The 53,880-nt window shown below is 73.2% G+C and carries 55 protein-coding genes and 1 riboswitch (1 of these 56 only partly in view); of the genes, 35 read left to right on the top strand and 20 right to left on the bottom strand.

The features are described 5' to 3' along the window. Nucleotides 1-2,086, top strand: partial view of an iron ABC transporter permease gene (locus AC07VC_RS01130; RefSeq protein WP_494674737.1) — the 3' portion only. 74 nt of this gene lie to the left of the window's left edge; the window shows 2,086 of its 2,160 coding nt (coding positions 75-2,160); its start codon lies beyond the left edge, outside the window; the stop codon is at nt 2,084-2,086. A gap of 97 nt (nt 2,087-2,183) precedes the next feature. On the opposite strand, the gene AC07VC_RS01125 is transcribed toward AC07VC_RS01130, so the two are convergent. After that, complete coding sequence (locus tag AC07VC_RS01125) at nt 2,184-3,161, bottom strand: cation-transporting ATPase (protein ID WP_494674738.1); 978 nt, start codon at nt 3,159-3,161, stop codon at nt 2,184-2,186. A 149-nt stretch (nt 3,162-3,310) separates the two neighbouring features. Further along, nucleotides 3,311-4,396 (bottom strand): phosphotransferase family protein, encoded by a 1,086-nt coding sequence (locus tag AC07VC_RS01120; RefSeq protein WP_494674739.1) that lies wholly within the window; start codon nt 4,394-4,396, stop codon nt 3,311-3,313. Between the two features lie 115 nt (nt 4,397-4,511). Here AC07VC_RS01120 and AC07VC_RS01115 point away from each other — a divergent pair, with 115 nt between their 5' ends. Next, the gene (locus tag AC07VC_RS01115; protein ID WP_494674740.1) at nt 4,512-4,991 is read left to right on the top strand and encodes a hypothetical protein; all 480 of its coding nucleotides are present in this window, start codon (nt 4,512-4,514) and stop codon (nt 4,989-4,991) included. 27 nt (nt 4,992-5,018) lie between these two features. On the opposite strand, the gene AC07VC_RS01110 is transcribed toward AC07VC_RS01115, so the two are convergent. Further along, on the bottom strand, nt 5,019-5,360 hold the full coding sequence (locus AC07VC_RS01110; RefSeq protein WP_494674741.1) for a YciI family protein: 342 nt from the start codon (nt 5,358-5,360) through the stop codon (nt 5,019-5,021). Between the two features lie 174 nt (nt 5,361-5,534). Between AC07VC_RS01110 and AC07VC_RS01105 the strand changes: the two genes are divergently transcribed. Next, nucleotides 5,535-6,110 carry a DoxX family membrane protein gene (locus AC07VC_RS01105; protein ID WP_494674742.1) on the top strand — a complete coding sequence of 192 codons (576 nt, stop codon included), beginning with the start codon at nt 5,535-5,537 and terminating at the stop codon, nt 6,108-6,110. A 6-nt stretch (nt 6,111-6,116) separates the two neighbouring features. On the opposite strand, the gene AC07VC_RS01100 is transcribed toward AC07VC_RS01105, so the two are convergent. Then, complete coding sequence (locus tag AC07VC_RS01100; RefSeq protein ID WP_494674743.1) at nt 6,117-6,683, bottom strand: GNAT family N-acetyltransferase; 567 nt, start codon at nt 6,681-6,683, stop codon at nt 6,117-6,119. 69 nt (nt 6,684-6,752) lie between these two features. Here AC07VC_RS01100 and AC07VC_RS01095 point away from each other — a divergent pair, with 69 nt between their 5' ends. The 8 genes from AC07VC_RS01095 to AC07VC_RS01060 all read left to right on the top strand — a co-directional run bounded on the left by AC07VC_RS01095 (nt 6,753) and on the right by AC07VC_RS01060 (nt 16,162). Beyond that, nucleotides 6,753-7,646 (top strand): LysR family transcriptional regulator, encoded by an 894-nt coding sequence (locus AC07VC_RS01095; protein WP_494674744.1) that lies wholly within the window; start codon nt 6,753-6,755, stop codon nt 7,644-7,646. Nucleotides 7,647-7,752: 106 nt separating this feature from the next. Next, nucleotides 7,753-9,132 (top strand): NAD-dependent succinate-semialdehyde dehydrogenase, encoded by a 1,380-nt coding sequence (locus AC07VC_RS01090; protein ID WP_494674745.1) that lies wholly within the window; start codon nt 7,753-7,755, stop codon nt 9,130-9,132. Nucleotides 9,133-9,187: 55 nt separating this feature from the next. After that, complete coding sequence (locus AC07VC_RS01085) at nt 9,188-9,544, top strand: hypothetical protein (RefSeq protein WP_494674746.1); 357 nt, start codon at nt 9,188-9,190, stop codon at nt 9,542-9,544. 145 nt (nt 9,545-9,689) lie between these two features. Then, nucleotides 9,690-10,970 carry a MalY/PatB family protein gene (locus tag AC07VC_RS01080; protein WP_494674747.1) on the top strand — a complete coding sequence of 427 codons (1,281 nt, stop codon included), beginning with the start codon at nt 9,690-9,692 and terminating at the stop codon, nt 10,968-10,970. Next, on the top strand, nt 10,967-12,154 hold the full coding sequence (locus AC07VC_RS01075) for a cobalamin-independent methionine synthase II family protein (protein ID WP_494674748.1): 1,188 nt from the start codon (nt 10,967-10,969) through the stop codon (nt 12,152-12,154). The genes AC07VC_RS01080 and AC07VC_RS01075 overlap by 4 nt, the downstream gene beginning before the upstream one ends. 2 nt (nt 12,155-12,156) lie before the next feature. Beyond that, nucleotides 12,157-13,548: an O-acetylhomoserine aminocarboxypropyltransferase/cysteine synthase family protein gene (locus tag AC07VC_RS01070; protein ID WP_494676538.1), complete on the top strand. Its 1,392-nt coding sequence runs from the start codon at nt 12,157-12,159 to the stop codon at nt 13,546-13,548. A 2-nt stretch (nt 13,549-13,550) separates the two neighbouring features. Beyond that, nucleotides 13,551-14,858 carry an LLM class flavin-dependent oxidoreductase gene (locus tag AC07VC_RS01065; protein WP_494674749.1) on the top strand — a complete coding sequence of 436 codons (1,308 nt, stop codon included), beginning with the start codon at nt 13,551-13,553 and terminating at the stop codon, nt 14,856-14,858. Between the two features lie 98 nt (nt 14,859-14,956). Further along, a complete protein-coding gene (locus AC07VC_RS01060) occupies nt 14,957-16,162 on the top strand; it encodes a Fic family protein (protein WP_494674750.1) in 1,206 nt (401 codons plus the stop codon). Here AC07VC_RS01060 and AC07VC_RS01055 read toward each other — a convergent pair. Then, nucleotides 16,108-16,770 carry a TetR/AcrR family transcriptional regulator gene (locus AC07VC_RS01055; protein ID WP_494674751.1) on the bottom strand — a complete coding sequence of 221 codons (663 nt, stop codon included), beginning with the start codon at nt 16,768-16,770 and terminating at the stop codon, nt 16,108-16,110. The two genes, AC07VC_RS01060 and AC07VC_RS01055, sit on opposite strands and share 55 nt — an antisense overlap. Before the next feature lie 173 nt (nt 16,771-16,943). Between AC07VC_RS01055 and AC07VC_RS01050 the strand changes: the two genes are divergently transcribed. The 3 genes from AC07VC_RS01050 to AC07VC_RS01040 are packed head-to-tail and all read left to right on the top strand — an operon-like array spanning nt 16,944 to nt 19,010. Further along, nucleotides 16,944-18,494, top strand: coding sequence for an MDR family MFS transporter (locus AC07VC_RS01050; RefSeq protein WP_494674752.1), 1,551 nt, complete (start codon nt 16,944-16,946; stop codon nt 18,492-18,494). Nucleotides 18,495-18,535: 41 nt separating this feature from the next. Then, the gene (locus tag AC07VC_RS01045; RefSeq protein ID WP_494676539.1) at nt 18,536-18,808 is read left to right on the top strand and encodes a helix-turn-helix domain-containing protein; all 273 of its coding nucleotides are present in this window, start codon (nt 18,536-18,538) and stop codon (nt 18,806-18,808) included. A 19-nt stretch (nt 18,809-18,827) separates the two neighbouring features. Beyond that, nucleotides 18,828-19,010, top strand: a complete 183-nt coding sequence (locus AC07VC_RS01040; protein ID WP_494674753.1) for a hypothetical protein — start codon at nt 18,828-18,830, stop codon at nt 19,008-19,010. An 18-nt stretch (nt 19,011-19,028) separates the two neighbouring features. On the opposite strand, the gene AC07VC_RS01035 is transcribed toward AC07VC_RS01040, so the two are convergent. After that, nucleotides 19,029-19,661 (bottom strand): TetR/AcrR family transcriptional regulator, encoded by a 633-nt coding sequence (locus AC07VC_RS01035; protein ID WP_494674754.1) that lies wholly within the window; start codon nt 19,659-19,661, stop codon nt 19,029-19,031. A 196-nt stretch (nt 19,662-19,857) separates the two neighbouring features. On the opposite strand from AC07VC_RS01035, the gene AC07VC_RS01030 reads away from it, so the two are divergent. From AC07VC_RS01030 to AC07VC_RS00995, 8 genes are all read left to right on the top strand, one after another. Further along, entirely contained in the window at nt 19,858-20,985 is a 1,128-nt protein-coding gene (locus AC07VC_RS01030) for a Gfo/Idh/MocA family protein (protein ID WP_494724446.1), read from the top strand. Next, on the top strand, nt 20,982-21,794 hold the full coding sequence (locus tag AC07VC_RS01025) for a hypothetical protein (protein ID WP_494674755.1): 813 nt from the start codon (nt 20,982-20,984) through the stop codon (nt 21,792-21,794). The genes AC07VC_RS01030 and AC07VC_RS01025 overlap by 4 nt, the downstream gene beginning before the upstream one ends. A gap of 59 nt (nt 21,795-21,853) precedes the next feature. Beyond that, the gene (locus AC07VC_RS01020; protein WP_317229928.1) at nt 21,854-23,176 is read left to right on the top strand and encodes an extracellular solute-binding protein; all 1,323 of its coding nucleotides are present in this window, start codon (nt 21,854-21,856) and stop codon (nt 23,174-23,176) included. A 42-nt stretch (nt 23,177-23,218) separates the two neighbouring features. Then, entirely contained in the window at nt 23,219-24,205 is a 987-nt protein-coding gene (locus tag AC07VC_RS01015; protein ID WP_494674756.1) for a carbohydrate ABC transporter permease, read from the top strand. Then, complete coding sequence (locus AC07VC_RS01010) at nt 24,202-25,098, top strand: carbohydrate ABC transporter permease (protein WP_317229930.1); 897 nt, start codon at nt 24,202-24,204, stop codon at nt 25,096-25,098. Before AC07VC_RS01015 ends, AC07VC_RS01010 begins: the two co-directional genes overlap by 4 nt. Before the next feature lie 256 nt (nt 25,099-25,354). Beyond that, on the top strand, nt 25,355-26,341 hold the full coding sequence (locus AC07VC_RS01005; RefSeq protein WP_494676541.1) for a putative oxygenase MesX: 987 nt from the start codon (nt 25,355-25,357) through the stop codon (nt 26,339-26,341). After that, entirely contained in the window at nt 26,338-27,390 is a 1,053-nt protein-coding gene (locus AC07VC_RS01000) for a methionine synthase (protein ID WP_494674757.1), read from the top strand. The genes AC07VC_RS01005 and AC07VC_RS01000 overlap by 4 nt, the downstream gene beginning before the upstream one ends. Nucleotides 27,391-27,444: 54 nt before the next feature. Then, on the top strand, nt 27,445-29,817 hold the full coding sequence (locus AC07VC_RS00995) for an ATP-binding cassette domain-containing protein (RefSeq protein WP_494674758.1): 2,373 nt from the start codon (nt 27,445-27,447) through the stop codon (nt 29,815-29,817). Nucleotides 29,818-29,833: 16 nt separating this feature from the next. Here AC07VC_RS00995 and AC07VC_RS00990 read toward each other — a convergent pair whose 3' ends face one another. The 5 genes from AC07VC_RS00990 to AC07VC_RS00970 are packed head-to-tail and all read right to left on the bottom strand — an operon-like array spanning nt 29,834 to nt 35,033. Beyond that, on the bottom strand, nt 29,834-30,658 hold the full coding sequence (locus AC07VC_RS00990; RefSeq protein ID WP_494674759.1) for a ThuA domain-containing protein: 825 nt from the start codon (nt 30,656-30,658) through the stop codon (nt 29,834-29,836). Next, complete coding sequence (locus tag AC07VC_RS00985) at nt 30,655-31,854, bottom strand: Gfo/Idh/MocA family protein (RefSeq protein WP_494674760.1); 1,200 nt, start codon at nt 31,852-31,854, stop codon at nt 30,655-30,657. The genes AC07VC_RS00990 and AC07VC_RS00985 overlap by 4 nt, the downstream gene beginning before the upstream one ends. Nucleotides 31,855-31,859: 5 nt before the next feature. Next, on the bottom strand, nt 31,860-32,741 hold the full coding sequence (locus tag AC07VC_RS00980; RefSeq protein ID WP_317229935.1) for a carbohydrate ABC transporter permease: 882 nt from the start codon (nt 32,739-32,741) through the stop codon (nt 31,860-31,862). Between the two features lies 1 nt (nt 32,742). Further along, complete coding sequence (locus AC07VC_RS00975) at nt 32,743-33,687, bottom strand: carbohydrate ABC transporter permease (RefSeq protein ID WP_494674761.1); 945 nt, start codon at nt 33,685-33,687, stop codon at nt 32,743-32,745. Then, nucleotides 33,684-35,033, bottom strand: a complete 1,350-nt coding sequence (locus AC07VC_RS00970; RefSeq protein WP_494674762.1) for an ABC transporter substrate-binding protein — start codon at nt 35,031-35,033, stop codon at nt 33,684-33,686. The genes AC07VC_RS00975 and AC07VC_RS00970 overlap by 4 nt, the downstream gene beginning before the upstream one ends. 228 nt (nt 35,034-35,261) lie before the next feature. Here AC07VC_RS00970 and AC07VC_RS00965 point away from each other — a divergent pair, with 228 nt between their 5' ends. Beyond that, a complete protein-coding gene (locus AC07VC_RS00965) occupies nt 35,262-36,473 on the top strand; it encodes an ROK family transcriptional regulator (RefSeq protein ID WP_317229103.1) in 1,212 nt (403 codons plus the stop codon). Between the two features lie 49 nt (nt 36,474-36,522). Here AC07VC_RS00965 and AC07VC_RS00960 read toward each other — a convergent pair whose 3' ends face one another. Continuing rightward, nucleotides 36,523-37,011 (bottom strand): SHOCT domain-containing protein, encoded by a 489-nt coding sequence (locus tag AC07VC_RS00960; RefSeq protein ID WP_494674763.1) that lies wholly within the window; start codon nt 37,009-37,011, stop codon nt 36,523-36,525. 51 nt (nt 37,012-37,062) lie between these two features. Between AC07VC_RS00960 and AC07VC_RS00955 the strand changes: the two genes are divergently transcribed. Continuing rightward, nucleotides 37,063-37,701 carry a uracil-DNA glycosylase gene (locus AC07VC_RS00955; protein WP_494674764.1) on the top strand — a complete coding sequence of 213 codons (639 nt, stop codon included), beginning with the start codon at nt 37,063-37,065 and terminating at the stop codon, nt 37,699-37,701. Between the two features lie 119 nt (nt 37,702-37,820). After that, nucleotides 37,821-37,934, top strand: a riboswitch (SAM riboswitch). Between the two features lie 11 nt (nt 37,935-37,945). After that, complete coding sequence (locus tag AC07VC_RS00950; protein ID WP_494674765.1) at nt 37,946-38,551, top strand: hypothetical protein; 606 nt, start codon at nt 37,946-37,948, stop codon at nt 38,549-38,551. 5 nt (nt 38,552-38,556) lie between these two features. Here the strand turns inward: AC07VC_RS00950 and AC07VC_RS00945 are convergent, their stop codons facing one another. Then, nucleotides 38,557-40,125 carry an SIR2 family NAD-dependent protein deacylase gene (locus AC07VC_RS00945; RefSeq protein WP_494674766.1) on the bottom strand — a complete coding sequence of 523 codons (1,569 nt, stop codon included), beginning with the start codon at nt 40,123-40,125 and terminating at the stop codon, nt 38,557-38,559. Nucleotides 40,126-40,269: 144 nt separating this feature from the next. Between AC07VC_RS00945 and AC07VC_RS00940 the strand changes: the two genes are divergently transcribed. Both AC07VC_RS00940 and AC07VC_RS00935 read left to right on the top strand, forming a co-directional pair. Next, complete coding sequence (locus tag AC07VC_RS00940) at nt 40,270-40,614, top strand: hypothetical protein (RefSeq protein ID WP_494674767.1); 345 nt, start codon at nt 40,270-40,272, stop codon at nt 40,612-40,614. Beyond that, a complete protein-coding gene (locus tag AC07VC_RS00935; RefSeq protein WP_494674768.1) occupies nt 40,611-41,333 on the top strand; it encodes a TY-Chap2 family putative peptide chaperone in 723 nt (240 codons plus the stop codon). The genes AC07VC_RS00940 and AC07VC_RS00935 overlap by 4 nt, the downstream gene beginning before the upstream one ends. A gap of 166 nt (nt 41,334-41,499) precedes the next feature. Here AC07VC_RS00935 and AC07VC_RS00930 read toward each other — a convergent pair whose 3' ends face one another. Both AC07VC_RS00930 and AC07VC_RS00925 read right to left on the bottom strand, forming a co-directional pair. Next, on the bottom strand, nt 41,500-41,826 hold the full coding sequence (locus tag AC07VC_RS00930) for a DUF7882 family protein (protein WP_494674769.1): 327 nt from the start codon (nt 41,824-41,826) through the stop codon (nt 41,500-41,502). Nucleotides 41,827-42,054: 228 nt separating this feature from the next. Continuing rightward, nucleotides 42,055-44,676 carry an MMPL family transporter gene (locus AC07VC_RS00925; protein WP_494674770.1) on the bottom strand — a complete coding sequence of 874 codons (2,622 nt, stop codon included), beginning with the start codon at nt 44,674-44,676 and terminating at the stop codon, nt 42,055-42,057. A 67-nt stretch (nt 44,677-44,743) separates the two neighbouring features. Between AC07VC_RS00925 and AC07VC_RS00920 the strand changes: the two genes are divergently transcribed. Next, on the top strand, nt 44,744-45,331 hold the full coding sequence (locus tag AC07VC_RS00920; protein ID WP_494674771.1) for a TetR/AcrR family transcriptional regulator: 588 nt from the start codon (nt 44,744-44,746) through the stop codon (nt 45,329-45,331). A gap of 18 nt (nt 45,332-45,349) precedes the next feature. Here AC07VC_RS00920 and AC07VC_RS00915 read toward each other — a convergent pair whose 3' ends face one another. Both AC07VC_RS00915 and manD read right to left on the bottom strand, forming a co-directional pair. Next, on the bottom strand, nt 45,350-46,207 hold the full coding sequence (locus AC07VC_RS00915) for a 3-hydroxyacyl-CoA dehydrogenase (protein ID WP_317229115.1): 858 nt from the start codon (nt 46,205-46,207) through the stop codon (nt 45,350-45,352). A 112-nt stretch (nt 46,208-46,319) separates the two neighbouring features. Continuing rightward, nucleotides 46,320-47,558 carry a D-mannonate dehydratase ManD gene (gene manD, locus AC07VC_RS00910; protein WP_494674772.1) on the bottom strand — a complete coding sequence of 413 codons (1,239 nt, stop codon included), beginning with the start codon at nt 47,556-47,558 and terminating at the stop codon, nt 46,320-46,322. A 113-nt stretch (nt 47,559-47,671) separates the two neighbouring features. On the opposite strand from manD, the gene AC07VC_RS00905 reads away from it, so the two are divergent. The 3 genes from AC07VC_RS00905 to arfB are packed head-to-tail and all read left to right on the top strand — an operon-like array spanning nt 47,672 to nt 49,258. Beyond that, nucleotides 47,672-48,529, top strand: coding sequence for a phosphatase PAP2 family protein (locus AC07VC_RS00905; RefSeq protein ID WP_494674773.1), 858 nt, complete (start codon nt 47,672-47,674; stop codon nt 48,527-48,529). Between the two features lie 28 nt (nt 48,530-48,557). After that, nucleotides 48,558-48,797 carry a hypothetical protein gene (locus tag AC07VC_RS00900; RefSeq protein ID WP_494674774.1) on the top strand — a complete coding sequence of 80 codons (240 nt, stop codon included), beginning with the start codon at nt 48,558-48,560 and terminating at the stop codon, nt 48,795-48,797. Nucleotides 48,798-48,835: 38 nt separating this feature from the next. After that, nucleotides 48,836-49,258, top strand: a complete 423-nt coding sequence (arfB, locus tag AC07VC_RS00895; RefSeq protein WP_494674775.1) for an alternative ribosome rescue aminoacyl-tRNA hydrolase ArfB — start codon at nt 48,836-48,838, stop codon at nt 49,256-49,258. A gap of 25 nt (nt 49,259-49,283) precedes the next feature. On the opposite strand, the gene AC07VC_RS00890 is transcribed toward arfB, so the two are convergent. Next, nucleotides 49,284-50,333 carry an LLM class flavin-dependent oxidoreductase gene (locus AC07VC_RS00890; protein ID WP_494674776.1) on the bottom strand — a complete coding sequence of 350 codons (1,050 nt, stop codon included), beginning with the start codon at nt 50,331-50,333 and terminating at the stop codon, nt 49,284-49,286. 134 nt (nt 50,334-50,467) lie between these two features. Between AC07VC_RS00890 and AC07VC_RS00885 the strand changes: the two genes are divergently transcribed. Then, a complete protein-coding gene (locus AC07VC_RS00885; RefSeq protein WP_494674777.1) occupies nt 50,468-50,812 on the top strand; it encodes a DUF2200 domain-containing protein in 345 nt (114 codons plus the stop codon). Here the strand turns inward: AC07VC_RS00885 and AC07VC_RS00880 are convergent. Further along, nucleotides 50,809-51,036, bottom strand: coding sequence for a DUF2283 domain-containing protein (locus AC07VC_RS00880; RefSeq protein WP_494674778.1), 228 nt, complete (start codon nt 51,034-51,036; stop codon nt 50,809-50,811). The genes AC07VC_RS00885 and AC07VC_RS00880 overlap by 4 nt on opposite strands. Further along, a complete protein-coding gene (locus AC07VC_RS00875; RefSeq protein WP_494674779.1) occupies nt 51,036-51,611 on the bottom strand; it encodes a TetR/AcrR family transcriptional regulator in 576 nt (191 codons plus the stop codon). Before AC07VC_RS00875 ends, AC07VC_RS00880 begins: the two co-directional genes overlap by 1 nt. 95 nt (nt 51,612-51,706) lie before the next feature. On the opposite strand from AC07VC_RS00875, the gene AC07VC_RS00870 reads away from it, so the two are divergent. The 3 genes from AC07VC_RS00870 to AC07VC_RS00860 are packed head-to-tail and all read left to right on the top strand — an operon-like array spanning nt 51,707 to nt 53,810. Continuing rightward, nucleotides 51,707-52,840 (top strand): zinc-binding alcohol dehydrogenase family protein, encoded by a 1,134-nt coding sequence (locus tag AC07VC_RS00870; RefSeq protein ID WP_494674780.1) that lies wholly within the window; start codon nt 51,707-51,709, stop codon nt 52,838-52,840. A 46-nt stretch (nt 52,841-52,886) separates the two neighbouring features. Beyond that, complete coding sequence (locus AC07VC_RS00865) at nt 52,887-53,186, top strand: rhodanese-like domain-containing protein (RefSeq protein ID WP_494674781.1); 300 nt, start codon at nt 52,887-52,889, stop codon at nt 53,184-53,186. A gap of 39 nt (nt 53,187-53,225) precedes the next feature. Beyond that, a complete protein-coding gene (locus AC07VC_RS00860) occupies nt 53,226-53,810 on the top strand; it encodes a YdeI/OmpD-associated family protein (RefSeq protein WP_317229126.1) in 585 nt (194 codons plus the stop codon). Nucleotides 53,811-53,880 lie beyond the last annotated feature (70 nt).

Genomic DNA, 53,880 nt, shown 5'->3' with positions numbered 1-53,880 from the left:
CCCGGGACCCGTCCCGTCGCCCGCCGCCGTCGCGCGCGCCGACGGGGCCGGCCGGATCCCGGTGCGGGCGGTCGCGGTCGTCGCCCTCCTCGCCCTCGTCGTGCTGGTGCTCGCGGTGATCGACATCACCCAGGGCACCGCCGCGGTGGGCCCGCGCGAGGTGTGGGACGCCGTGCTCGGGCGCGCGACGCCCGGCGACGCCTCGGTCGTGGTCGCCTCGCGGCTGCCGCGCATGGCCGCCGGGATCCTCGTCGGCCTCGCCCTCGGCGCGGCCGGCGCCGCGCTCCAGACGGTGAGCCGCAACGTCCTCGCGTCGCCCGACACCCTCGCCGTCAACGCGGGCGCCTACGCGGCCCTCGCGGTCGCGGCGGTCACCGGGCTGACGCTCCCGGTCCTCGCCGGCGCGGGCGTCGCGTTCGTCGGCGGGCTCCTCGCGGCGGCGGTCGTGCTCGCCGTCTCGGGCCTCGGATCCGGCACCGTGCGCCTCGTCCTCGCGGGCAGCGCGCTCGCGCTGGGCCTCGGATCCGTCACCTCGGCGCTCCTCCTCCTCTTCCCGCAGCGCACCTCCGGCCTCTACCGCTGGGGTCAGGGCGGCGTCGGCCAGAACGGCTTCGACGCGGTCGCGCAGATGGCGCCCGTGGTGCTCGTCGCGCTCGGGATCCTGCTCCTCCTCACCCGCCGCCTCGACGCGCTCGGGCTCGGCGACGACGCAGCCCGCAGCCTCGGCGTCGACGTGCGCACCACCCGCGTCATCGCCGTGCTCGCCTCGGTCCTCCTCGCCGCCGCGGCCGTGACGGTCGCCGGCCCCATCGGCTTCGTCGGCCTGTGCGCGCCCGCGTTCGTGCGGCCGCTCCGCCGGCTCGTGCCCGGGGTCCGTCGCGCGTGGGTGTTCGTGCCCCTCGCGGGACTCATGGGCGCGGCCGTCGTGCTCCTCGCCGACGTGCTCGTGCGCGCGGTGCTCGGCGCCGAGGCGTCCGTCGCGGTGCCGACGGGACTCGTGACCTCGCTCCTCGGCGCGGGCGTGCTCGTGGTGCTCGCCGTGCGCGCTCGCGACAGCGCGACGCCCGCGCCCACGGAGCGCCACGGCGTGATCACCCGCCGGCGCGCCGCCCTCGTCGTCGGCACGCTCGCGGTGGCGCTCGTCGGCCTCCTGGTCGCGTCGGTGCTCCTCGGCGACGCGAAGCTCCTCCTCGGCGACCTCGCGAACGGGATCCGCGGCACGGCCGGTCCAGTGGTCGGCTACGTGCTCGAGACCCGCGTGCCGCGCGTGCTCGCGGCCGTGCTGGCGGGTGCCGCGCTCGCCCTGGCCGGCGTGCTCGTGCAGGCCGTGACCCGGAACCCGCTGGCGGATCCCGCGATCCTCGGCGTCTCCGGCGGCGCGGGCCTCGGCGCGGTGCTGTTCGTCACGACGGCGCCGCTCGCGTCCGGCTGGGGCATCGCGGGCGCGGCGGGTCTCGGGGCGCTCGCGGCGGCCGTCGTCGTGTTCGGGCTGGCGGCGCGCGGCGGGTTCCCGCAGAACCGCCTCGTGCTCATCGGCGTCGGCGTCTCGGCGGGCACGGCCGCGGCGATCAGCATGATCATCGTGCTCACCGACCCCTTCAACGGCGCGAAGGCGCTCACCTGGCTCTCCGGGTCCACCTACGGCCGCGGCCTCGACGACGCCCTGCCGGTGCTCGTCGCGCTCGTGCTCGCCGTGCTCGTCGCGGCCCCGCGGCACCGGATGCTCGACCTGGTGGCCCTCGACGACGACACCCCGCGCCTCCTCGGCGTCGGGCTCGGCCGCTCGCGCCTCCTGGCCCTGTCGGTCGCGGTCGTGCTGACGGCCACGGCCGTGGCGGCGGTGGGCGTGATCGGCTTCGTCGGTCTGGTGGCCCCGCATGCGGCCCGCGCGCTCGTCGGCTCGCGGCACGCACGCGTGCTGCCCGTCGCGATCCTGCTGGGTGCCGCCCTCGTGACGCTCGCCGACATGCTCGGCCGCACCCTCATCGCCCCCGGCCAGCTGGGCGCGGGCCTCGTGACCGCCCTCGTCGGCACGCCGTACTTCGTGTGGCTGCTGTGGCGCGGCCGCGCGGCGCGGACGCGCTAGGCGCACCGGACGGCGGACCCGCTCGCGATGGACCGGCGGGTGGGTTCGCTGCTCCGCATCGTCGGCCTGCGCCTGTCGCGCTGGGGCCGAGCGGGGATCAGCGCTCGAAGAAGTCGCTGAGGCCCGGGATCTGGAAGCCCTCGCCGAGGCCGGACACCTGGTCGCCGAGGCCGGTGAGGTAGTCGCCGCCACTCTGCGCGATGCCGTCGACGCCCTCGGTCAGCCCGCCGAGGTCGCCGAGGCCCTCGAAGCCCTCGAGGCCGAAGCCCTCGGTGAGTCCCGCGAAGTCGACGCCGTCGGCCATCGCGCCGGACAGGAGCGGGCCGGCCACGGAGCTGATCACGGCACCGGAGGCGACGGCCAGCGCGACGCCGCCGAGCGCGGCGACGCCGGCACCCGCGGCGGCACCCGCCGCGAACGTGCCGGCCCGGCCGCCGCGACCCGACGATCCGTGACCGCCGAGCACCTTCTGCATGAGGCCGGGGCGGCTGGTCTGGCCGCGCGTGGCCGCGAGGGCGAGGTCGTCGACGCTGCCGCTTCGCGGGCGCTCGTGCGCGGGCAGCTCCTCGGTGAGGCGCGCCTGGACGAGCTCGCGCTGCGCCGGCGTGAGGCGCGCGAAGGCGTCGCGGTGCACCTGCTCGAGCTGCTCCGGGGAGGCGGTGCGCAGGAGGTAGTCGTACTTGCCGAGGGCGACGCGGTCGGCCTCGGAGGCGGGCTGCGCCGCGCCCTGTCCGCGTCGGCCGGCAGCGGCCGGATCCTGACGCGGCTGCCCGTGGTCGGACTGCCCGTAGTCGGGCTGGCCGTACTCGATCCGGCCGTCCGCGGGCTGCGACGCAGGGCGTGCGCCGTACGACGGGCCCCGGCCGTGCGCGGTCCCGGTGCCTGGGTCGCGGCGGTCCGGCTCGTCGCCCGTGAGCTTCCCGGCGGCCGAGCGGACGACGCTGCGCCAGTCGGTGCCGGAGCCGTTCCCGTTCCCGGAGCCGGATCCCTGGCTCCGGTCCGGGCCGGAGGAGGACGAGGAGGAGTCGCGGAGCGCTCGTGCGGCGGCGCCGAGCAGGCGGCTGAGGTTCGACATGAGAACCATCCTCGCGGGCGGGCCTGTGGAGGACCCCGGAGCGGTCGGGGAAGGGGCCGGGGACGGGCCGCCCGTCGGAGGGCTCCGTCGCCGTCGAGCGGGTCGACCGCCGTCGGGGACGCCGACCCGGCGGACCCCGATCAAGCACGTCAGCCGAGCACGCGCCCGCCTGCGTCGAGCACCAGGTCGAGCAGGGCGACGAGGTCGGCGACGGCGTCCTCCGGCGGCTCGTCCGGGAGGCTGCCGCGCCGCGGCGCGGATCCGGCGTCGAGGGACGCGACGAGGTCGGCCGCGAGCTTCCAGCGGAGGGCGAGGGCGGCGTCGAGCCCGCGCCGCACGACCTCCGTCGGCACGAGCCGGCCGGTCGAGCGGATCCCCGCGGCGTGCCGCTCGACGGCGTCGTCGAGCACCGTCGCCACGTCGGCCGCGGTGGCGTCGCCCCGCCGGACCGACGAGCACAGCAGCGAGGCGAGGTCCGCGCCCACCGGCCCCGGGCCGACGGACTCCCAGTCGACGAGCACGATCCCGTCCGCGTCGCGGAACACGTTCGCGCCCGTCGCGTCGTGGTGGCAGAGGGTCGGCGGCAGGCTCTCCAGGGTCGCGCGCACGCGGTCCTGCGCCGCGAGGAGCCGCGCCGCCGCGGGGATGCGCGCGCCGAGGAGCGCGACGGCGCGCGGCCCGGCGCCGGTGAGGGTCCGCGCGCCCGCGTCCGCCGCCTCGGGCTGCGCATGCCGGTCGATCCAGCCCGCGAGGAGCCAGGGATCGTCCGGCGGCCGCCCGAGCCACGTCCCGGCGAGGGCGCCCAGGGCCTCCGCGGCGGCCAGCAGGTCGGCGGGATCGAGGGGGCGTCGCCCCGTGTGCCGCACCTCCTCGATCCAGAGGGTGGTGCCGCCGTCCGCGTCGTGCAGGGTCCCGTGCGCGCGCGGCGCCCGGATCCCGGCGGGCAGCCCGTCGAGCAGGCCCGAGCGGTAGGCGGCGAGCTCCCGCGCGGCGTTCCGCAGCAGGTACGGCACGGCGAGGCCGGGGCCCTCCGTGCGCTTCTCGACGAGCGCCCACGGAACGGGAGCGGTGCCGTCCACCGGGTGCGCCACCCCGTGGATCCGCGTCACCGCACGGTGCGCGAGGAACGCGTCGTACTCGAGCGGGTCCCGCCGCACGTCGTGGAGCGCGGCGACGGGACGACCCAGGAGGTCGCCGACCGCCGCCCGGAGCCCGGCGTCCCGCTCGTCGTCCATCCTCCGACGCTAGCGAGGCGGGGCCTCGTGCGGCGCCGCCCGGAGCGCCAGGATGGTGCGGACGGCGGACGGCGGACGGCGGGCAGGAGGGAGCGGGCGCATGGGGCATCGGAGCATGTCGCCCACGCCCACGGCCTCGGTCCCAGCGCGGGCGCGGGCCCGGGCGCGCTGGGCGGCGCGGGCCGGGGGCACGGCGGTCGCCGCGGCGGCCCTGGTCCTCGTGCTCGCGGGCTGCGTGCCGTCGGATGCGCGCATCCTGACGCTCGACGCCACGGAGATCCAGGACCCGCCGTGCACGAGCGTCCGCGACATCCCCGCCGACGAGCTCGACGACGCCGACCGGGAGCCGTGCGTGCCCCTCGGCTCGACGATCGTGTTCCCCGCCGGGGAGCGCCTCGAGATCGGGGACGGCGGAGGCGGAGGCGCGTCCGAGGTCGACCCGGCGGCGTGGATCGCGTACTCCACCGTGGGCGACCACGGCGTCATCGCGGGGCGCTACGGACCCGGGTGCACCGACCTGCGGGTCTGGGGCCCGGCGGAAGCGCTCGAGGTGGTGCGCGCGGCCTTCGGGCAGCGGTGGCCGTGCGACCCCTGAGCCTGATCCGCGTCCGCCGCTGACGCGTCAGCTCTCCGGGTCCTCCCCGAACGCGCGCAGCTCCTGCGGGCACCGGCACGCGGCCGCGATGCGCGCCGCCCACTCGAACGCGGCTTCGCGGGTCGGCAGGTCGAGGATCGAGTAGCCGCCCTCGAGCCGGCTCGTCTGCGGGTAGGCGCCCGGCGTCACCGTCCCGTCGGCCGCGACCCGCACGGGCGGGATCCCCTCGTCGATGCCGCCGCCGAAGACCCAGACGCCCGCCGCCTTCGCCTCCCGCACCATGGCGTGGGACTCGTCCACCACGGTCTGCCACTCGCCCTCGGGCACGACCATCTCGCCGCTCGGGAACGAGATCAGGTACTTCGTCATCTCCGGCCTCCTCGCCGTCATCGCGCCGCGCCGCGTCGCGTGTCCCCATCCTGGTCCCGGACCGCAGGGCCACGGGGGACGAGGGGACGGCCGACCGGGCGCCTCCCCGCCCGCTCCGTCGCCCGCTGTGGAGGGGTCGTGAGGTAAGGGCACCCTCACCTGCACGATGTCCCGATGACCTCGATCCCCTCCACCGCGCCCCTGCCCGCCCGCCTCCCGGAGCACGCGGGCCCGGATCCGCGGACCCTCACCCGGCTCCGGGCCGCCGCCGCGCTCCGCATCGCCTTCGGCCTCGTGTGGGCCGTCGACGCGGCCCTCAAGTGGATGCCGGGCTTCATCGAGGGCCAGACGCTGCCCGACGAGCTCGGCAGGGCCGAGGAGGTGGGCACGCCCGTGATGCACGAGTGGCTGCTGCTGTGGAACCGCGTCGGCCTGGCGGACCCGTCGCTCTTCGCGCACGTCGTCGCGATCGTCGAGACCGCGGTCGCGGTGCTCCTGGTCCTCGGGCTCCTGTCCCGCACGACGCTCCTCGCCAGCGCGGTGCTGAGCCTCGGCATCTGGACCGGCGCCGAGGGCATGCACCTGCCGTGGTTCCGCGACGGGCAGACCGACCTCGGGCCCTCCGTCGGCTACGTCGTCGCGTCCCTGGCGCTGTGCCTGTCGTCGGCGGGCGCCGTGTGGAGCGTCGACGCCCTCCTCGCGCGGCGGCGGGGCGGCGCCCTGGGCCGGGCCGGGAGCGCCCGGGCCTGACCGCCGTCAGCGTGCCGCGGGATCCAGCTCCATCCGCATGAAGACGCTCGCCCGCGCGTAGGGCACGTGGCCGGCCTCCTCGGGCGCGACGTGGCGGAAGCCGACGGCCTCGTAGAGGTGCACGGCGGCCGGGAGGTCGACGCTGCTCGCGAGCACGAGGGCGGCGGCGCCGCGGCTGCGGGCCTCGGCGACGGCCGCGTGGAGGAGGCGCCGGCCGGTGCCGCGTCCGCGCACGGTCTCGTCGACCGCCATCTTCGCGAGCTCCCACACGCCGTCGCCCTCGGGGATCAGTGCGACGCAGCCGACGACCCGCTCGCCCACGCGGGCCAGCAGCACCTCGCCGCCGTGGTCCACGATCTGACCCCGCGGATCGGCGAGCACGCGCTCGTCCTCGGGCTCGATCACGAAGTGGGTGGTGATCCACGCCTCGTTGAGCGCGCGGAAGGCGGCGGCGTCGGCCGCGTCGCGCATCGGGCCGATCGCGAGGGCGGGCCCGTGGAGGGCGGTCTCGCCGGGGGTCTCGCGGGCGGGCTCCTCGGCGGACGGGGTGCGGGTCTCGCTGCTCGTGCTCATGCCCCCAGCCTCGTCGCTGCGTACTGTCGTGGTCCAATGTGGAAGACGGTTGATCGATAGCGTGTGCGCATGGATCTCGACCTCCGCCTCGTGCGCGCCTTCCTCGCCGTCGCCGACGAGCTGCACTTCGGGCGGGCCGCGGGGGAGCTCGGCATCGCCCAGCCCGTGCTGTCCCAGCAGGTGCAGCGCCTCGAGCGGCGGCTCGGGGTCACGCTGCTGACCCGCACCTCGCGGAGCGTCGCGCTGACGCCGGCGGGCGTCGCCCTGCGCGACCGCGGCCGGGCGCTCCTCCGCCAGGCCGACGCGGGACTCGACGAGGTGGCCCGCATCGCCCGCGGCGAGGTGGGCCGGCTGGAGATCGGCATGGTGCACTCGACCGTCGCGATCGGCGCGGCGGACCTCGGGCCGGTGGAGAGCATCCGCCGCTTCCGCGCCCGGCACCCGGACGTGGAGGTGCGCGTGCGCGAGGGCTTCACCGTCGACCTGATGGACGCCCTCGGCCGCGGCGAGCTCGACGTCGCGGTGGTGCGCGACCCGGATCCGACCCCGGGGGTGGAGCTGCGGGAGCTCGTGACCGAGCCGTTCGTCGCCGTCGTGCCGGCCGCGCACCCCCTCGCCGACGCCGACGAGGTGGACGCGGCGCTCCTCGCGGACGAGCCGTTCGTCCTCCCGCCGCGGCGCGCGAGCGAGGACGCGTACCGACGGAACCTCGCGCCCCTCACGGAACGCGGGCGGCTGGTCCGCGTGGTGCAGGAGGGGTCGACGTGGACGATGATCGTGCACCTCGTGGGCGCCGGCCTCGGCGTCACGATCGCGCCGCGGAGCGCGGCCGTGGGGGCGCCCGCGACCGTCCGGGTGCTGCCGCTCGCCGGATCCCGGGCCGTGTCCACCGTGCACCTCGCGACCCGGGCCGACGGCAGCCGCGCGGTCGTCGACGCGTTCCTCGCCGCGCGGCGGGGCTGACGGGGAGGCCCGACCGGCACGCGCCGCGCCGCCCCGCTGCCGGCCGTGCCCGCTCGATATCGTGGGCTCGACCGCGCCACCCGCGCGGCGTTCGAGGAGGAGCACCATGAGCAGCTACGCCGTCACCGATCCGACCACCGGCGAGACCGTCGCCGAGCATCCCGGGATCACCGACGCGGAGCTGCAGGACGCGATCGCGCAGGCGGAGGGCGCCTACCGCGGCTGGTCGCGCCGCACCACGGTCGCCGAGCGCGCCGCCCTCGTCGCCCGCGTCGCCGAGCTGCACGCGGAGCGCCGTGACGAGCTGGCCCGCATCATCGTGCGCGAGATGGGGAAGCCCCTCGACCAGGCGCTCGGCGAGGTCGACTTCGCGGCCGACATCTACGGCTACTACGCGGCGAACGCGGAGGAGTTCCTCGCGGACGAGCCCATCGCGCTGGCCGACGGCACCGGATCCGCGTTCGTGCGCCGCTCGGGCCTCGGCGTCCTCCTCGGGATCATGCCGTGGAACTTCCCGTACTACCAGGTGGCCCGGTTCGTGGGCCCCGCGATCGTCACCGGCAACGCGATCCTGCTGAAGCACGCGCCGCAGTGCCCGGAGTCGGCCGAGGCCATCCAGCGCATCATGCGCGACGCGGCGGCCGACGTCGGCGCCGACCCGGGCGTCTACGTGAGCGTGCTCGCCGCGAACGAGCAGATCGAGGGCGTCATCGCCGACCCGCGCGTGCAGGGCGTCTCCGTCACCGGGTCCGAGCGCGCGGGTGCCGCCGTGGCCGAGATCGCGGGACGGCACCTGAAGAAGGTCGTGCTGGAGCTCGGCGGATCCGACCCCTTCATCCTGCTGTCGACCGACGACCTCGACGCGGTCGTCGCCGACGCGGTGGCCGCGCGCCTCGACAACAACGGCCAGTCCTGCAACGGCGCCAAGCGCTTCCTCGTGATCGACGCGCTCTACGACGACTTCGCCGCCCGCTTCACCGCCGCGCTCACGGAGGCGCAGCCCGCGGATCCGATGGCCGACGGCACCCTGCTCGGCCCGCTCTCCTCGCGCGCCGCCACCGAGCGGCTCACCGAGCAGCTGGCCCGGGCGGTGGACCAGGGCGCGACCGTGCTCGCGAGCGGGGAGCCCGTGGGGAACATGTTCCCGCCCGCGGTGCTCGCCGACGTGACGCCGGCGATGGACGCCTACCGCGAGGAGTTCTTCGGGCCGGTCGCCGCGCTGTACCGCGTCTCCTCCGCGGAGGAGGCGGTGGAGCTCGCCAACGACACCCCGTTCGGCCTCGGCTCGTACGTCTACACGACGGATCCGGAGGAGGCACTGCGGGTGGCCGACGGCATCGACGCGGGCATGGTCTGGGTCAACCTGGTGCTGGGCGACGCGGCCGAGCTGCCCTTCGGCGGCGTGAAGCGCTCGGGCTCCGGCCGTGAGCTCGGCCGCCACGCGGTCGACGAGTTCGCGAACCGGAAGCTGATCCGCATCGCGTGACACCGGCGGGGGCGCATCGGCCGCTCCCATCCGCCCCGTCGAATACCCTGCACGTGTGAAGGATCCACAGGGGCCGACCCTGCGCCCGAGGTCCCGCGCCTGGCTGCTCGGCTGGCTGAGCCTCGTCGGGCCGGTGGGCGTCGTCGCCTCCATCGCGCTCGGTCGGATGCTCGGCGAGCCGCAGCTCTACGTCGGCGTGTTCCCGTCGTCGATGCTGTCGGTCGCCACCTGCGTCCTCGGCATCGTCGCCGTCCGGCGCGGGATCCGCGACGGGCGGCAGCACGCGGCGGAGCGCCCGCGCCTCATCGGGGGCGGCATCGCGATCGGCGTCGTCGGGATCGTCGCCTCCGGCGCCGTGGTGCTCGTGGCCGGCTCCCTGCTCCTGGCGCTCAGCCAGTACCGCTGGGCCTAGCCGCCAAGCGAGCCGTCGCCCGCCCACCGCGGGCACCGCGCGGACCGGCCGGCCGCTCCCGGTGGCGCCGTCCCCCGTCGGGGCCCGTGTCCTCGTGTGACGCGGGCGCTCGCCACGGCGGGGGGAAGCCCGGCATCGTGGCGTCATGGTGAAGGTCACGACGGCGCCGATCGACGAGATCCGCGGCCAGCGCACGAGCATCAAGTGGACGCGGTTCCCCGCGGACGTGCTGCCCCTGTTCGTGGCCGAGATGGACTACGCGGTCGCCGAGCCCGTCGTCGACGAGCTGGTGCGGCGGATCCGCGCCTCCGACGTCGGCTACCTCGACGGCCCCGGCCCGCTCGCGCCCGCCTTCGCCCGGTTCGCCCGCGAGCGCTGGGGCTGGGTCGTCGACGAGTCCCGCGTGCGCATCGCCACCGACGTGAGCGTCGGCATCGTCGAGACCCTGCGGCTCGCGGTGCCGCGGGGCGGCCGCGTGGTCGTCACGCCGCCCGTGTACCCGCCGTTCTTCGAGCTGGTGGAGGAGGCGGGCGCGCGCGTCGAGGAGGTGCCGCTGCTCGTGTCCGACGGCCGCGCGTCCCTCGACCTCGCGGGCCTCGAGCGCGCGTTCGCCTCCGGGGTCGACGCGTTCCTCCTCTGCAACCCGCACAACCCGATGGGGCTCGTGCACGACGCGCGGACCCTCGCCGCCGTGGCCCGGCTGGCCGCCCGCCACGACGTGCTCGTGGTCAGCGACGAGGTGCACGCGCCGCTCACGCTGCCGGGTACCGCCTTCACGCCGTTCGCGCCGCTGGCCGAGGCGCTCGGCGCCAGCTCCGTGTGCGTCACGTCGGCGAGCAAGGGCTGGAACCTCGCGGGCGCCAAGTGCTCGCTCGTCATCGCGGGGGATCCGCGCACGCACGACCTCCTCGGCGGCCTCGTCGAGGAGGTGGCCTGTCGCACGAGCATCCTCGGGCTGCACGCGAACGTGGTCGCCTTCTCCTGTACCGACTGGCTCGACGATGCCATCGCCCGGATCGTCGCGAACGACCTGCTCCTCGCCTCCCTCCTCGCCGAGCACCTGCCCGGCGTGGTGCACCACCGCCCCGCCGCCGGCTACCTCGCCTGGCTCGACCTCCGCCCGCTCGGCCTCGGCGCCGACCCGACGGCCGTGATCCTCGACCGCGCCCGCGTCGCCCTCAACGCCGGCCACTGCTACGGCACCGGCGGCGCCGGCCACGCCCGCCTCAACCTCGCCTGCGACCCGGACGTGCTGCGGGAGGCCGTGCGGCGGATCGCGGCGCTCGCCGCGTCCGGACCGGCACCGGCGCCCGCATCCGGATCCGCGTCCGCCGCCGCTCCGTCCCCGACCGCCGGCGCGGACCTCCGCGCTCCCGCCCCCGCCCTCCGCGCCCGCACCGCCACCCACCGAGGAGTCCCCGCATGACCGACCGCATCCTGACCACGCACGCGGGCAGCCTCCCGCGCACGCCCGAGCTGACCCGGCTGCTCGTCGCCCGCGACCAGCGGCGCGCGTTCGACGCGGACGAGCTGGCGGAGGTCACCGCGTCGGCCGTCGCCGACACCGTGCGCCGCCAGCTCGAGACCGGACTCGACGTCGTCAACGACGGCGAGGTGCCGCGCGTCGGCTTCTCGACCTACGTGCTCGAGCGCATCGACGGGTTCGGCGGCGCCGGGCACCGCAAGCCCACGCTCGACTCGCTCCGGTTCCCGGAGTACGCCGCCTTCCAGGCGCGGCAGATCGTGGAGGGCGCCGACGTGGCGCGCGTCTGGGATCCGCCGGTCGCGCAGGGCCTCCTCGAGTACGACCCGGCGCTCGCCGGGATCACGGAGGACCTCGACGGGTTCGACCGCGAGCTCGCCGTGCAGGCGGACCGCGGCCTCGCCCCCGCCGGCACGTTCTTCTCGGCCGCGACCCCGGGCATCGTCTCGACGACCCTCCTGCTCGACGCCGCCAACCCCCACTACGGCGACGACCGCGCCTACGTGTTCGCCCTCGCCGACCAGCTGAAGCTCGAGTACGACGCCATCGTCGCGCGCGGCCACGTCCTGCAGCTCGACGCGCCCGACCTCGCGATGGAGCGGGTCATCCAGTTCGGCGACGCCACCCTCGAGGAGTTCCTCGCGGCCGTCGACCTGCACGTGGACGCGCTCAACCACGCGATCCGCGACATCCCGCGCGAGAGGGTGCGCCTGCACGTGTGCTGGGGCAACTGGCAGGGCCCGCACCAGGACGACGTGCCCGTCGACGTGCTGCTCCCCCACCTGTACCGGGCCCGCGTCGGCGCGTTCAGCATCCCGCTCGGGAACCCCGCCCACCAGCACGAGGCGCCCGCGTTCCGGGCCCACCCGCTGCCGGAGGGCGCCGTCCTGATCCCGGGCGTGGTGGACGTGACCACCAACTACCTGGAGCACCCGCAGGTGATCGCCAACCGGATCCTCGAGGTCGTCGACGCGGTCGGCGACCCCACGCGGGTCATCGCCGGCACCGACTGCGGCCTCTCCACCTTCGCGAGCTACGAGTTCGTCGCCACCGACGTCGCGTGGGCGAAGCTCGGGGCGCTCGTCGAGGGCGCGGCCATCGCCTCGCGTCGGGTGTTCGGCGCATGAGCGTGCTCGACGGGATCCGGGCGGCGGCCGACGCGCCCGCGCCCGCGCGCGACGCGTCCCTCGCCGCCGCGGACGGCGCCCGGGTCGGCGGAGCCCAGGCTCCGGCCGGCTTCACCACCCGCCAGGTCCACGCCGGATCCGCCGTCGACGCCGACCACGGGGCCCGCGTCTCGCCCGTGCACCTCACCGCCGGCTTCGTCTTCGACAGCTTCGCGGAGGCCCGCGACCGCTTCGCCGGGGTCGACGAGGGCTACCTCTACACGCGGAACGGCAACCCCACCACCGACGAGGTCGAGAGGCGGCTCGCCGAGCTCGAGGGCGGCACCGAGGCGGTCCTCCTCGCGAGCGGGCAGGCCGCGACCACCACCGCGCTGCTGGCGATCCTGCAGGCCGGCGACCGGATCCTCTCCTCGAGCAGCATCTACGAGGGCAACCGCGGCCTCTTCCGCCAGAACCTCGGCCGGCTCGGCATCGGGGTCGACTTCGTGGACGACCACCGCGACCTCGACGAGTGGGCCCGTCGGATCACCCCGGCGACGCGCGTGCTGTTCGGCGAGCCCATCCCGAACCCGAAGAACGACCTGCTCGACCTCGCCGGCATCGCGGACGTCGCGCACCGGCACGGGCTGCCGTTCGTGGTCGACGACACGCTCGCGACCCCGTACCTGCTCCGCCCGATCGAGCACGGCGCCGACGTGGTGGTGCACTCCACGAGCAAGTTCCTCGCGGGCCACGGCTCGGTGCTCGGCGGCGTGGTCGTCGACGGCGGCGCCTTCGACTGGGCCGCGCGGCCGGAGCTGTTCCCCCACCTGACCCAGCCGGAGCGCGCGTTCGGCGGCGCGAGCTGGGCCGACCGCTTCGGCCGCGGCGCGTTCATCGCGTACGCCCGCGAGATCGTCGCGTCCCGGTTCGGCCCCACTCCCGCGCCGTTCAGCTCGTTCCTGCTGCGGCAGGGCATCGAGACCCTGTCGCTGCGGGTCGAGCGGCACTCGGCGAACGCGCTCGCGGTCGCGCGCTTCCTCGAGGCTCGGCCGGAGGTGTCGTCCGTCGACTACGCGGGGCTGGAGTCGAGCCCGTCGCACGAGCTGGCGCTGCGGTACCTGCCCGACGGGCAGGGATCCGTGTTCTCCTTCACGCTCGCGGGCGGCGAGCCGGCGGCCGAGGCGTTCACCGACGCGGTGCGCCTGTTCAGCCGCATGACCCACCTCGGCGACGTGCGCTCGCTCGTGCTGCACCCGGCGTCGACCACGCACGCGGGCCGCACCCCCGAGGAGCGGGACGCCGCGGGGATCTGGCCGGGGCTGCTCCGCGTCTCCATCGGGATCGAGGACATCGCCGACATCCTCCAGGACCTCGAGCGCGGCCTCGACGCCGCCCGCGCGACCGGATCCTGACGGTGGCCCGCCGCCAGCACCTCGGCTGGTTCCTCTCCCGCGGCTTCGGCCCGCAGGGCTGGGGCCACCCGTACCGGGAGTGGAACCACGACTGGACCCGCCCCGACCTCTACCAGCAGTCCGCCCGGGAGCTCGAGCAGGCGGGCTTCGAGCTCATCGTCATGGAGGACGCCGTCTCCCTCGGCTCGCCCGAGACGCTCGACCTCCGCGTGCGCGGCGCGTACGGCGGCCCCAAGCACGACCCGCTGCTGCTCGCGCCGTGGCTGTTCGCGGCGACCGGGCGCATCGGGCTCGTGCCCACCGTCAACGCGGGCATCACGCCGCCGTACCTGGCCGCCCGGCAGGCGCAGACGCTGCAGCACCTGAGCGCGGGCCGGTTCGGGATCAACCTGGTCACCGACGTCGGCAGCGCCCGGCACGTGGGCCGCGCACCGCTCTCGCACGACGGCGCGTACGACCGTGCCGACGAGTGGATGGCGGTCGTCCGCCGCCTCTGGCACAGCTGGGACGGCGGCGCCCTCGTCGAGGATCCCGCCTCCGGGCGCTTCGCCGACGGCGCCCTGCTCGACGCGTTCCAGCACCGCGGGGAGCACTTCTCCGTCGACGGCCCGCTCAACGCCGTGCCGTCCGCGTACGGGGATCCGGTGATCGTCTCGCCCGGCGGGTCCCCGCGGGGTCTGTCCTTCGCGGGCACGCAGTCCGACGTGCAGCTCGGCCTGGCGCCGCTCGAGCCGGCGGCGCTCCTCGCCTACCGGGCGAAGGTGCTGGACGCGGCGGCTCGGCACGGACGCGGTCCGGACGGCATCCGGATCCTCTTCGTCGTGAAGCCCGAGATCGTGCCGAGCGAGGAGGAGGCGCGCCGGGTCGTCGACGCGTCACGCCACCCCTCCGACGACGTGCTCCGGGCCATCGCGCTCGGCTGGTCGAGCGACCTCGAGACCGACCTCACGGGCCTCGACCTCGACCGGCCCGTCGACCGCGGCGTCTTCGGCGAGCACGTCTCGCACGGCACCATCGCCGGGCTCTACGGCGGCACCGAGGACGCACCGCTCCGGGAGCTGCTCACCCGGAAGGCGCGCAAGGGCCTCGTCGCGGAGCGGTCCGGCTTCGTCGGCACGGCGGAGCAGTTCGCGGACTTCGTCGAGCAGCTGGGCGACGACGCCGACAACGACGGCCTGCTGCTCTCCGGCGACCTGCATCCCGTGACGCTGCACCGGATGCTCGACGACCTCGTGCCCGTGCTCCGCCGCCGCGGGATCCTCCGCGACGAGCTGGCCGCGGGCGGGCTGCGGGCGAACCTGTTCGGCTGAGGGAGGGCAGACGTCCTCCGACGCGCCCATGATTGACTTTGACGTCGGTAAAGTCAATCAGGACGCCAGTCCTGGCGGCGGCGACCGACGCCCTCGCCGTGCTCGCGCGCGCGGACGAGCGGATCGGCCGACGAGCCGGCTGCCTGAACCACCTGCTCATCCGGTCGGAGAGCATCTCCTCCTCGTGGATCGAGGGCGACCGCGTCACGCCGAAGCGCCTCGCGATCGCCGAGCTCCTGCAACAGGGCTCGCGCGTGGCCCTCGACGTGATCGCGAACGTGCGGGCCACGGAGGACGCGATCGACGCGCTGGCGGATCGAGAGCACCGGATCACCGTCCCGGACCTCGAGGCGCTCCAGCACGTCATCGAGCCGTCGCTGGACGAGGGCATCCGGACGGAGCAGAACTGGGTCGGTGGATCGGGGTGGTCCCCCATCCGCGCCGACTTCGTGCCCCCGCCGGAGCAAGAGGTCCCTCGGCTCCTCGAGGACCTGGCGCGCTTCTGCACCGTCACGGACGGGAATCCGGTCGTCCGGGCGGCCATCGCGCATGCCCAGTTCGAGACCATCCACCCGTTCATCGACGGCAACGGCCGCACGGGTCGCGCCCTCATCCACACGGTCCTGCGCCGGGGCGACGCGGTGCGCGACATCCTGATCCCCATCTCGACGGTCCTCGCCGCGGACGCGGATGCCTACGTCGCCGGGCTCACGGCCTTCTGCGCGGGACGGGTCGACGAGTGGGTGCGCGCCTTCGCGGAGGCCGCGGAGCTGGCCGCCGGCACCGCGGTCCGTCTGGCGGAGGACGTCGCGCGGCTCGACGCGGAGAGCGTGGAGCGTCTGGTGGAGCATCGGCGACAGGAGGGCCGGGCTCCCGCGCGACCTCGCGCGGACGCGGTGGTCCTGCGCATCCTCGATCGGCTCGCGTCCGATCCGGTCCTCACGGAGGAGAGCGCCGCGCGCACCCACGGGGTGTCCCGGGTAGCCGCGCACCGGGCGCTCACCCAGCTGGCGGACGCCGGCGTCCTCGCGCGGAACAAGGACCAGAAGGGGCGCCTGGTCTGCTGGACGGCGGATCGCCATCTCGCGCTCGTGCCCTCAACGAGCGCAGCAACAGGGTGGGGGGCGGGGACACGGCCGCGGAGCGGCCTCGGCAGGGGCCGCCTGCTCCCGACTCCTCCGTGGTCGGACGCCTGCGGTGTCCGGGGTCCACCGCCCTCTGACGGTCGTCTGCGCCGGACGCGGACGGATCAGGCCGCGCCGGTGCCCGCGATGTCGCGCAGGCGGCGGCGGACCGCGGCGTAGGAGGCGACGAGGGTCGCGTCGAGGCCGGCGGCCCGCGCATCCGCCCACTCGTCGAAGGCCGTGCGCACCGCGACACCCGCGAGCTCGGTGACCAGGCGCGCCTCCTGGGCGGTGATGCGGCCGTCGAAGGCCGTCGTCATGCGCGCGGCCAGCTCCCACGAGCGCGTCGCGTCGAGGGAGACCGCGGCGGAGCGCAGCTGCGGCTCGTCGGCCATGAGGCGCCGCACGCGCAGCTGCTGATGGGCGAGGGCGGCGAGCTCGCCGTCGAGGGAGGCCAGGACGCGCTCGTAGACGCGCTCGAGCTGGGGGAGCGGCGCGGATCCGCGGTCGACGTCGGCGAGCCAGGCGTCGATGGGCGGGTCGAACGCGGGGTGGAGCGTGAGGACCGACTCCTCCTTGCTCGGGAAGTAGCGGAAGCAGGTGCGGTCGGAGACGCCCGCGGCCTGGGCGATGTCGTGGATGGTCGTCGCCGCCATGCCGCGCTCCTCGAAGAGCGCGAGCGCGGCCTCGCTGATCTCCGTGGTGGTCGCCATGCGCCGCCGCTCGCGGAGGCCCGCACCCGCGCCCGCGCCCACCGGCGTCAGGGCCTCGCCGGGGTCCGTGCTCATGCCCACCGCGCCCATCCCGTCACCGCCGTCCGCTCGCGTGCGGCATCCGGCCGCATCTGTCGTCGACGCCGATTGTGTCATAGACTGCCACTCGGTCCCAGTCTGACATCCGGACCTCCCCGGCCTCGCACCGTCGCGCGCGCCCCGCCATCCACTCCCGGAGAACGCATCCCATGAGCACGCCGCCCACCGCCGACACCGCACGCGACGAGACCCTGCCCCCTGCCGGGCACGCGGAGGCCGACCGCGCCGCGACCGCCGGCGGCACCGCCCGCCCCGCGACCGGCGACGACGAGCGCCTGCCCGCCGGCGCCCCGCTCGTCATCGGGCTGCTGGTCGTCGCCGCCTTCGTCGTCATCCTCAACGAGACGATCATGAGCGTCGCGCTGCCGAGCCTCATGGTCGACCTCGACATCACGACGGCGACCGCGCAGTGGCTCACCACCGGCTTCATGCTCACCATGGCCGTCGTCATCCCGGCCACCGGCTTCATCCTGCAGCGCTTCTCCACCCGTCAGGTGTTCGGCGCCGCCATGATGCTGTTCTCGCTCGGGACCCTGGTCGCGGCGATCGCGCCCGGGTTCGGCGTGCTGCTCATCGGCCGCGTGGTGCAGGCCAGCGGCACGGCGATCATGATGCCGCTGCTGTTCACGACCGTCCTCAACCTGGTGCCCGCCGCCCGCCGCGGCCGCCTCATGGGCGTCATCTCCATCGTCATCGCGGTGGCCCCGGCCATCGGCCCGACGGTCTCCGGCCTCATCCTCAGCGCGCTGTCGTGGCGCTGGATGTTCCTCATCGTGCTGCCGATCGCGCTCATCGCCCTGGCGCTCGGCCTGTGGAAGATCACGAACCTGACCACCCCGCGGAAGCTCCCGTTCGACGTCCTCTCCGTGGTGCTCTCCACGCTCGCGTTCGGCGGCCTCATCTACGGCCTCAGCAGCCTCGGCGAGTCGGCGGAGGGCGAGGCGCCCCTGCCGCTGTGGATCCCGATCACGGTCGGCGCGCTCGCGCTCGCCGCGTTCATCGCCCGCCAGATCGGCCTCCAGCGCGAGGACCGCGCCCTCATGGACCTCCGCACGTTCCGCAGCCGCTCGTTCGTGGTGGCCGTGATCATGGTGAGCGTCAGCATGATGGCGCTGTTCGGCAGCCTCATCGTCCTGCCGCTCTACCTGCAGAACGTGCTGGAGCTCGGCACGCTCGAGACGGGCCTCCTCCTGCTCCCCGGCGGCGCGCTCATGGCCGTGCTGTCGCCCATCGTCGGCCGCCTGTTCGACCGCGTCGGCCCGCGCCCGCTCGTCATCCCCGGCGCCATCGTCGTCTCCATCGCCCTGTGGGGCATGACCACGATGCTGCACGAGGGCACCTCGGTCGGCTGGGTCATCGCGGTGCACCTGGTGCTGAACGCCGGCCTCGCCTTCATGTTCACGCCGCTGCTCACCTCGGCCCTCGGATCCCTGCCGCCGCGCCTCTACTCGCACGGCAGCGCCACGGTCTCGACGATGCAGCAGCTCGCGGGCGCCGCGGGCACGGCCCTGTTCGTCACGGTGCTCACCACGACGACGGTCGGCGGCGTCGCCGACGGCCTCTCCGAGGTGTCCGCGACGGCGGCCGGCGTGCAGGCGGCCTTCATGATCGGCGGCTTCATCTCGCTCGCCGCGATCGTCGCCTCGTTCTTCGTGCGCCGCCCGGCGGAGCCGCTCCCGGAGGGCGTGGCCGCGCACTAGCGGCCCGCGCGGACGCGGCTCGAGTCGCTGTCCGACGATCCCTGCGGCTCGTCGGGCAGGACCTCGCCGCCCGACGCAAGCTGCTGGGATCGACGGCGAGGATGGTCGCCGAGCGCGCCGGTACGACGCCACCGACCATCAGCGAGCTCGAGAACGGCCAGGGCACCAGCCTCGAGATCACCCTGCGGGTCCTGCGCGTCCTGGGGCTCCGGGACGGCGTGGTCGCCGCCACCGGTCCGTTCGCCACCGAGCGAGGGCGCATGATGATCGACGAGAAGCTCCCCGAGCGGGTCCGGGTGCGCAGGCAGGACTGACGTCCACGAGGTGACGACCGTGCTCGGCCGCACGGAGGTGCGAGCGGGCAGGATCCACCGCACCCGGACCTCCGGCGCGTTCGAGTACGACTCGGACTGCCTGCGCAGGCGGGACGCCTTCGCCCTCGTGCCCGCACTGGGCATGTTCCCCGGCCCGCAGCCGCTGTCGCCGGCCGCGGTGGCGGAGCGCCTCGCGACGTAGGCCCCGGCGCGGCTCCGCTCAGTCCCAGGACGCCGAGCCGGCCGGCACCGCCGCCTTCGTGCCGCCGCGCCAGCGCGCGATCGACTGCTCCACGTACTCGCCCACGAGCGCCGGCAGGTCGAGGCTCGGGTTGTGGATCCACTGGATCTCGAGCCCGTCGAGGATCGCGAGGAAGCAGGCGGCCTCGTAGTCGAGGGTCGCGTCGTCCATCGGCGGCACCTGCTCCAGGGCGACGGCCTCGGCGATGCGGCCCCGGATCTGCGCGATGGTCCGCGCGTACCGGGAGCGCATGTACACGTGCGCGGGATGCGTCTCGTCGCTCGTCTCGGTGGCGAAGGTCAGGTACAGCTCGAGGAAGCCGCGGTGCTCCACGTGGTACCGCATGAGGTCGACGAAGGCGCGGAGCGCGGGGAGGCCCGGCGCCGCCTCCGACACGAACGGCTGCTGCCGGTCCCACTGCCGCAGCACCTCCGTCAGCAGCTCCTCCTTCCGGAAGTAGCGGAGCACGGCCGCGGGGGAGACGCCGACCTCGTCGGCGATCTCCTTGATCGTGGCCGCGCCGTAGCCGCGGACGCCGAACACGCGGACGGCCGCCGCGACGATCTCCGCGCGGCGGCGGACGCCCGTCGAGTACAGCCCGCGGGACGCCATCCCGGCCCCGGCGACCGTTTCCGTGGCCGCGCTCTCATCCGCATCAGCGCGCGGAAAGTTTTCCGTCGGGCCGTCGGATCCCCGGTGTCCCGGGGCGGCGCTCGTCGACTTGGTCACGATGTAGATCCTCCCCCTTGTGCCTCCGTGAAGCCGGACGTACAGTGACGCAACCGTAAACGACGAGTCAGTTTTCGTCGTGCGGATCATTGCTAGGGACGAGGACGTCGTGGGCGAAGAGGTGTTCGGTGTGGGCCTTGTCGGGGCCGGACCGGTAGGGCAGGCCATCCACCTGCCGACGTTGGCGCGCATGGCCGACCGGTTCCGCGTCGTCCACGTCATGGACGTCGACGCGGAGGTCGCCGAGCGGGTCGCGGCACGGGCGGGGGCCCGGCACACGACCGACGCGGACGCCCTGATCGCCGATCCGGCCGTCGCCGTGGTCGTCATCGGCAGCCCGAACCGCTTCCACGCCGAGCAGGTCATCGCCGCGTGCCGCGCGGGCAAGCGCGCCGTGCTGTGCGAGAAGCCGCTGGCCGTGTCCGCCGAGGAGGGCCGGGCCATCGCCGCCGCGTCCGCCGAGCACGGGGTGCCCGTCATCGTGGGGACGATGCACGCGTTCGACCCCGCCTGGATCGCCGCGGTCGACGCCTGGGACGCCTCGGGGGAGGCGCCGCACACCGTGCGGATCTCGGCCGTCATCCCGCCGAATCCCGACTCGGAGGACTCGGCTACGGAGATCGTCGGCCGCCCGGCGCCCCGTGCGGCGGGCGAGCCCGACCTCGAGGCGCAGGCCGCCGCGGTGAGCGGCGGCGTGCTCGGCCTCGCCATCCACGACCTGCCCCTCGCGCGCCGGCTCCTGCCCGCCGCGCCGCCGCGCGTGGTCAGCGCCCGCGCCCTCAAGCCGTGGGGCTACGAGATCGTCGCGATGGTCGGCGGGAGCGTGCTCGAGGTGCACGGCATCGGCGGGGCCTCCTGGGATCCCGAGTGGACGCTCGACGCCGTCGCCCGCGACCGCTCGCTCCACGTCGACTTCTCCCTCTCCTACGTGCACGCCGGATCCAGCACCGCGGCCCTCACCGACGCCCGGAGCACCACCGGCTGGGGCCCGTTCCCGGACAACGGCTACGTGGGCGAGTGGGAGCACGTGCACGACGTGATCACCGGCGCGGCCGCTCCCGTCCCCATGGACGTGCAGCTCGCCGACCTCGGCCTCGCGACCGACATCGCGGAGCAGAGCGCCGCCATCGTCCGCGCCGGTGGCGGCCTCGCCTCGGCGACCGCCGGATCCGCGCACCACGCGCCCCGGACGGAGGTCGCGGCATGAGCGCCCTCACCCTCCGCATCGACCCCGCCGCGTCGGCCACCCACGCGCACGCGGCCGTCGCGACCCTCGCCTCCCTGCCCGAGTCCTTCCGCCGCACCGACGACGCGGGCGACGTGGTCGTGGTCGCCGGCGGCGACGGCTGGGCCGCCCGTGCGAACTCCGCCGCCCGCGCGGGGGCCCGCGCCCTCCTCGTGCTCGACCCCGGCCCCGCCGCCGACGCCGACCTCGCCGAGCTCGCCGCGGCCGGCGTCCCGGTGGTCCTCGACGTGCCGTGGCGGCACGACGAGGCGGTCCGCCGGGTGGCGCCGCGGATCCACCGCCTCGCCGCGCCCGGCGCGCTGCTCGAGTCGCGCGCGACCGTCGCGGACCCCGGCGACCTCCCCGGCGCCGCCCGGGCCCTCGCGCTCACCGCGCAGGCGCTCGTCGGCTCGCCCCTCGTCGAGCTCGCGCCCCTCGCGGAGACGCCCGACCACCTCATGCTCACGGGCACGACGGCCACGGGAGTGCACGTCATCGTGAGCGCGGTCGTCACGGCGCACGCCCACGCGTGCGCCACCTTCCGCCTCATCGTCGGCGACCGGGCCGCGCACGTCGCCCTCCCGGCGCCGGGCACCGCCGCCCCGGGCCGCGCGAGCGTCACCGACGCCGCCGGCCGCGAGGACCTCCCCGTCGTCTTCGAGTCCGGCCACCGCACCGCGATGCGCCTCGCCCGCGACGCCGCCCACGGCCGCTGCGTCCCCGACGACGTGGCCGACCTCCGCTCGCTCCTCGCCGCAGCCCCCGCGCTGGCCGGCGAGCGCCCGAGCTGATCCCCGAACCCAACCCCTCCACCACACATCAGGCACCACAACATGCAACGGAGCACGAAATGCCACAGCAGTCATCCAGCGCCTTCGGCAACGGACTCACCCGTCGATCCCTCCTGAGCGCGGGCGTCGGCGCCGCGGCCGTCGGCCTCCTCGCCGCGTGCAGCGGCGGCGGGGGCGGCGCGAGCGGCGCCGCCGCGCCCCTGAAGTTCTGGAACATGCCCTGGGGCGCGCCCGCCTTCCTCACGGAGGACAAGGCGATCTCCGCGGCCTACAAGCCCGCGAGCGGCATGGGCGCCGTGAGCTACCAGCAGGTCCAGTGGGCCAACTTCACCCAGACGTTCTCCACGGCCGTCGCGGCCAACAACGGTCCCGCCGTGAGCTCCGGAGGCGGGACGACGGCGTTCCTCTTCGAGTCGCAGGGCAAGATCGCGTACGCCGACGACCTCATCGAGTCGTGGAAGTCGAACGGCATCTACGACGACTTCCTCCCGGGCCTCGTCGACACGCTGAAGACGGCCAACGGCTACGCTGCCGTCCCGTACAACCTCGACATGCGCATGTACTGGTACCGCAAGGACCTCCTCGAGAAGGCCGGCGTCGAGGCGCCCACCGACTGGGACTCCTACGAGGCCGCGTGCGCGGGGCTGAAGAAGATCGGCGTCTACGGCTACGGCACCCGCTCGGGCGCCGGCGCCTTCACCGGCTTCCACCAGATCGTCGCCCACATGATCAACAACGGCGGCGGCCTCTTCGACGGCGACCAGAACCCGGACGTGGTGACGGACAAGAACATCGAGGCCGTCGAGTGGGTGCTCGGCATGGTCAAGAACGGCTACGTCGACCCCCGCAGCGCCACCTACACGTCCGACAACGCGTACCAGCAGATGGACGCCGGCACGTTCGGCATGCTCTGGGACGGCGCGGGCGCCACGGCGAACGTCAGCCCCGAGACCGCGGCCAACATGGTGGTCGGCGACCCGCTCGTGGGCCCCGGCGGCGAGAAGGGCGCGCTCTACTTCCCGAACAACATCATGATGTACAAGTCCACGCCCAGCCAGGAGAACAGCGAGGCGTTCCTCACCTACTACTACGAGAACATGAAGACGCTGTGGACCAAGCAGACCGGCATCGGCCTGCCGCCGCTGAAGTCCATCGCCGAGGAGGCGTACGCGGACGACGCGAACACCACCAAGATCCTCAACGACTGGCAGCCCATCTCGAAGACGTGGGGCGCTCCCGGCTCCAACACGGTCTTCCAGAACGTGACCAAGGTCGACGGCACGCAGCCGACCATCTCCTTCGCGCAGGCCGTCCTCGGCGGCACCGTCACCGCGAAGGGCGCCCTCGAGACGCTGCAGAAGGAGCTGGAGGCGGGCGCCTGATGCGCGCGCGTCCGGAGTCCCTGACATGGACGGGGTGACCTGATGGCGCTCGACACGAGGGTCGTCGACAAGATCGGGCAGGCGCGCCGCGGCGTCGGCGTGGCCGGCTCCGGCCGGCCGCCCGCCGCGCCCCGGAAGGGGCGCGGCAAGACGCCGCTCGGGCGGGCCGGCAAGACGCTGGCGCTGTTCGCGCTGCCGTCGCTGATCCTGCTGGTGCTGCTCAACGTCTACCCGGTCGTCTACTCGTTCCTGCAGTCCCTGCAGCAGGGCACGCCGTCGACGCTCCCGTGGGAGACGCCGTTCGTCGGCCTGCAGAACTACGCGAACGTCCTCACGTCGGAGTCGTTCCGCAACGCGACCACCTTCACGATCATCTTCACGGTCACGGGCGTGTTCGGGTCCTGGCTCGTGGGGCTCGCCCTCGCGCTGCTGCTGCGCACCCGGATCCCCGCCAACGGGCTCTTCAAGGTGCTGCTGCTCCTGCCGTGGATCGTCCCGGTGGTCGTCTCGTCGACCTCCTGGAACTGGCTGGTGGCGACGCCGCAGAGCCCGGTGCCGATCATGCTGGAGACCCTCGGGATCCCGGACGCGAACTTCCTCGGCGATCCCGTCCTGGCGCAGATCGTGGTCTGCGTCTTCAAGGTCTGGATCAGCTTCCCGTTCATGCTGATGATGATGTCCTCGGCGCTCGCGTCGGTGGACTCCAACGTCTACGAGGCGGCGAAGATGGACGGCGCGAACGCCTGGCAGGCGTTCCGCGGCGTCACGCTGCCGATCATCTCGCGGACCACATACATCAGCTGGGTGCTGATGACGATCTTCTGCGTCAACGACTTCCCGACGATCTTCCTGCTCACGCAGGGCGGTCCCGTGAACGCGACGACGTCGCTCATCGTGCTGGCCTACCAGCAGGCGTTCCAGAACCTGCAGACCGGGCCGGCGACGGCGGTGGCGTTCATGATGACCGCCGTGCTCGTCATCGTCTCGACCCTCCTGTACCGGCAGATCAAGAAGGCGGACATCGAATGAGCCAGCCACTCGCGGTCGGCGGCGCCACCTCGGCGACCGTCGGCGACATCACGCGCGCCGAGGTCAAGCGGACGTCGGCGAAGGAGCGGGAGCAGAAGGGCCAGTGGTGGCGCTTCCTGTTCATCGCGATCATCACCCTGATCGTGATCACGCCCATCCTCGCGGTGCTGTTCCTCTCCACCCAGCCGGGGCAGAACTCGACGGCGACCGGGTTCACGCTGGAGAACTTCCAGCGGGTGCTCGGCGGCACCGACGTGATGATCTGGCTCGGCAACAGCCTGCTCGTCGCGCTCGTGACCGTCGTGGTCTCGGTCGTCATCGCCGCTCCCGCCGGGTACGTGCTGAGCCGCTCGCGGTCCAAGCTCGTGTCCGGGTACTCGCTCGTGCTGTTCGTGGTGCAGGCCCTGCCGGTGGTGACGGCGGCGATCCCGCTGTTCATCACCTTCTCGGCCATGGGCCTCATCAACACGCTGCAGGGTGTGGCGATCATCTACATCGGATCGACCATGTCGGTCGCGATCTGGATGATGGCGGCGTACATCGACTCCATCCCCATCACCCTGGAGGAGGCGGCCTGGATGGACGGCGCGAGCGTGTTCAGCGGCTTCGTCCACGTGGTGCTGCGGAACTCGCTGCCCGGCATCCTGTCCACCGCGATCTTCTCGTTCCTGCTGGCGTGGAACGACTACCTGATCGCGCTCCTGTTCCTGCAGGACTTCACGAAGTACACCCTCCCCATCGGCCTCAACACGTTCTTCCAGCAGAACGCGGCCGACTGGGGTTCGGTGATGGCGGTCGCGGTCATCATGATGCTGCCGCCCGTGCTGATCTTCGCCTTCCTGAACAAGTACTTCAGCGTCGGCGGGATCGGCGGCTCGCTCGCCGGCAGGTGATGCGCGCCGGGCGCGGGTGAGGCCGCGCCCACGACGAGAGCCCGCCCCCGCGGATCCGATCCGGATCCCGGGGGCGGGCTCTCGTCGTGCGCGGTGCCCCGCGGTGGTCACACTCCGTCACGTCCCGGCGCGCAGCCGCCCCGACCTGACAGGCTCCCGAGCACCCGGACAGGAGCACCACGTGACGATCACCGCACCGACGACCGCCGCCGTCGCGAGCCCGCCCTGCCCCGTCCCTCCCACGGAATGGCCGCTCATGACGGACGAGTTCACGTTCAGCATCACCACCACCCCCTTCGACGAGGACTACCGGCCGGCGGAGGGCTCGCGGGTCACGACCAACTTCGCGAACCTGGCCCGGGGGGAGCGTCGCCGGGAGAACCTCCGCGACGCCCTGGCGATGATCGACGACCGGTTCAACGACCTCGCGCACGCCGGGAACCCGGACCGGGACCGCTACGCCGTGGGACTCGACATCGTCTCCGTGGGGCTGCGCTTCGCCGACGGCGACCGGGAGTTCCCGCTGCTGGAGATCCTGAAGACCCGGATCCTCGACCGCCGCACCGGTCGATGTCACCCGGGGATCCTGGGCAACAACCTCTCGTCCTACATCCGCGACCACGACTTCAGCGTGCTGCTGCCCTCGCTCGGCGGCTCGCCGGCCGGATCCCCCCTCCCCGACGACTTCGGCGCCCTGCACGGGGCGCTCTTCCGGCACTTCCGCGAGTCGGCCGCGTACGCGGAGCACTCGGCGACGCCGCCCGTCGTCTGCATCAGCGTGTCGACGAGCAGGACCTACCGGCGGTCGGGGCTCCACCACCCCGTCCTCGGCGTCGAGTACGAGCAGGACGAGCCCTCGTTGACCGACCGGTACTTCGCGAGGATGGGGCTGCGGGCCCGCTTCTTCATGCCGCCCGGCAGCGCGGCGCCCCTCGCCTTCTACACCTGCGGCGACCTGCTGGGCGACCACACGGACCTGCAGCTCATCGGCACCATCAGCACGATGGAGACGTTCCAGCGGATCTACCGGCCCGAGGTCTACGGCGCGCGCTCGGCCGCCGGCGACGTCTACCGCCCGGACCTGACGGCCGGGGACCACGTGCGGCCCCCCATCGCCTACGACCGCGAGGAGCGCGCGCGGCTCGCGGTCGAGCAGGGGCGGTACGCGGAGGAGCACCTCATGGCGCCGCACGGGGACCGGCTGCGGCGCTGGGCCGCCGCGCGCGTCGGGGCAGCCCGATGACCGCCCGCGCATCCCGGCCGACGCCCCGGCTCCTGCCCACCTCGCCCGTCGGCAGCCTGCCCAAGCCGTCGTGGCTCGCGCAGCCGGAGACCCTGTGGTCCCCGTGGCGGCTGGAGGGCGATGCCCTGGTCGAGGGCAAGCAGGACGCCCTGCGCGCCGCCGTCCACGAGCAGCACCAGCGGGGCATCGACGTCGTCAGCGACGGGGAGCAGACCCGCCAGCACTTCGTCACGACGTTCATCGAGGGCCTCTCCGGCGTCGACTTCGCGCGCCGGGAGACCGTGCGCATCCGCGACCGGTACGACGCGAGCGTGCCGACCGTCGTCGGCGCCGTGGGCCTCGAGGAGCCGGTGTTCGCCGCCGACGCCCGGTTCCTGCGCCAGCAGACGGACCAGCCGATCAAGTGGGCGCTGCCGGGCCCGATGACCATGATCGACACCCTCGCCGACCGCCACTACGGGAGCCGGGAGGACCTGGCCTGGGAGTTCGCGACCATCCTCAACGAGGAGGCGCGGGCCCTCGAGGCGGCCGGGGTCGACATCGTCCAGTTCGACGAGCCCGCCTTCAACGTCTTCTTCGACGACGTGCGGGACTGGGGCGTGGCAGCCCTGGAGCGGGCGGCGGAGGGGCTGCGCGTGGAGACCGCCGTGCACATCTGCTACGGCTACGGGATCACGGCGAACACCGACTGGAAGGCGACGCTCGGATCGGAGTGGCGGCAGTACGAGGAGTCGTTCCCGCTCCTCGCCCGGTCCACGCTCGACATCGTCTCGCTGGAGTGCCGGAACTCGCACGTGCCGCTGGAGCTGCTCGAGCTCGTCCGCGGGAAGAAGGTCATGCTCGGTGCCATCGACGTGGCGAGCGCGGAGGTCGAGACCCCGGAGGAGGTCGCCGACACGCTCCGCCGAGCGCTGCGGTTCGTCGACGCGGAGCTGCTCATCCCGAGCACCAACTGCGGGATGGCGCCGTTGGCCCGGCCCGTCGCGCTGGGCAAGCTGAGCGCGCTGAGCGCGGGAGCGGCCCTCGTCCGCGAGGAGCTGGGGTCCTAGGCTGAGCGGCGCGTCCCGCACGCTGGAGTGCGTCGCGTCGACCCGAGGAGCACGATGAGCGCCGCACCGCACCCCGCCGACCGTCACGACCTCATCCGGGTGCGGGGTGCCCGCGAGAACAACCTCAAGGACGTCTCCCTCGACATCCCGAAGCGCCGCCTCACGGTGTTCACCGGCGTCTCGGGATCCGGCAAGTCGTCGCTCGTGTTCGGCACGATCGCGGCGGAGTCGAAGCGCATGATCGACGAGACGTACCCCGCCTTCGTGCAGGGCTTCATGCCCTCCCTCGCGCGACCCGAGGTGGACCGCCTCGAGGGCCTGACGACGGCGATCATCGTCGACCAGGAGCGCCTGGGCGCGAACCCCCGCTCGACGGTCGGCACCGCGACCGACGTGAACGCCATGCTGCGCATCCTCTTCTCGCGCCTGGGCGTCCCGCGCATCGGCTCGCCCAACGCGTTCTCGTTCAACGTGCCGAGCGTGCGCGTCCAGGGGACGATGACGGTCGAGAAGGGCACCGCGACGCACGCGGTCGCGCAGGACCACACGATGCTCGGCGGCATGTGCCCGCGCTGCGAGGGCCTCGGCCGCGTCAACGACATCGACCTCGCGCAGCTGGTCGACGACTCGAGGACGCTGCTCGAGGGCGCGATCACCGTCCCGGGCTACACGGCCGACGGCTGGCTCGTGAAGATCTTCGTCGCGTCCGGGTTCGTCCCCGGCGACGTGCCCGTGCGCGACCTCACCGACGAGCAGCGGCGCGACTTCCTCTACAAGGAGCCGACCAAGGTCAAGGTCGACTCGATGAACATGACCTACGAGGGTCTCGTGCCGAGGATCCAGAAGTCGATCCTGTCGAAGGACAGGGAGTCGATGCAGCCGCACATCCGGGCGTTCGTCGACCGGGCGGTGACGTTCCAGCCGTGCCCCGACTGCGAGGGCACGCGGCTGGCCGCGTCCGCGCGGTCCTCGAAGGTGGCGGGCATGTCGATCGCGGACGCCTGCAGCGTGCAGATCTCCGACCTCGCCGCCTGGGTCCGCGGCATCGACGAGCCGACGGTCGCGCCGCTCGTGCAGTCGCTCGCGCAGACGCTCGACTCGTTCGTGTCGATCGGCCTCGGGTACCTGTCGCTCGACCGGGCCTCCGGCTCGCTCAGCGGGGGCGAGGCGCAGCGCACCAAGCTCATCCGCCACCTCGGATCGGCGCTCACCGACGTGACGTACGTGTTCGACGAGCCGACCATCGGCCTGCACCCGCACGACATCCAGCGCATGAACGACCTGCTGCTGCAGCTGCGCGACAAGGGCAACACGGTCCTGGTCGTCGAGCACAAGCCGGAGACGATCGCGATCGCCGACCACGTCGTCGACCTGGGGCCTGGCGCGGGCTCGCACGGCGGGGAGATCCGGTTCGAGGGCACGGTCCAGGAGCTGCGCGCCAGCGGCACCCTGACGGGCCGGCACCTCGACGACCGGGCGACGCTCAAGGACGCGGTGCGCGAGCGCTCGGGCGTGCTCGAGGTGCGCGGCGCGTCCACCCACAACCTGAAGGCGGTCGACGTCGACGTGCCGCTCGGGGTGCTCACGGTGGTGACGGGCGTCGCCGGCTCCGGGAAGTCGTCGCTCATCCACGGCTCCGTCGCCGGGCGCGACGGCGTCGTGTCCATCGACCAGACGGCGATCCGCGGCTCCCGGCGATCCAACCCCGCCACCTACACGGGGCTGCTCGAGCCCGTCCGCAAGGCGTTCGCGAAGGCCAACGGGGTGAAGCCCGCGCTGTTCAGCGCGAACTCCGCGGGCGCGTGCCCCACGTGCAACGGCGCGGGCGTGATCTTCACCGACCTCGGGCCCATGTCGACCGTGTCGACCACCTGCGAGGACTGCGGCGGCAAGCGCTTCATGGCCTCGGTGCTCGAGTACACGCTGGGCGGGAAGGACATCAGCGAGGTGCTGGCGCTGCCCATCGCCGAGGCGCGCGCGTACTTCGCGGACGGCGAGGCGAGGACCCCGGCGGCGGTGGCGATCCTGTCGCGCCTCGAGGACGTGGGGCTCGGCTACGTGACGCTCGGGCAGCCGCTCACGACCCTGTCGGGCGGCGAGCGGCAGCGCCTGAAGCTCGCGGTGCAGATGGCCGAGAAGCAGGGCGGCGTGTACGTGCTCGACGAGCCGACGACCGGTCTGCACCTCGCCGACGTCGCGCAGCTGCTCGGCCTCCTGGACCGCCTCGTCGACTCCGGGAAGACGGTGATCGTCATCGAGCACCACCAGGCGGTGATGGCGCACGCGGACTGGATCATCGACGTGGGGCCCGGGGCGGGTCACGACGGCGGCACGATCGTGTTCGAGGGCACGCCCGCCGAGCTCGTCGCGGCGCGCTCGACGATCACGGGGGAGCACCTCGCGGCGTACGTCGGCGCCGACGGGTAGCCCGTCGGGCCGGGTCTCAGTCGTCCCCGAGGTCGACCGGCTCTCCCGTGTGGTAGTCGACGAGCGCGCCGGGGGACCCGAGCACGGGCCGGTCGAAGCGGCCGGTGAGGTACATCGGGGTCACGAGGTACGACTCGCGCGCCCGCTCCGGCCGCGCCCAGCGCACGCCGTTGGCGATCACGCGCTGCACGTCCGGGTGGTGGTAGACGGGGTAGACCTCGTCGCCGGGGCTGAAGTAGAAGACGCGCCCGTAGCCGCGCCGGTAGGTGATGCCGCTGCGGAACACCTCGCCGCCGGAGAAGCTGCTGATGAAGATCAGCTCGTCGGGCTCGGGGATGTCGAAGAACTCGCCGTACATCTCCTGGCCGGGGATCTGGATGGGCTGCGACACGCCCTCGGTGATGGGGTGCCGCGGCGCCACCGTCCAGACCAGCTCGCTGTCGCCGTCGTTCCGCCAGCGCAGGCTGCACGTGGTGCCCATGAGCCGGCGGAAGATCTTGGAGTGGTGCCCGGAGTGCAGCACGATGATGCCCATCCCCTCGAGCACGTGCCGCTGGATCCGGTCGACGACCTCGTCCGACACCTCCTCGTGGGCGGTGTGGCCCCACCAGAGCAGCACGTCGGTGCGGGCGAGCAGCTCCTCCGTCATGCCGTGCTCGGGGTCGTCGAGGACGCGCGTGGTGACGTCGGCGTCCGCGCCGAGGAGGGAGCGGACCCCGTCCGCGATGGTGGTGTGCATGCCGTCGGGGTAGATCTCCGCGACGAGCGGCTTCACCTTCTCGTGCCGGAACTCGCCCCAGACGACGACGCGGATGGGGGCGGGGGTGCTGGTGTCGGTCATCGGGCGCCTCCTGACGCGGTCGGGGTCGTGGTCCTGGCCGGGGCGGATCCCCAGGCCGGGGTGAGGATGCCGTCGGCCGCGCTCGTCCACGAGCGCAGCAGGTCGGCGACGTCCGCGCTCCGCTCGTCGGCGATCGCCTGCGCGAGCGCGTCCTCCAGCAGGTCGGCGATGACGACGCGCTCGCCGCCCCGCTCGCTGCTGCGGATCGCGCCCTCCACCATCGCGAGGCTCATCACGTTCAGCCGCACCTCGCTCTGCGGCGTGGTGCCGGTGCGGAGGGATCCGACGAACTCCTCGAGCGAGGCCGCGATCCCCTCCGGCTGCGCGGGCACGTCGAACCCCGATCCGGGGACGTCGAGCCCGACGGCGTCGTCGCCGTCCCAGTGCGCGGCGCCGTGCTCGCCGTAGGCCCGCCAGTCGGCGTTCCACGACGTCGGCATGCCCGGGGTGCAGCGGCTCCCGACGTACGCGAAGCGCGCGCCGGACGCGAGCTCGAAGTCGGCGGTGGCCGCCGCGTCGCCCGCGTACCAGCTCCACGGCGGGTTCCACGAGCTGCAGCGCACGGCGACGGGCTCCTCGCCCGTCGCGTACCGCAGCTGGTCGAAGTGGTGGATGGACATGTCGATGAGGAGCGGATGCGCCATCTGCTCGCGGAAGCCGGGCTCGTGGTCCTCGTGCAGGAACTGCGCGTGCACGACCGCGAGCGGCCCCACCTGCGCGACCGCCTCCCGGAACGCGACGAGGTGGTTGAAGTACCGACGCGACTGGCTCACCATCAGGAGCCCGCCGGTGATGTCGGCGAGGGCGACCTGGCGGAGCGCCTCCGCGACGGTCGGCGCGAGCGGCTTCTCGCAGAGCACGGGGAGGCCCGCGCGCAGCGCCTGCTCGTTGACGACGCGGTGCGCCTGCGGCACGGTCACGTTCACCACCGCCCGGGCGCCGGAGCGCTCCGCGACCTCCGCCACGGACGCGCCGACGGCGACGCCCTCGAGCCCGGCCTCGCGCACGGCGGCCTCCGCGAGCGGCACGTCGAGGTCGACGACCCCGGCGGGCGCCGCGTGCGGGCTGTCGGCGAGCATGCGGATCCACGCGCCGCCCATGGCGCCCGCGCCCACCACCACCACGGGGAGGCGCCCGTCGTGGTCTGCGGGCGAGCCGGTGGCGGTCTGGCCTCGGAGGTCGGTCGTATCGGTCATGGTGGTCATCCCTTCAGCGCTCCGCCCAGGCTGGACTTGAGCAGGTGCTTGCGGGCGACGACGTACAGCACGGCGGGCGGCAGGACGTAGACGACCGCGCTCGCGGCCAGGAGGCCCCAGTCGACCACGTTCCGCTCGCTGAAGGCACGGAACAGTCCGATGGCGAGCGGATAGAGGTCCTGATCCTGCAGGAGGACGAGCGGGGTGAGGAAGTCGCCCCACGAGCCCATGAACATGAGCATCGCGGCGGCTCCGAGACCCGGGCCGATCAGCGGCAGCACGATGCGCCGCGCGCCCTGGAGCCGCGTGTTGCCGTCCGTCCAGGCCGCCTCCTCGAGCTCGATGGGGACGGCGTCGACCGTCCCCTTCATCAGCCACAGGGTGACCGGGAGGCCGCTGACTGCCTGCACGAGGATCAGCCCGTGCAGCGTGTTGGCCATGCCGAGGTTCACCATGATCAGGTACAGCGCGACGATGGTCGCCGGCGCCGGGATCACGCGGATGAGCAGGATGCCGAACATGAAGAACCGGCGCCCCGGGAAGACGAAGCGCGAGAGCGCGTACCCGCCGGCGATCCCCAGCGCCAGGTTGAGGGCGGTCGACGAGATGGCGATCACGAAGCTGTTCAGCAGCAGCCTCGGCGTGCCGGCAGCGGTGAAGAACCGCGCGAAGTTGTCGAGGGAGAAGGAGGGGAGCTGCACGGTCGCACCCGCGTCGGCGTCGATCGCGCTGAACGCGACCCACGCGAACGGGACGAGGCAGAACAGCCCCAGCAGGACGATGAGCAGGTAGCCGATGCCCCGTTGGCCGATGGCCAGCGGCGTGAGCGGGCGGCGTCGTCTCCGGGCGGGCAGGGCCGCGGGAGCGTGGTCCTCGAACGTGGTCATGTCACACCTCCACCTTCGCCAGGCGGATGTAGACCGCGCCGAGCACCAGGACGATGACGAGCAGGATGATGGACGCGGCGCTGCCGATCCCGATCTGGGAGAACTGGAGCGCGCGCTCGTAGATGTAGATGGCCGCGAGGCGCGTCTGCCCTCCGGGCCCTCCGCGGGTGAGGAAGTAGACCAGGCCGAACACGCCGACGGTGCTGATGGTCGTGAGCAGCAGGTAGAGGAAGACCGGTCCACGGATGAGCGGGAGCGTGACGTGGCGGAAGATCTGGACGGCGCGCGCGCCGTCCATGCGCGCGGCCTCGATCAGCTCGACGGGGACGTCCTCGAGCGCGGCCTGGAACATGATCATCGCGAAGGCCACCCCGCGCCAGATGTTCACCAGGATGATCGCCAGCATCGGCGCCGTCTGCAGCCAGGCCGACGGCTCCTGCCCGAACACCGCGGTGAGCCGGTTGAGCGTGCCCTCCGGGCTGGTCGCGAGCACGCTCGCCCAGGTGAGCGAGGCGACGACCTCGGGGACCACCATCGGCGTGAGCACCGCCGCCCCGAAGAAGCCCTTGCCGCGGATCCATGGGCGGCTGAGGAGGATCGCGGCGACCATGCCGAGCACCGTCTGGCCGATGATGGCCGAGAACAGCAGGAACGTGCCGGTCTGCCCGAGCGACGCGAGGAAGTCGCCGTTCGTCAGCAGGTAGGCGAAGTTGTCGAGGCCGATGAACTTCGGGTCCCGGGCCGCGAACCCGGTGAGCTGCGTGTTCGTCAGGCTGAGCCACACGCTGTAGACCGCGGGCAGGACGATGAAGACCGTGATGAGCAGCGCCGAGGGTCCGAGCAGGAGCAGCACGAGCGGCAGGTTCGACCGCCTGCGCCTCCGCGCCGGTGCAGGCGGCTGGATGGCCGCCTGCACCGGTATGGCGGCGTCGATGACCGACGTCACTCCTTCACCAGGGCCGGCCCGAGCAGGTCCGTCGCGTCCTTCACGAACGCGTCGTACGCCTCCTGGCCGTCGGCCTTGCCGCTGAGGATCAGCTCCGTCGCGGAGGCCACCGCCTGCCCGATCTGGTCCGCGCCGTCGCCCGTCACCACGTAGATGCTGTCGGCCAGGTCCTCGCCGGCCTCCAGCAGGCGCGGCTCCTCGGAGTAGGGAGCGACGTCGTCGAGGTCGTCACGGGCCGAGGCCGCACCCGAGGCCGTCAGCTGTTCGGCGAGGGGCTCGCCTGTGGACAGGTACTCGATGAACTCCATCGCGGCGTCCTTGTTCTCCGACTGCTCGGAGATGGCGTAGCCACCACCGGTGCTGCTCCACCCGTAGGGCTCGTCGCCGGAGCGCAGGCCCGGGAACTGCCAGGTGGTCACCTTCTCGTCGAGCCCGTCGATCGGGGTCGCGCCCTCGGGCCCCCAGTCGAACTTCCATCCCCACGTGCCCTGCGCGGCGACCTGGATCTCGCCCTCGGGGAACTTCTCGTACTTCGTCGGCTCCCAGGGGTTCGGGTTCTGGAGGTCCTCCACCGGCATGAGGCCCTTCTCGACTAGCTCGGCGTACAGCTCGAAGACGGCGAGCCAGCCCGGGCTCTCGAGGTCCCACGTGTCCGTCTCGGTGTCGTAGTAGCCCGTGTCGGTGCCGCCGAGCAGCGGCTGGAAGCCCTCGCCCCACGTGCCGCCGCCCCACGCGGTCCCCGCCGGGATGACGATGGGGGTGCCGCCGGTCTTCTCCTTGACCTGCACGAGCCGGTCGATCAGCTCGTCCCAGGTCTCGGGCTGGGAGGTGTCGACGCCGACCTCCTGCAGCACGTCCTGGCGGATGAAGAGGTTGAGGACCCCCGCGCCCGAGGGCAGGCTGTAGATGCTGCCGTCCTGGCGGGTCATCGCCTCCTTGACGGCGGGGTAGTAGTGCGACCAGCCGTCCCACTCCTCCAGGTAGCCGTCGAGCGGCTCGAGATAGCCGGCCGAGGACCACGCGATGGCCATGTTCTCGCCGATGTCGAGCACGTCCGGCGCCTGTCCCGCGATGAGCTGCTGGGTCATCTTGGTCATGAACTGCTCGTCGGTGAGCTGATCGGCGATCAGTTCGACCCGGATGTCCTTGCCCTCCTCCTTCATCTGAGCCTCGAAGCCCGGGATGACGGCGCCGATGGCGTCGATGTTGGTCTGCTTCGTCTCCATGATCGTGATGGTCACGGGGCCGTCCTCTCCGGATCCGCCACCGCCGCCGCTCGCGCAGGCGCTGAGCCCGACGGCGACGGTTCCGGTGACGAGGGCCGCGATCACGCGGGAACGCTTCATTGCGATGCCTCTCTCCGCGCCTCGTCCGTCGGCCACTTTGCCACTTCGATGGGATAAAGCGCTGGATGCGATGTTAGGACATGAGGTCATAAGCGTCAACGGTGGCGATCACCGGGATCGTGATCCGCGGAGCGCAGCCCCCGCGGAGGGTCAGGCCGGCTGCGGTAGCTTCGACGGATGCCTCGCGGCGCCTGTCCGCGGGCGCCGACCGGACCGCGAGGAGGGGATGTGCCCCGAGGCAGCAACCTCCCGAGGCTGGCGGACTACAACCAGGCGGTCGTGCTCGATCTGGTGCGGCGGGAACCGGGCCGCAGCCGTGCCGACCTACAGCGGATCTCCGGCCTCGCCTCGCAGACCATCTCGAACATCACCCGCCGGCTCATCGACAAGGGCATGATCCGCGAGAGCGCGCCCGCCGACACCAGCCGCGGCCGTCCGAGCATTCCGCTCTCGGTGGACCCGGACGGCGCGTGCGCGGTCGGCGTGCACGTCGACCCGGCTCGCCTCACCGTGCTCCTGCTCGACATCGCGGGCACGATCCGCGACAGCCGAGAGCTCCGCACGCCCCAGTCGCCGGACCCCGACGACACCACTGCGCTCATCGCCCGGAGCGTCGACGAGATGGTCCGGGCGTCCGGCGTAGAGGGAGCACGGGTCCTCGGCCTCGGCGTCGCGGTGCCGGGCCCGCTCGACGTCCGCTCGGGCGTGATGATCGCCCCGCCCCAGCTCCCGCGCTGGCGGCATGTGCGGCTGCGCGCCGACCTGCACGCGGCGACGGGAATGCCGGTGCTGCTCGACAAGGACGTCACGGCCGCCGCGACCGCCGAGCTGCGCGCCACCGCCGATGCCGACTTCCTGTTCCTCTACCTCGGATCCGGCGTGGGTGCGTCGGTGGTCTCCGAGAGCCAGGTGCTCCGCGGGACGAGCAACAACGTCGGCGAGATCGGGGACATCCTCGTGGACCCGGCAGCGGAGGACCTGGGGTGGGTCGGCCGACGCGGCGGGCTCGCGGCGGCGTGCGTGCCGGAGGCGCTCGTGATCCAGGCGGTGCAGGCAGGGCTCATGCCGCTTCCCGACCTCGCCGACTACCTCGCGCTCGACGACGCGCTCACGCGCCTGTCCGAGCTGGCGGCCGGCGGCGATCCGGTGGCCATGGCCCTCCTATCGCGCGCCGCGCGGCGCGTGGCATCCGGGATCGCGGTCCTCGTCAACTTCCTCGACGTGCCGCGCGTGGTCCTCGGCGGACCCGCGTGGAACCGGCTCCGCGCCACGTTCCTGCCCGTGCTGGAGGAGGCGGTGCAGCGCGAGCTCGTCGTCGCGCGACCGGGGTTCCGGGTGGCGGGCAGCCCGGTGGGGGAGCAGATCGCCGCGCAGGGCGCCGCGGAGCTGGTGCTCGACAGCTTCCTCGCGCCGCACGCCGGCGTGCTCGTCATGGGGTGAGGACGTCGGCGGTCCGGCGCGCAGGACGACCGTGTCCCTCCCGCCGACGTCAGAGCTCCAGGAGCTTCCGCTTCGCCGTGGCGAACTCCTCGTCGTCGAGGATCCCCTCCGCGCAAAGGTCGGCGAGCTTGCGGATCTCCGCGACGAGGTCGGGAGCAGCCGCGGTCGCGACCGGTTCCGTCGCCGTGATCGCTGCCGGGGTCGCGGCAGGCGCGACGGCGGGCGCGCTGGCCGCCGCGGCGAACCCGCCGATCACCGGCGTGTTGCCCGAGGCTTCGTCGGTGCGCTGCAGGAAGACGAAAGGCGCGTCGATGACCTCGAGAGCGGGCTCATCGCGATCCTCGCTCGACTGTCGAGCCTCGAGTTGAAGCGCCGCACGGGCATTCGTCACGCCGTCTTCACTCCTGCTGAGGTCGACAGTCTCCTGCGTTCGGCATACCGTCTCCGCGGCCTGGACGCTGGCCTCCTCGGTGGGTCCTTCAATGCGGACGTCGCGATCGACATCGAACGAAGCCACGACGGTTCTCTGGTGGTCCATCCCGCTGTCGCCGTCTGACGACCTGACACGTGGCGCCGATAGCCTGACGCGATGTACATGGACGCGCCCCGAGGGCTCAAGGACGAGGCCCGACTCGCTGAGCGCCGCCGCATGCTCGAGACCGTGGAGCGAGTGCGACCGCTCGTGGAATGGAAGGAAGACGTACTCGCTCGGCGGCGAGCGAGGCGGCCGGACATCATGATCCCGGACTTCGACCCCGCCGAGGTCGGTGGCGGCATAGAGACGCGCGCTCTCATGGTGTTCGAGGCGCCGGGTCCGAAGACGGTGCCGGAGTGGGGCGGCTCCGGATTCATCAGCACGGACAACGACGATCCGACCGCTCAGAACAACTGGCTTGCACGCAATGACGCCGGAATGCACGAGCACACGCTGTCGTGGAACATCTGCCCCTGGGTCCTCGGAAAGGCGTCAGTCCATCCGGGGCCGACGGAGCTCGCGCAAGGAGCGATCGAGCTTCGGGGTCTCATGCGGCTCCTGCCGGATCTCCGGGTCGTCGTCCTCTGCGGTCTCAAGGCCCAGCAGGGTTGGACTTCGTTCATCGAGCCGCACATCGAAGGCGGGCCCTCGGTGATCCGGACGTGGCATCCATCGAACCTCTCCTTCAAGCAGCCCGACAAGCGTGCTGAATTCACGATCGCCCTCGAGCGCGCGGCCAGCCGGATCGCCTGAATCGAAGGAAGCGGTCCGCGCCGGCTTCCCCCACCGCCGGCGAGTGAGCCGCATTGCGTCGCGTCAGCTACCGTCCCTCGGTCATGGCTGTCGGTGGTCATCGCTAATGTCGTCTTCACGTTCCGGAGTTGCGGCCATCGGTACCTGGCCGGCCGCACGGCAACCCGATCCATCGACCGGGTGCCCCAGGGGAAGAACGGGCGGTGGGCGGTCGGTCGCCGCAAGCCCGATGGACAGGACCGCCATGCCCGAACAGCTCCCCTACATCTTCCGGATCCCCAGTTCCCTGTCGTGGGAGGGCGCCCGGGCGCGGCTCCTCGCCCGTGCTGACGGACTCCGTGCCGGTGATGCCCTCGACGCGCGCTTCTTCGCGGACGCGCATCTCATCAGGCGCGCGACGATCCGGTCCGCCGCCGATGTCGACCGGGCCGTCCGCCTCGTCGAGGCGGCGGACGAGTTCCCCGCAGAGTCCGACGAGGTCGGCGGTGGCTGGCGGATGCGCGGCGCCCTCGACATCCGCGACATGCGCCCCGAAGCGACCTCGCGGACCGAGATCGACTTCGAGGAGCTCGCCGAGCACCGCACGGCCGCCGAGCTGGCCCGGTTCCTGCACCACATCCACTGGATCCCCCAGAGCCGCGGCATCACCGACGCCTTCGTGGACGAGCACTTCCCCGGTCGCACGTGGCAGGGACTCCTGCTCGTCCTCGAGGCGGCCGGCATCTTCGTCGGCCGCGGCGGGAGCCCTCCGCGCCTCATGCCCACCGTCGGGATGCTGCACTTCACGGATGCCATGCATTGGGCGGTGCAATGGGAGGACGGCGTCGTCACCGCTTCATCGGCTCGGTGACCGCGCTAGTCCCGGCGACCGCCGGAGCCCAAGCGCGCCCCCATGGCCGCGACCTCCAGCCAGGCGCCGGTCGCCCGCTCGTCCTCCGTCGCGTCGCGCAGCATCGCCGCCAAGCGCGTCCGCAGCCGGAGCTCCGCGGGCGTGAGCGCACTCTCGTGCCCGTCGGCGAGCAGGTAGGTGTGCGCGTCGGTCGCGAAGGCGGCCAGGGCGTCGAGGAAGATCTCGAGCAGCCGCGCCGCCTCTCCCACCCGCGAACCGTCATAGGGGATCGGCAGCATGGGGACGAGCTGCAGGCGTCCGTGCCAGATCCTCTCGTCCAGAGGATCCGAGAAGAGGGTCAGCGCGGTCGCGAGGGTGCCCGTCTCGCTCGAGGGGAACGCCCGCCGGACGTCGTGCACGATCTCGTGGAAGTGATCGTCGGCGAGCCCGAAGCCGACGAACAGCAGGTGTCGGGTCGCGAGGGTGGCCTTCACGATGGAGGAGAGCGCGCGTCGGGTGGAGTCGAAGCCGAGGTAGTCGTCGCGTGTGAGGACGATGGAAGCCGGATCATCGACCGTGCCGTGCAGCTTCAGGAGCCAGCGCTCGTGCTCGCCCTCGTGCGGCCCGGGGATGATCGAGCGCGGAGCCCCGGCATCCGCGGCGGCGGTCTCGAAGAGCCTGTCGTAGTTCAAGGTGATCGCCTGCTCGGAGTCGATCGCCGTGAGCAGCGCCGGTGCGAGGCCGTAGCGCTGAAGGGCCCCGATCTCCTCGGCTACCGCGACGGCGAAGCTGCCGGGCGTCTGCTCCTCATGCAGCGCCGCGAGGTACGAGGCCTGGTCGAGGACGTCCTTCTCGCGCAAGGAGGCCGCGGTCGCCGCGTCGAGTCCGATCCGCTCCCCGAGGTCATGCAGCAGGGAGCCCCACGACGGGCCGCCCGCGCTGACGCTCGTCCCCGCCCCGAGGAAGGGGACGAGTCGACGCCTGCGGGCTCGAGCGGCCAGGGCGCACACCTCCACGAGCATCGGCGCGGTCAGTTCGGGCCATGATTCCGCCGCGTCCTGACGCCGCCGTGTCTGCGCGAAGGCGTGGGCGGCGTCATGTCGCGTGACGATCACGATGTCGACGGAGAATTCGACGGCGAGCACACGGAGGACCTCGATCTGCTGCGTGAGCAGGGCATCGCGGACCGCTCCCGATCCGCCGCCCGCGGTCGCGAACGTCGGGACCGCGAGGAGCGGCAGCGGCCGACTGGTCGCCCGGTGGGCGTGGGCCGTGCGGGACGCCTGCTCGACGAACTCGCGGAGCCGGCGGGCCACGTCTGCGAGCCCTTCGGCATCTGCGGCGTGCTGGACGGCTCGGTCGGGTACCGCGGTCAGGACGGGTGTCGGCTCGCCCTCGATGGGGACGAGCGGCAGCGCCACCTGCACTCCGGTGGAGAAGCGATCTGTGCGCACCTCCGCGACGCGCTCGCGCAATCGGGAGAGGGAATCCCAGAAAGAGGTGAGGGAGAGGAATCTGTCGGTGGGCAGGAGCCAGGCATCGCAGGCGAGATGCAGGAGATCGCCCCGGGCGACGAAGAGGTGAGGGGAAGGCACGCGCTCTTCCTATCAGGCCGTCGAACCGGGAGCATTCGCCGCAGGTGCTGATCGTCGGATGACGCCGTTGCCCGACCGCTCCGCTCCCATGTCAGTGCGTCGCGTCAGACTGGAGCCATCACCTCGAGCCGAGCGGAGAATGCGATGAGTACCCACGAGTCTGCGGCGGATCAGGACCCGACATTGTTCTGCGCCTACTTCGGCGGCCCTCGGGACGGGTTCATGACGGGAGATCTCCCGGTGGCGCTCTCCGGCGACAAGCTGACCGGCTCCGTCGCTCGCATCCCCATGAGCCAGCCCAGCGCCTTCAGCCTGCATGCCGTGTACGTCTGCACCAGCGAAACGCAAATCGACGGCTCCTGGGAATTCCGATACATCGGCATGGAGGGTCCGAATGGGGAGAAGCTCATCACCGAGGAGGGCGAGCAGCGGAACGACATGCACGATCCCCGATCTCCCTCCGCTCACCCTCGGGCGGTCTCTTCGTGAACGAGGCGGTCCAGCCGTCTGCCCGGTACTCCACCGCGGCGCACTGGTGGGTCGCGACGGAGCTCATCCGGCGCAATCAGCACCTGGCGCTCATCGAGACGTACCCGATGGAGGGCTTCTACGACTGCCTCACGCTGCTCGGAGATTCCACCGCTGGTCCTGTGCACATCGACTTCAACCGCCGCGGTCGCATCCACGTGCACCCGGACCACATCGGAATGATCTCGACAGCCGACATCGTCGGTCACGAAGACGCGCATTGGGCCGTGAAGGAGATCGAGCGGGCCGCCGGACTCGCGCCCGGTGACAAGCCGCCCGTCAGCACGGGCAGGCTGGTGACCCTGCGCCTGATGGCGCGAGTGGTGAACCACCTGATCAACGACCGGTCGGACTGGGCCCTGAGGGTGATGAGCCTGGAGCGTGACGGCTACGCGGTGCCGCTCATCCATCCTTCGGCGGGTGATCACTCGCCTCTGCCAGGAGTGTTCCCCAGCGCTCGTCTCCACCACGCCTTCTTCGTCGCTTCCGGCCTGCCAGACGAGTTCGAGGCCGGTCGATTCTGGGCGCTGCAGCGTGACGGGATCGTCGTCGCTGTCTTCGATACGAGGGGTTTAGTCCACACGAAGCACGCTCAGACCGCTCTCCGGCAGCTTTACGCTCGGGTCGATCGGAACCTGACCCAGACGATGACGATCGCCCTGGCCGACGTGCTGCCCTAGGCGCAGCACTTCGCGCTCCTCCGCAGGCGCGAGAGCGCACCAGAGGGCCGCCGCGCACTCACCCCTCGCGCGTCAGGTCCTCGAGTCCTCGGTTCTACCACCCGCTTCCTGGCGCCGCACGCCGGCGTCCTCATGGAGCGTCAACGAGGAGGACAGGGCCCGACGGCTACTGCCCCGGCGCCCCCGCACCGGGCACCCCGGCCCCGGGCTCCGGGACGAGGTGCAGGCCCGCGGCGGTGTCGGCCGCGCGCATGAGCGCCTCGGCCCACGCGCGGTCGATGGCGGGTGCGTCCTCGGCGAAGTGGAACTCCACCGGGACGCCCGGGTGGATCCAGACGGTCCGTCGCCCGCCGCCCTCGGAGCCCGGGTTCCGCCAGGAGAACGCGAAGCCCTCCCGTCGGCGCAGCTTGGCGACGATGACGAGCTGCAGGTGGGCGAGCGCGCGGTCGTCGACGTCGACGCGGGTCGAGGCGCCGTAGACCAGGCGGCCCATCGCCGGTCCCGCCTAGGCGCCGGTCGAGCGGATCGTCCGGTCGACCGCACCTAACGGGAGGGAGGTCGAGTCGGCGCCACGCTGATGGTTCATGCACAAGACGTTACGGGGCTCTCGACATGGCGTCCGCGGGGTTGACACGGAGAGACGACGTCCTGGCACAGCGCGACCGCTCCGGGTCCGGCCGGTGTCCCCGGGGACCCGTGGGCGACTGGCCGCGATTCCATCTCAGTCGCGCGGGGCGGCCGCCGTCTCGGCCTGGATCGTCGTCGGGGTGGGCGGTGCCGCGTGGGCGCCGTGCCCGCCGTCGGCCGGGAGGCCGTCGGGGAGCGCATCCGCCGTCACCGGTTCCGCGGCGCCCGGGTGGTGGCGCTCCAGCGCGGCGCCCTCGATGTCCACGTCCGGCAGGATCCGGTCGAGCCAGCGCGGCAGCCACCAGGCTGAGCGGCCGAGCAGGTGCATGAGCGCGGGCATCAGCAGCATGCGCACCACGAACGCGTCGAGCAGCACGCCGAACGCGAGCCCGAAGCCGATGGACCGGATGATGGTCGACTCCGAGAAGATGAACCCGCCGAACACCGACACCATGATCAGCGCCGCCGCGGTGACGACCGCGCGACCGGCCCGGAACCCCTGCACCACCGCGAGGCGGGCGGACGCGCCGTGCACGTACGCCTCCCGCATGCCGGAGGCGAGGAAGAGCTGGTAGTCCATCGCGAGGCCGAACAGGATCCCGACGAGGATCACCGGCAGGAAGCTCAGGATCGGCCCCGGGCTCTCCAAGCCGATGAGGCTCGCGCCCCAGCCGAACTGGAACACCGCGACGATGAGGCCGTAGGTCGCGAAGAGGGACAGCACGAAACCGCCCGTCGCGATGAGCGGCAGGAGGATCGAGCGGAACACCACGATCAGGATCAGCAGCGACAGGCCGACGACCACCAGCAGGTAGAGCGGCAGCACCGCGGCCAGCGCCTCGGAGATGTCGATGTTGGTGGCGGCCTGGCCGGCGACGCCGAGCGAGATGCCGCCGTCGAGCTCGGGCAGCGCCCGGATGTCCTGCACCAGCTGCTCGGTGGACGCGCTGTTCGGGCCCTCCTGCGGCAGCACCTGGAACGCGAGCACCGTGTTGTCGTCCGTGTTCGCGACCGGGGCGACGGCGACCACGTCGTCGAGGTCGTGCAGGGTCTGCGCGACGTCGACCTGCGTGGCGAGGAGGTCGTCGTCGGCGAGGCCGGCGGGCACGTCGGCGACCACGAGCAGCGGGCCGTTCGCGCCCTCGCCGAACTCGTCGGCGACGGTGGAGAACGCGCGCTCGCTGGTGGATCCGGAGGGCTCGCTCGAGCCGTCCGGCAGGCCGAGCCGCAGCGAGAGGCTCGGGATCGCGATGACGAGCAGGGCGACGACCGTGCCGACGACCGTGAGCACCGCGCGGAGGTTCGACATGGGCGCCAGGGCCTTGGCCGCCTGGTGCGGGTGGCGCTCGTGGCCGACGGCGGTGCGGTCGCGCTTGCGCAGCACCCGGGTGCCGGCGAGGCCGAGGACCGCGGGCGTGAGCGTGATGGCGACCAGCACCGCGACGGCGACGCACACCGCCCCGACCGTGCCCATGAGCCCGAGGAACGGGACGCCCGTGACGTTGAGGGCGAGGAGCGCGACGATCACCGTGGATCCCGCGAAGACGACCGCGGTGCCCGAGGTGCCGGTCGCCAGCCCGATGGACTCGCGCACGCCGGTCCCCTGCAGCATCTGCTTGCGGTGCCGGTTCACGATGAAGAGGGAGTAGTCGATGCCGACCGCGAGGCCGAGCATCACGCCGAGCACCGGGGTCACCGACGCCATGTCGACGACGCCGGAGAAGGCGAGCGACGCCGTGACGCCGACGCCCACGCCGACCACCGCGGTGACGATGGGGAGGGAGGCGGCGATGACCGTGCCCAGCATGACGATGAGGACGACGGCCGCGAAGAGGAGGCCGACGACCTCGCCGATGCCGAAGATCTCGGGGACGCCCTGCGCCAGGTCGGTCGCGAAGTCGACGCTGGTGCCGGCCACGGGTGCGTCCTGGAAGTGCGCGATGGCCTCCTCCTTGGTCTCCTCGGAGAGCTCGAGGCGCGGATCCGTGAAGGAGATGTTGACGATCGCGGTGGAACCGTCCTCCGAGACCACGCCGATGCCGTCCGTGAGGCCGAGCAGCGTGCGGCCGAGCTCGGCCTGCTCGGCGCCGGAGTCGAGCTGCGCCCTCGACGCGTCGACCGTGGCCTGCTGCTCCTGGAGCGCGGCGGTCTGCTGGTCGAGCTGGGCCTGCTGCGCGTCGAGCGGGGCGAGCTGCGCCGCCGGCGCTCCCGCCGCCTCGGCCTGCTGGCGGGCGGCGGTGAGCTGCTGCTGGCCGGCTTCGAGCTGCGCCCGCCCGGCGTCGAGCTGCTGCTGCGCGGCGTCGAGCTGGGCGCGCCCCGCGGTGATCTGGTCGTCGCCGGACGCGAGCTGCGCGGCCTGGTCGGCGCGCTGCTGCGTGACGGCGAAGGGATCCACCACCGAGGCGACGCCCGGCAGGTCGCCGGCGCTCGTCGCGAGGGCGGAGATGTCCTGCTGCTGCTCGGGCGTGAACGCCTGGCCGTCCTCGGTGCGGTAGACGACCGTGCCCGTGCCGCCCGCGGTGTCGGGCAGCGTCTCGGCGAGCTCGTCGGTGACCGCGCCGGACGCGGTGCCCGGGATGTCGAAGCTGTTGCCGAGGGTGCCGGCGAACGTGAGGAACGAGCCGACGCCGATGCCGAGGATCACCACCCAGGAGACGATGACGAGCCACGCGCGACGCGCGGCCAGCGAACCGAGCCGGAACAGCAGTGATGCCATGGGATCTCCTTCAGACGTCTCGACGATACGCTACGTCTCGTCTAGTTTCTGGAGCTACCCTGTGCAGGTGAACGAGCACCGAACCGGACGGGTCCGCAGCGAAGCGGCCCGCGAGGCGATCCTGGGCGCCACCGTGCGCCTCATCCACGCGCGCGGCTACGACCACCTCACGATGGAGGGCGTCGCCCGCGAGGCCGGGGTCGGCAAGCAGACCATCTACCGGTGGTGGCCGTCCCGCGGGGCGCTCATCGCCGAGTGCCTCACCGAGGGACGGCTCATCCCGGTCGAGTTCGACGTGCCCGACACGGGCGACCTCCTCGCCGACATCGAGCGCTGGCTCACCGACGTGCTCGCCGTGCTCGACGCGCCGACCGGCGGCCCGCTCCTCCGATCGCTGGTCGCGGCCGCCGCGGAGGACGCGGCCGTCGGCGACCGCCTGAGCGCCAGCCTCGGCGTCGACCGCGGCCTGTCGGAGCGCCTGGCCGCAGGCATCCGCGCGGGCCAGCTGCCGGCCGACGCCCCCGTCCGGGAGCTGGGCCTCGCGATCCTCGGCCTCATCGTGCTCCGTGGCCTCGGCCGCGAGGGCGGCCACGCGGACAGCGTGAGCCGGCTGGTGCGGTTCGTGCTGGGGGCCGGAAGGCCCGCCGCCGGCTGAGGGCGATCCCTCCCACGCTCACCGGTACGCGTAGAACCCCTCGCCCGACTCCACGCCGAGCTTGCCCTGGTCGAGGTACTCGCTCTTGAGGTGCGCGGCCCACGCCTGGGCGCCCGGGTCGTCGCTCGCGGCGGAGATCGCGTAGGCGGTGCGGAGGCCGACGACGTCGTAGATCTGGAACGGGCCGAGGGGCGCGCCGGTGGCGATGCGCCACGTGGTGTCGACCGTGGCGGGATCCGCCACCCCCTTCAGCACGAGGGCCGCGGCGGCCTCGAGCAGCGGCACGAGGAGCGAGTTGAGCACGTAGCCCGGCTGCTCCTTCCTCAGCGGGATCGGCACCATCCCGATCTCCTCCGCGAAGGCGACGACCCGGTCGAAGACCTCGGGCGACGTGCGCTCGGTGCCCATGATCTCGGCGGTGTTCTGCACCCACACGTGGTTCGCGAAGTGCAGCGCGAGGAAGCGGTCGGGCCGGCCGGTGGAGTCGGCGATCGCGCTCGGCAGGAGGGTCGAGGAGTTGGTCGCGAAGACCGTCCGCGCCGGCGCTGCGTCCGCGATGCGGCGGTACACGTCCTGCTTGAGCTCCAGGCGCTCCGGCACCGCCTCGATGACGAGGTCGGCATCGGCGACCGCCGCCGCCAGGTCGCTGGTGAGCGCGATCCCCGCGGCGGCCTCCGTGGCCGCGGCGCGGTGATCCTCGCCGGCGTCGGCGACGAACTGCGCGACGATCGCGTCCAGCCGACCCCGCGCCGCCTCGAGCGCGGCGTCGTCCACGTCGTAGGCCGTGACGTCCTTGCCGTGGTTCGCGGCCTGGAACGCGATCTGCGCCCCCAGCACCCCGGCTCCGAGCACGGTGACCTTCTCGAATGCGGGCATGGGGACTCCTCCGTCGTCGGCGCCGCCCGGCGGATCCGCGGGGCGTCCCCTCCAGCGAAGCATCCGCCGCCGCGTCCGCGGCAGTCCGTGCGCCCGGCGGACTAACGGCCCGTCACCAGTCGTGCACGGTCCCGTCGGCGAGGCGGTTGAACGGCAGGTAGGCCTTCTCGTAGGGGTACTTGCCGGCTTCGTCGACGTCGAGCTCGACGCCGATGCCGGGCTGCTCGCCCGGGTGCAGGAGCCCGTCCGACCAGGTGAAGGACTGCTGGAAGACGCGGTCGGTCGCCGCGCCGTGCTGCATGTACTCCTGGATGCCGAAGTTGTGGATCGCGAGCCCGAGGTGCATCGCCGCGGCCATGCCGACGGGGGAGATGTCGGTCGGTCCGTGCATGCCGGACTTGATCTGGTACTGCGCCGCGTAGTCGAGCACCTTCCGCAGGTGCGTGATCCCCCCGGTGTGCGTCACGGCGGAGCGCACGTAGTCGATGAGCTGCTCGCGGATGATCTGCTGGTAGTCCCATACGGTGTTGAAGATCTCGCCGATCGCGAGCGGCGTCGTCGTGTGCTGCCGCACGAGCCGGAGGGCCTCCGGGTTCTCCGCGGGCGTCACGTCCTCGAGCCAGAACAGGTCGTAGGGCTCGAGGCTCTTGCCGAGCTGGGCGGCCTGGATGGGCGTCATCCGGTGGTGCCCGTCGTGCAGCAGCGGCAGCTCGGGGCCGAACTCGTGGCGCACCGCCTCGAAGACGCCGGGGATGTGGCGCAGGTAGCTGCGGGTGTCCCAGTCCTCCTCGGCGGGCAGGGCGCCGCGCTGGGCGGGCTCGTGGTCGTAGCGCTTGCCGGCGTTGCCGTCGAAGGTCGCGTTGGAGGCGATGCCGTAGATGGACTTCAGGCCCGGCACGCCCGTCTGGACGCGGATCGCCTTGTAGCCCTGCTCCTGGTGCGCGCGCACGCTGTCGAACAGCTCCTCGTTCGACTTGCCGGACGCGTGGCCGTAGGCGAGGAGCCCGGTGCGGGAGGCGCCGCCGAGCAGCTGGTAGAGCGGCATGCCGGCGGCCTTGGCCTTGATGTCCCAGAGCGCGACGTCCACGGCGGCGATGGCGGCCATCGTGACCGGGCCGCGCCGCCAGTAGGCGCTGCGGTAGAGGAACTGCCAGGTGTCCTCGATGCGGGACGCGTCGCGCCCGATGAGCAGCGGCGCCACGTGCTCCTGCAGGTACGCGACCACGGCCAGCTCGCGCCCGTTGAGGGTCGCGTCTCCGAGGCCGGTGATGCCGTCCTCGGTGGTGAGCTTCAGGGTGACGAAGTTGCGGTCGGGGCTGGTGACGATGATCTCGGCGCTGAGGATGTCCATATTCGAGTCTCCCCGGTGGGCGGGGTGCGCGTCCACGGTCGCGCCGGTCGTCCCGCCGCGCGCTCGGTAGCCTGGCGAGGACGGGGGCGATCGACGATGGTGAGGGATCCCGCATGAGCGACACTCCCGGGCGCGAGCCCGTGCGCACGACCGGACCCCGTCCGACCGAGCAGGGTCCCGAGGGCGAGATCCGGCAGGACCGCTTCCTCGGCGACCGCGACCTCACCCGCTGGGTCACCCCGCTCGGGCGGCTCCTCGCGAGCGTGGTGCAGCGCGTCACCCGCGCACTCGGGCCGTACGCCGCCCTGCTCCTCACCCTCGCGGTGGGTCTCGCGCTCGCCGTGGGGCTCTCGGCGATCGCCGCGCAGGTCTACGACAACGTGACCGACGCCGACGGGGTCGCGGGCCTCGACCGGCCGCTCCTCTCGTTCATGCTCGGCCTCCGCACGCCCTGGCTCGACACGGCGGCGACCGCGTACACCGACATCGCGGGCGTCGTGATCATGCCCGCCATCGCCGTGGTCACGATGCTGTTCCTCGCGATCCGGCGCCGATCGTGGACGCCGGTCATCCTCGTCGTCGCGGCCGGCGGCGGGTCCCTGCTCCTCACCATCGCGGGCAAGCGCATCATCGGCCGCGCCCGACCCGACCTCGCCGACGCGGTGCCGCCCTACGAGACGTCGCCGTCGTTCCCGAGCGGCCACACGCTGAACGCGGTGGCGATCGCCGGGATCCTCGCCTACCTGCTCCTCCTCCGGCAGCACCGCCGGGTGACGCGCGTCCTCTCGATCACGGTCGCCGTGGTCTTCGCCGTGACCATCGGCATCTCCCGCGTGTACCTCGGCCACCACTGGTTCACCGACGTGCTCGCCGCCTTCTTCCTCAGCGGCGCGTGGCTCGCGCTGGTGATCACGGCCCACCGGCTGTACCTGACGGCCCGGCGGCCGGATGCCGCTGGGGCGGTCCGCTGATCCGACCGGCGTGTGGGACGGTGGGGGCATGGACGACAGGCGCAGGTTCGAGGGCGACTCCGCGGCACGGCAGCGGCTGACGGGCGAGCCGTCCGCGCGTCAGGTGCTCGTGCTGATCGCGGTGGCCGCCTTCATGGCCGCGTCCGCCCTCGCGTTCGTGGAGCTCGACTTCGTCCTGCGGATCGTCCTCATGGTGGTCGTGATGCTGGTCCTCGTGCTGATCGGCCGGGTCCTCATCCGCCGCATCAACCTCCGCCGGCGCCGCTAGCCCGCCGGCACGAGGTCGCTCCGTGGGACGCTTGCCGCATGGACCTCCCGGTGACGCGCGCGCTCACCATCCCCGCGGCCGAGCTGCGCTGGCGGTTCTCCCGGTCGTCCGGGCCGGGCGGGCAGCACGTCAACACGTCGGACAGCCGGGTGCAGCTCACGTGGGACGTCGCGGGCTCGCTCGTGCTGGGGGACGCCCAGCGGGAGCGGATCCTCGAGCGGCTCGGCCGGCGCCTGGTCGCGGGCACCATCACCGTGACGGTCTCCGAGGAGCGGTCGCAGCTGCGGAACCGCGTGGCCGCCCTCGACGCGCTCCGCGAGCTCGTGGCCGATGCGCTGGCCCCGCCCGCGGCCCAGCGGCGCCCGACGCGGCCGACCCGCGGATCCGAGCGGCGGCGTCAGGCCGCCAAGACGCAGCGGTCGGCCACCAAGCAGCAGCGCCGGCGCCCGGTCGGCGACTGACGGCGGGCGCCGACCGCCGCGCGGGTCAGGCGGTCGCGGCCACCGCAGCGTCCGCCCGATCCCACCCGAGCTCCTGCCCGATCTCCTTCAGCGCGGCGAGCGAGCGCAGGTTGAAGTCCACGCCGAGCTGGTTGGGGATCGTGACGAGGAGGGTGTCGGCTGCGGCGATCGCCTGGTCGGCGCCGAGCTCCTCGATGAGGCGCTCCGGGGTGCCGATGTAGGAGCGGCCGAAGCGCCACTTCTCGCCGCCGACCTGGCCGACCTGGTCCCGGCCCTCGATCTGCGCGCGTATGCCGAAGTACGCCTCCGACTCGTCGTCGACGATGGGGATGATGCTGCGGCTCACGCTCACGCGCGGCTCCCAGGCGTGCCCGGCTGCGGCCCAGCCGTCGCGGAACAGCTGGATCTGCTCCGCCTGGAGCACGTCGAGCGGCACGCCGGTGTCCTCCGAGAGGAGCGTCGACGACATGAGGTTCATCCCCTGCTCGGCCGCCCACTGGCCGGTGGCGCGCGTGCCGGCGCCCCACCAGATCCGCTCGCGGAGGCCGGGCGACTGCGGCGTGATCGCGACGCGTCCCGTGGGCATGCCGCGCTGCGGGGCGGCGTCGGCGAGCTCCTCGCCCTCGAGCGCGCGGAGGAAGAGGCCCGTGTGGCGGCGGGCCATGTCGGCGTCGGTCTCGCCGTCGCGCGGCACGTACCCGAACGACTCGTAGCCGGCCTCGACCTGCTCGGGCGATCCGCGGCTGATGCCTAGCTGCACCCGACGGTTGGAGATGAGGTCGGTCATGGCCGCCTCCTCCGCCATGTACAGGGGGTTCTCGTAGCGCATGTCGACGACGCCGGTGCCGATCTCGATGCGGTCGGTGCGGCTGGCGATGGCGGCCAGCAGCGGGAACGGCGAGGCCTGCTGCGGCGCGAAGTGGTGCACCCGGAAGTACGCGCCGTCGATGCCGATCTCCTCGGCGGCGACCGCGAGGTCGATGGACTGCAGGAGCGAGTCCTGGGCGGTGCGCACGCGGGATCCGCGCACGTCCTGCCAGTGGTTGAACGACAGGAAGCCGATCTTGGTGCTCATGCCCGCTCCTCGGTGCTGGGGGCGACGCGACCTGGATGGATGCGTCTGCATGGAAAAGGAACCGGTACGGGCCCTGGCCCATTCCCGCGTCCGGCGACCTGGACCCCGCGAGCCGCTCGGCCTACGCTCCCGACATGGAGCACCGCATCTTCCGCACGCCGTTCGCCGCGGTCTACCCGCACTACGTGGCGAAGGCCGAGCGGAAGGGCCGGACGCGCGCCGAGGTCGACGAGGCGATCATGTGGCTCACCGGCTTCGACGCCGCCGAGCTGCAGCATCACCTCGACGCGGAGACCACGTTCCAGGACTTCTTCGCCGCCGCACGCCGGAATCCGTCCGCCGACGAGGTGCGCGGCGTGATCTGCGGCGTCCGCATCGAGGAGATCGAGGACCCGCTGATGAAGGAGATCCGCATCCTCGACAAGCTGGTCGACGAGATCGCCCGCGGTCGGCCGATGGTGAAGGTGCTGCGCAGCTAGCCCAGCCGCTCGGCGTCCGCCAGCACACCAGCCGGCAGCACCTCGCTCGCGTGCAGCACCTCGATGCCGAGGAGGCGGCCGTCGGCGTCGAAGTCGAGCGCGACCTCGCCGCGGTCGCCCGGCGTCATGATCGAGTGGATCTGCGTGGCGGACCCCCCGTCCCCGATCGGGCCCGCCAGGTACAGGTACGCGGCGTCCACGGACGGGTCGTAGGTGACGCGCATCAGGCGCCCGTCGCCATCACGCGGCGGAACGCGGCGAGGGTGTCGCGCAGGACCCCGGCGAGATCCGCGTCGCCTCCGTCGTCGGACAGCCAGCGGCCGATGGCGACGCCGAAGACGGTGGCGGTGGCGTGGGCCACCAGCACGGCGGTGAGCGGATCCGATCCGCGCTCCACGAAGCCCGCCCGCACGGCCTCCTGCATCGCGTGGACCTTGCGCAGCTCGCGCTCCTGCAGCCCGGCGTCGGCGCCGATGATGCGCTTGCGGGCGAGCATGGCCGCGCGCCCCCCGGCGAACTGCGACGCGATGACCTCCTCGAAGCCGTCCTCGACGACCTGGAGTGGAGAGCGGTCGGCCGGCGCGGAGCGGATCATGCGGGTCACCAGCGCGGGCAGCTCGTCCTCCTCGGCGAACAGCACCTCCCGCTTGTCGGCGAAGTGGCGGAAGAAGGTGCGGGTGGTGAGGCCGGCGCGCGCGGTGATCTCGGGCACGGTCGTCTCGGCGAAGCCCTGCTCGCCGAACAGCTCGCGGGCGGCGGCCGCGAGGCGCTCGCGCGTGTCCGGCTGCCATCTGCTCATGCGTCGATCCTAGTGATGGCATCTCGTGTCATCACCGACTATGGTGATGACACGCGATGTCATCGGACAGCGCGCCGACCCATCGGAGAACCGCCGTGCCCACCGAATCCGAATCCGCCGCCTGGCTCGCCTCGTCCGCCGCCGACCTCACCGTCGGCCCGGCACCGCGCACCGCACCGCGGGCGGGCGAGGTCGCGATCCGCGTCCGCGCCGTCGCGATCAACCCGCTCGACATCATGAAGCAGCACATGGGCGACCTCATGTACCGCTGGCTCCCGCACCCCGCCGTCCTCGGCGAGGACGTGGCGGGCGTCGTCGACGAGGTCGGCCCCGGCGTCACGCGCTTCGCCGTCGGCGACCGGGTCGTCGCGTACGCGGTCGGCATGGAGAGGGGGCGGCGGCACCCGGCGGAGGGCGGCTTCCAGACGCGCGTCGTCGTGCGCACCGACCTCGCCGCGCCGATCCCCGCCGCGCTCGCCTTCACCGACGCCGTCGTCCTGCCGCTCGGCGTCTCGACCGCCGCCTCCGCCCTGTTCGGCGCCGGTCAGCTGGCGCTCCGCCACCTGGACGCGAGCACCCCGCCCACGGGCGAGACCGTCGTGGTCTGGGGTGGATCCACCAGCGTCGGCCTCAACGCCATCCAGCTCGCCGTCGCCGCCGGCTACGACGTGGTCACGACGGCGTCGCCGCGCAACCACGAGCTGGTGCTCGGCCTGGGCGCGGGTCGGGCGTTCGACTACCGGAGCCCGACGGCGGTGCGGGACATCACGCGGCACCTGGCGGGTCGCCGGGTCGCGGGCGTCGTGGCCATCGGCACCGGATCCGGCGACCCGGCCGTGCGCATCGCCGCCGCCACGGGCGCGCGGCGCGTGAGCATGGCGAGCCCGCCCGTCGCGTTCGACGCACTGCCGCGCGGCGGGCGCATCGGCCTGCCGCTCGTGCGCCTCGGAATGCGGATGGGCACCGCCACCCCGGCCCTGATGGTCCGCGCCCGCGTCCGCGGCATCCGCGCGAGCTTCATCTGGGGCAGCGCGCTCATGCACGACGGGGTCGGCGCGATGCTCTGGGAGCGGTTCCTCCCGGCCGCGCTCGCGGAGGGCCGGTACGTCGCAGCCCCCGCGGCGGAGGTGGTCGGCACCGGGCTCGAGGCGATCCAGCCGGCGATGGACCGCCTGCGCGCGGGCGTCTCGGCGCGGAAGCTCGTGGTCGCGCTCGACGACCGAGCGTGACCTCCGCGGCTAGCGTGGGGAGCACCGACACCCGAGGAGCACCCGCATGAGCCGCATCACCGTCGACCAGCTCGCCGCCCTGGACGCGCCCGTCCTCATCGACGTGCGCGAGCCCGAGGAGTACGCCGCGGGGCACGCGCCCGGCGCCGTCAACCTGCCCCTGTCGCAGCTCGATGCGCGCGTCGACGAGGTCCCGACGGACGCGCCGGTCCACGTGATCTGCCAGTCCGGCGGCCGCAGCGCCCGCGCCACCGAGGCGCTCGCGGCCCGGGGCGTCGACGCGGTCGACGTCGAGGGCGGCACGGGCGCGTGGATCGCCGCGGGGCACCCCGTCGACCGCTCCTGACCCTGGCGGCGTCCGCCGTCGCGTCCGTACGATCGGGGCATGCCCGCCGCCGCGCACGAGCTCCTGACCGTCCCCGACCGCGCCGCCTGGCGCGCCTGGCTCGACGCCGAGGAGGAGACGTCCGACGGCGTGTGGCTCGTGCTCGCGAAGAAGGGCACGACGGAACCGACCTCCCTCACCTACGCCGAGGCCCTCGACGAGGCGCTCTGCAGCGGGTGGATCGACGGGCAGACCGCGAGCATCGACGAGCGGGTCTTCCGCCGCCGGTTCACCCCGCGGCGGAAGGCGTCGCTCTGGTCGGAGCGCAACATCGGGCTCGTCGCGACGCTCACCGCGGAGGGGCGGATGCGTCCGGCGGGGATCCGCGAGGTGGAGCGCGCGCAGGCCGACGGTCGCTGGGAGCGCGCCTACGCGGGCCAGGCGTCGGCGTCCGAGCCGGAGGACCTGCTGGCCGCGCTCGCCGCGTCGCCCGCCGCCGCGGCCACCTTCGCGACGCTGTCCAAGGTCAACCGCTACGCCGTGATCCACCGGGTGTCGACGGCGCCGAACGCGACCGTCCGCGCGAACCGCCTCGCGCGCCTCGTCGCGATGCTCGAGCGCGGGGAGGCGCCGCACCCCGAGTAGCGGCGGAGGACCGCGCGCACTGCCGCGGCACGCGACAGCGCGGGGCGGGAGGGACGCGTCCCTCCCGCCC

The sequence above is a fragment of the Clavibacter sp. GW821-FHT01D01 genome (assembly GCF_059422605.1).
Note: the sequence above shows the minus strand (reverse complement) of the source record. Positions and strands in the feature narration are given on the sequence as shown.

What these genes read in the sequence shown, in the direction of transcription:
- AC07VC_RS00930 (WP_494674769.1), bottom strand. Translation starts at nt 41,826, where the DNA reads ATGGGCCGCCTGGTCTACGGCGCCTCGACCCGCGTCGACGTCGACGAC.
- AC07VC_RS00955 (WP_494674764.1), top strand. Translation starts at nt 37,063, where the DNA reads ATGTACATGGACGCGCCCCGAGGGCTCAAGGACGAGGCCCGACTCGCT.
- AC07VC_RS00940 (WP_494674767.1), top strand. Translation starts at nt 40,270, where the DNA reads ATGAGTACCCACGAGTCTGCGGCGGATCAGGACCCGACATTGTTCTGC.
- AC07VC_RS00905 (WP_494674773.1), top strand. Translation starts at nt 47,672, where the DNA reads ATGAGCGACACTCCCGGGCGCGAGCCCGTGCGCACGACCGGACCCCGT.
- AC07VC_RS01100 (WP_494674743.1), bottom strand. Translation starts at nt 6,683, where the DNA reads ATGAGCACGAGCAGCGAGACCCGCACCCCGTCCGCCGAGGAGCCCGCC.
- AC07VC_RS00890 (WP_494674776.1), bottom strand. Translation starts at nt 50,333, where the DNA reads ATGAGCACCAAGATCGGCTTCCTGTCGTTCAACCACTGGCAGGACGTG.
- AC07VC_RS01055 (WP_494674751.1), bottom strand. Translation starts at nt 16,770, where the DNA reads ATGAGCACGGACCCCGGCGAGGCCCTGACGCCGGTGGGCGCGGGCGCG.
- AC07VC_RS01105 (WP_494674742.1), top strand. Translation starts at nt 5,535, where the DNA reads ATGACCTCGATCCCCTCCACCGCGCCCCTGCCCGCCCGCCTCCCGGAG.
- AC07VC_RS01020 (WP_317229928.1), top strand. Translation starts at nt 21,854, where the DNA reads ATGCCACAGCAGTCATCCAGCGCCTTCGGCAACGGACTCACCCGTCGA.
- AC07VC_RS01120 (WP_494674739.1), bottom strand. Translation starts at nt 4,396, where the DNA reads ATGGACGACGAGCGGGACGCCGGGCTCCGGGCGGCGGTCGGCGACCTC.
- AC07VC_RS00875 (WP_494674779.1), bottom strand. Translation starts at nt 51,611, where the DNA reads ATGAGCAGATGGCAGCCGGACACGCGCGAGCGCCTCGCGGCCGCCGCC.
- arfB (WP_494674775.1), top strand. Translation starts at nt 48,836, where the DNA reads ATGGACCTCCCGGTGACGCGCGCGCTCACCATCCCCGCGGCCGAGCTG.
- AC07VC_RS01010 (WP_317229930.1), top strand. Translation starts at nt 24,202, where the DNA reads ATGAGCCAGCCACTCGCGGTCGGCGGCGCCACCTCGGCGACCGTCGGC.
- AC07VC_RS00900 (WP_494674774.1), top strand. Translation starts at nt 48,558, where the DNA reads ATGGACGACAGGCGCAGGTTCGAGGGCGACTCCGCGGCACGGCAGCGG.
- AC07VC_RS00865 (WP_494674781.1), top strand. Translation starts at nt 52,887, where the DNA reads ATGAGCCGCATCACCGTCGACCAGCTCGCCGCCCTGGACGCGCCCGTC.
- AC07VC_RS00995 (WP_494674758.1), top strand. Translation starts at nt 27,445, where the DNA reads ATGAGCGCCGCACCGCACCCCGCCGACCGTCACGACCTCATCCGGGTG.
- AC07VC_RS01005 (WP_494676541.1), top strand. Translation starts at nt 25,355, where the DNA reads ATGACGGACGAGTTCACGTTCAGCATCACCACCACCCCCTTCGACGAG.
- AC07VC_RS00970 (WP_494674762.1), bottom strand. Translation starts at nt 35,033, where the DNA reads ATGAAGCGTTCCCGCGTGATCGCGGCCCTCGTCACCGGAACCGTCGCC.
- AC07VC_RS00960 (WP_494674763.1), bottom strand. Translation starts at nt 37,011, where the DNA reads ATGGACCACCAGAGAACCGTCGTGGCTTCGTTCGATGTCGATCGCGAC.
- AC07VC_RS00950 (WP_494674765.1), top strand. Translation starts at nt 37,946, where the DNA reads ATGCCCGAACAGCTCCCCTACATCTTCCGGATCCCCAGTTCCCTGTCG.
- AC07VC_RS00880 (WP_494674778.1), bottom strand. Translation starts at nt 51,036, where the DNA reads ATGCGCGTCACCTACGACCCGTCCGTGGACGCCGCGTACCTGTACCTG.
- AC07VC_RS01095 (WP_494674744.1), top strand. Translation starts at nt 6,753, where the DNA reads ATGGATCTCGACCTCCGCCTCGTGCGCGCCTTCCTCGCCGTCGCCGAC.
- AC07VC_RS01075 (WP_494674748.1), top strand. Translation starts at nt 10,967, where the DNA reads ATGACCGACCGCATCCTGACCACGCACGCGGGCAGCCTCCCGCGCACG.
- AC07VC_RS00925 (WP_494674770.1), bottom strand. Translation starts at nt 44,676, where the DNA reads ATGGCATCACTGCTGTTCCGGCTCGGTTCGCTGGCCGCGCGTCGCGCG.
- AC07VC_RS00885 (WP_494674777.1), top strand. Translation starts at nt 50,468, where the DNA reads ATGGAGCACCGCATCTTCCGCACGCCGTTCGCCGCGGTCTACCCGCAC.
- AC07VC_RS01025 (WP_494674755.1), top strand. Translation starts at nt 20,982, where the DNA reads ATGAGCGCCCTCACCCTCCGCATCGACCCCGCCGCGTCGGCCACCCAC.
- AC07VC_RS01090 (WP_494674745.1), top strand. Translation starts at nt 7,753, where the DNA reads ATGAGCAGCTACGCCGTCACCGATCCGACCACCGGCGAGACCGTCGCC.
- AC07VC_RS01080 (WP_494674747.1), top strand. Translation starts at nt 9,690, where the DNA reads ATGGTGAAGGTCACGACGGCGCCGATCGACGAGATCCGCGGCCAGCGC.
- AC07VC_RS00985 (WP_494674760.1), bottom strand. Translation starts at nt 31,854, where the DNA reads ATGACCGATACGACCGACCTCCGAGGCCAGACCGCCACCGGCTCGCCC.
- AC07VC_RS00915 (WP_317229115.1), bottom strand. Translation starts at nt 46,207, where the DNA reads ATGCCCGCATTCGAGAAGGTCACCGTGCTCGGAGCCGGGGTGCTGGGG.
- AC07VC_RS01115 (WP_494674740.1), top strand. Translation starts at nt 4,512, where the DNA reads ATGTCGCCCACGCCCACGGCCTCGGTCCCAGCGCGGGCGCGGGCCCGG.
- AC07VC_RS01050 (WP_494674752.1), top strand. Translation starts at nt 16,944, where the DNA reads ATGAGCACGCCGCCCACCGCCGACACCGCACGCGACGAGACCCTGCCC.
- AC07VC_RS01000 (WP_494674757.1), top strand. Translation starts at nt 26,338, where the DNA reads ATGACCGCCCGCGCATCCCGGCCGACGCCCCGGCTCCTGCCCACCTCG.
- AC07VC_RS01015 (WP_494674756.1), top strand. Translation starts at nt 23,219, where the DNA reads ATGGCGCTCGACACGAGGGTCGTCGACAAGATCGGGCAGGCGCGCCGC.
- manD (WP_494674772.1), bottom strand. Translation starts at nt 47,558, where the DNA reads ATGGACATCCTCAGCGCCGAGATCATCGTCACCAGCCCCGACCGCAAC.
- AC07VC_RS00990 (WP_494674759.1), bottom strand. Translation starts at nt 30,658, where the DNA reads ATGACCGACACCAGCACCCCCGCCCCCATCCGCGTCGTCGTCTGGGGC.
- AC07VC_RS01035 (WP_494674754.1), bottom strand. Translation starts at nt 19,661, where the DNA reads ATGGCGTCCCGCGGGCTGTACTCGACGGGCGTCCGCCGCCGCGCGGAG.
- AC07VC_RS01110 (WP_494674741.1), bottom strand. Translation starts at nt 5,360, where the DNA reads ATGACGAAGTACCTGATCTCGTTCCCGAGCGGCGAGATGGTCGTGCCC.
- AC07VC_RS00980 (WP_317229935.1), bottom strand. Translation starts at nt 32,741, where the DNA reads ATGACCACGTTCGAGGACCACGCTCCCGCGGCCCTGCCCGCCCGGAGA.
- AC07VC_RS00860 (WP_317229126.1), top strand. Translation starts at nt 53,226, where the DNA reads ATGCCCGCCGCCGCGCACGAGCTCCTGACCGTCCCCGACCGCGCCGCC.
- AC07VC_RS01125 (WP_494674738.1), bottom strand. Translation starts at nt 3,161, where the DNA reads ATGTCGAACCTCAGCCGCCTGCTCGGCGCCGCCGCACGAGCGCTCCGC.